A 55636-nucleotide genomic window follows, 5' to 3' on the forward strand; every position below is an offset into this window, starting at 1 on the left:
TGGGCATTGCCCGTCTGCTCTTTATCGGCGTGCTGGCCATCTATCAGCGTTGGCGCCAGCGGCATACCGTCTTCGATCCGGCCTATTCGCTTTCAGTTGCGGTGGTGGTACCGGCCTATAACGAGGAAAAAGTGATCGCACAAACCATCGCATCTCTGCTGGCTAGCGATCATCCTCAACAGTTTGAAATCATCGTGGTCGATGATGGCTCCAGCGATGCCACCTATCGGATTGCCAGAGAAAGCTTCGCGCACGATGCACGGGTTAAAGTTTTTACCAAACCCAACGGCGGCAAACCGGCGGCGCTTAACTTCGGTCTGGCGCAGACTCGCGCGGAGATCATCGTGGCCCTGGATGCCGATACGGTGTTCACGCGCGACACCCTCACCAAGCTGGTCCGCCATTTCGCCAATCCGCGCATTGGCGCGGTGGCCGGTAACGCCAAGGTCGGCAACCGAATCAATCTGCTGACCCGCTGGCAAGCACTGGAATACATCACCAGCCAGAATCTGGATCGTCGCGCCTTCGACGTACTCAATTGCATCACCGTGGTCCCTGGCGCGGTGGGCGCTTGGCGGCGCAAATTGATCTTGCAAGCGGGCGGTTTTACCGATCTGACCTTGGCGGAAGACGCCGATTTAACCATGGCGATTCGCCGGCTTGGTTACGCCATCGTGTACGAAGATGAAGCCGTCGCGCTGACCGAAGCGCCCGACACCGTGCGTGGCTTCATTCGCCAGCGTTACCGCTGGATGTTTGGCACTTTGCAAGCGGCCTGGAAACACCGTGACGTGCTCTTCCGGCCGCGCCATGGCGCGCTAGGCTTTGTGGCGCTGCCGAATATCTTTATTTTTCAGGTCTTCTTTCCGTTGATCTCGCCGGTGATGGATCTTTTACTGGTCTGGTCGCTGGGGTCAGCCGCTATCAGTCACTGGCAACACCCCGCCGAGTTTTCGCCGGATGCACTCTGGCGAGTGCTGTTTTATTACGCCCTGTTCGTGACGGTAGATTATCTGGCGGCTATTTTGGCTTTCGCCCTGGAACGCCGGGAAAGCTGGAGCTTGCTGGTCTGGTTGTTCTGGCAACGCTTTTTCTATCGCCAATTGATGTACTACGTCGCCATCAAGAGCGCATTGACCTCTTTGCGCGGCGTGCTGGTAGGCTGGGGCAAGCTGGAGCGCAAAGCCACAGTTACGGCGGAGGCCGCGTTATAAAATTGCCTGTGATGCCGTAGCCTTGGCGTGCGTGCCAACCGACCTAAGCCAATCGGTGTAATTTGCGCTCAGGGCGGCAACACCCACGCTGATATCCGAAAAGTCGAAAAACGGCAGGCCATATTGGCCGCATTGCCGCTGATACCAACGGCTGTGCTTGATTTGGCTTTCCAGATAAGCGCGGGCGGTTTTCTTCGATCTCTCGGCAAGCCAGTGGGCTTTTTCCCGTTTGATCATCGTCAGACGCTGTTCCACAGTGCCGTTCGGATATCCGCAATACACCGGATAGAACTGGCCCTGGCTTCGATCCTTCAGTTTTTTGGCCGGGGCCGGATCAATCCAACCGCCTTCAACAAGGCAAGCCGCGTTCACCGCTAATAGCTGCACGACCACCTGCAATGCGATCTTGTCGGTGGCCTTCTCCAGGTTAGTGTGATCCTCGAACGCGCTGTCGAGAATATCGTAAAACTCGTCCAGCTCGACAATCGGCCACTGTGCTTCGGCTGCCAACGCTCTGGCGACCACTGACTTTCCAGATGCGCTGGCGCCGCCTATGAAGTAAATCGCGCTTGCCATTGGCTGGGAATCTCTTCAGATCTTCTCGCCTATGGCACGCGGCTCATCCAGCCCCTGCTCCGCCAGCGCTGCCGCCCGAAACAGCGCACGACCCTTATTCATCGTCTCTTCCCACTCATTTTGCGGAACAGAATCCGCCACCACGCCACCCCCAGCCTGAATATGCAGCATTCCATCCTTTAAGACGGCGGTGCGGATGGCGATGGCAGTATCCATATTGCCCGACCACGACAGATAGCCGACCGCGCCGGCGTAGATGCCGCGCTTGACCGGCTCCAATTCGTCGATGATTTCCATGGCGCGAATCTTAGGCGCACCGCTCACCGTACCGGCGGGAAAAGTGGCCCGTAACGCATCAATGGCCGTCAGACCTGGCCGCAACCGACCTGTCACGTTGGAAACGATATGCATGACATGCGAATAACGCTCGACCACCATCTTTTCAGTCAGCCGAACGCTACCGATTTCGCTGACCCGACCGACATCGTTGCGGCCCAGATCGATCAGCATTAAATGCTCGGCCAACTCCTTGGGATCGGCCAATAACTCTGCTGCCAGCGCCTGGTCCTCCGCTTCGGTCGCCCCCCGCCAACGGGTGCCGGCAATAGGCCGCACCGTGAGCAGGCCGTCTTCCAGCCGGGTCAGAATTTCCGGCGAGGAACCGACAATATGAACATCGCCCAGATTCAGAAAATACATATAGGGCGAAGGATTCAGGCCGCGCAGCGCCCGATACAAATCCAGCGGCGGCGCCTTAAACGGTGCCGACAAGCGCTGCGAGGGCACCACCTGCATACAATCCCCGGCCAGAATATAGTCCTTGATCCGCTCCACCGCATTTTCGTAGCCCGTCTTGGTAAAGCCGGAGACGAACTGAATCTCTTCCGCCGCCGGGCGCGTTCGATAGGGCGCATAGAGCGAGCGCGGAGTGCGCAACAGTTCGCTCCAGTCATCCAGCCGTTGCTGGGCGCGGGAATAGGCACGCTCCACCGCCGGATCAACCAAGGTGATCAGATAGAGTCGCCCGGCCAGGTTGTCGAACACCACCACATCTTCCGACACCAGCAAGAGAATATCCGGGTTATCCAGCGGATCGGGATTCGGGCAATGCGCCAGCTTGGGTTCGATGTAGCGGATGGTGTCATAGCTGAAATAGCCGACCAGCCCGCCGATGAAGCGCGGTAAACCCCCGCCGGTGGCCGGCACCCGATACCGGCTCTGAAACTCTTGAATCCACGCCAGCGGATCGGGGCACTCCAGCGATTCGACGATTTCTCCGGCGTGCTCAACCGTCACCCGCTGGCCACGAACCCGGATGATCTTGCGACAGGGCAGGCCGATGATCGAGTAGCGGCCCCATTTTTCGCCGCCGTGAACCGATTCCAGCAAATAGCTATACGGCGCATCGGCCAGTTTGAGATAGGTGCTGAGTGGGGTATCGAAGTCGGCCAGCATCTCACGGGCGACGGGGATGCGGTTGAAGCCCTGTTCAACCAGGCGTTGAAAGTTTTTTTGGTTCATAAATCGCGGACAATCCTGAGCGGCGAAAACGGAAAATTCTAAGAATCTGCATGTTGCGATTCTAACCGCGCCATCGAAAGTCCGGGGGTAACTTACCGCACAAGCAGGAAAACAGGGATCGAGCCGACTGGCACATCAGACAACTCTGTCCAGCAGGCCAAGCAAATCGGTGATGGAGTCGATGACCGCATCCGGGTTTGCCTCATGGATCGGGTGGCCGTGGTTGTAGCCGTAAGGCACGCACACCACGGGACAACCGGCGTTACGGGCGGCGCTGACATCATTGCGTGAATCACCCACCATGAGGCTTTGCGCAATAGGGACGCCCAATCGCTCAGCGCACAGCAACAAAGCATCCGGTGCTGGCTTGGGATTGGGTGTGCAATCGCCACCGACGACTGTGGCAAAGAAGTGACCGATCCCCAGACGCGCCAGGAGCGGTATGGAAAACTCGGTGAGTTTGTTGGTGACGCAGGCCATGGGTAAGCCGGCGGCTTGCAATTGGCTTAAGCCCTCGCGCACGCCAGGATAAACGGTGCTGTAGACACTGATATGGCTGGCGTAGGCGGCTTTGTACAGCGGTTTGGCGCGGGCGAATAAATCTGGGTCTGCACGGCCCGCCATGTCGTTGGTGATCGCACGACAAATCAAGTTATCGACTCCGTTACCGACCCAAATGCGTACTTGGGCTTCCTCACGGGCTGGCAAGCCAAGCTGCTGGAGCATGATATTTACAGCGGCCGTCAAATCCGGTGCGCTGTCCACCAAGGTGCCATCAAGGTCAAACAATAGAGCAGTAATGTTTTTGAACATGGTTTCAGTGGCTAGCCTTGGCAAGTTCCGCCCGCATGGCGGCGATGGTAGATCGATAATCAGGTGTATTGAAGATAGCGGACCCGGCCACGAAGGTATCGGCACCGGCCTCGGCAATGGCGCGGATGTTATCGGTTTTGACCCCGCCATCCACTTCAAGCCGGATTGGATAACCACTGGCATCGATTAATTGGCGGGCTTCGCGCAGTTTGTCCAGGGTACGGTCGATGAAACGCTGACCGCCGAAGCCGGGATTAACCGCCATCAGCAACACCATATCCAGCTTATCCATCACATAGTGTAGATAATTCAGTGAGGTAGCGGGATTGAACACCAATCCGGCTCGGCAGCCGCAATCGCGGATCAGTTGCAGGCTGCGATCAATATGCTCACTGGCTTCAGGATGGAAGGTGATGTAACTGGCACCGGCTTCGGCAAAATCGGGAATGATCCGATCCACCGGCTTGACCATGAGATGTACGTCGATGGGCGCGGTGACGCCGTATTTGCGCAGCGCCGCGCAGACGAGCGGGCCGATGGTGAGATTGGGGACGTAGTGGTTGTCCATTACATCGAAATGGACGATATCCGCGCCGGCGGCCAGCACGGCGTCCACCTCCGCCCCAAGTCGGGCGAAGTCAGCCGATAGAATGGAAGGCGCAATCCAGTAATCCTGCATAACGAGGCCGTGTTGTCTCCAGTGGAAGGTCCGGGTGGCGCCTGGAGTAGCAACCCAGGTTGGGCGCTAACTTTACCCGAATCGGCTGGGGTTTGGCAGGTTTGGCGTAGCTTGTGTGGTTTGGAGAGCGTGATGGAGCAAGGGATAAGCAAAGAGATTAGCTCTTCATCCGCTGGTTAGGAGCCGCTTCGCGTTGAGCAAGCAACGGATGGTAATCCGCCGCCCTGCTGGTGTGGGCGCGAAGTGTCCGCGACAACGTTTGAATTCACCGGCCTTGCGCGGCTTTATGCGCAAGGTCCGGTGGAATGATGGGTTGGGCCTCGGCGAATATGGCCTAGGATTCCTCACTTGGGTTCTGTGCCTTTCGTGCTGCGTTCCAGAACGTGTTGAACACGACCTTAACGCCAAGCCACCATGCATAAATGGCATAGGTGGATTGACATTCTTCATCGGTGAGCAACCCATGCGCCAGCTCATTTCGGAGGTTTGGTCCAAGTGCGTCACAGAAGAGAGCCTTAAGCTCAAACGCCAAGTCCTCTCCGAAGATCTGTGTGACCTCTGGAATCTTCATCAATGTGCTAAGGCCGTTCTCGTTCTCAATGCCATCCTTATCCAGAGTGGTAGTTTTGACGCCAACGGCCTTCAGATGCCAACGAACCATGTGCTCGATTTGAGGCACCAAGATGTGTAGCGCAGCAACAAAGTCATTGTCGTAACCTGCGAAAAGCGCTCGACCCATGAGGCGCTTTCTGTCTGTCGGGACGATAGGGGAGCGACTGGCGATGGCAATAAAATCCTCCGCTCGGAGTCGGTGTTCAAGGCGCAAGATTTCGAGTGCCGGCCATATTTCGCCCTGTACGATCAAGCCAAGCTCCATGCCGTAGTGCTTGACCATCTCCGCCCACAGTGTGGCCTTGTACTCCTCAGAGTTGGCGTCCCCAAACCCCATGCCAGGACGTTTCGCAATCACTCGGCCGTCACGCGACATGTGTGTCGCAGCAAATAGAGCCTGTAACGGATGCTCACGAAGCATTTTCTCCGAGAACTCGCGTATCTTTCCTGCTCTCGCGCCACGATAGATGTTTGCGAACGCTGCGAGTGCATCGAGCGTCGGTTTTCCCTTTACCGCGCCAATGGCCGTTTCGACTATCTCGGAAATGTCGATAGTCGGTGATGTGATCTGCCCCATTTCATCAAGGGATTTGGCGCCAGCATTGCTCAGATGCTTATGCAACTCTGCAATCCTTTCGTCGACCCTGTGAGTATTTCGCTCACTGCGAGGGATGTTGCGATAGGACTGGATTGCGTTCTCGTAGAAGCTTGCCGCAACCAGGTTGCTGGGTTGCTCAGCAGACAATCTGGCCACCGCCTCCTTAACCCAACCCTCAGCAAGGAAAGCAGTCATCTCCGCTGCTTTGGCTATGTTGCCAGTCTGCTGAAACCATCGTGATGCGGCATCAGAGTAGTTTCTGGCTCGATACAGGTCACCATCGCCATCGAAGGCACGGGCTGTGGCTTCAAGCTTAGCAGCAACAGCTAGACGATGAGCGTGACCAAGCCTGTGACTTGCGAGCACGTCGGAAAGCCAAAGAGAAAGGTACCCATCTTCCTTTCTGGAATTTTCAAATGCTGCGACGATTGCAGCTTCGATTTCCTTCAACCGATCACCGGCGCCGGCCTTAAGCATCAGGGTGAGGCTTATCGCTCGCAGCCAGCACTCCCGACTGCCTCGAATCCAAGTTTCTGAATCGAGAGGGAGTTGGCGGTACGCATCAATAGCGAGCAAGGCGTGCTTTGGACTTCGCGGTTCAATCAACAGCCAAACTAGATCAGCAAGTCGTGCTTGGAGCCAAGGGTCGTCGACTTCTTCGACAAACGCAGCGAAGAGGTCTACATCCGACCGCTGAAAGTCGATTGGTGAGGATGAGCGTCTTCCGTTCATGACCATGAACGGTTTGAATGGCTCGTTGGGGCTGCTGGGATTCAGCATCATCGAACAAGCGTCCGCGAGGAGCCAAAGACCCTTACCTTCAGAAAGCAAGCCATTCTCAATTGCCGTCCGAGCGGCGGTCGAAAGAGCTTGCCACATGCTTGAATAGCCCTCGCGGTCACCAACTGCGAGAGCTTCCCTCCAGCCGGAATTGCGGAGGCTTTCAATAGTCGCTGTCGTTTGTTCTGGGTAACGTTCCATGCAGAAACCGTGTGTCGTAGATCAAGAGGCCCAACAAGTAATTATAAAGTTCTGTATAACTTCCTTATGCTGGAGTTATACAACAACGCCTCACAATTCTTGCACCGTCACGCCGGGCATACCGGACGCCAGCATTCCAATTCGCGCTGCTTCGGCAAAATCCGCCCCGTGAAAGCTTTCCAAGACCGACCCGACCGTTTCCGGCGCGCAGGACACCAATAGGCCGCCGCTGGTCTGCGGATCGCACAGCAAGCGCCAAGCCCAGTCCGGTAAATTGGGATCAAGCTGAACCTCATGCCCGTAGCTAGCCCAATTGCGCTCTATCGCACCGGGGCCGATGCCTTGCGGGGTCAACTGAAGCGCGGTCGGCAGGATCGGCAAAGCGGAAAACTGGACTGAGGCCGCCAGCCCCGAACCCCGGCATATCTCCAGCAAATGCCCCAATAGCCCAAAGCCGGTGACATCGGTCATCGCATGGACGCCAGCCAGCGCGCCAAGGGCCTGACCCACCTGATTCAATTGCGTCGTCACCGCCAGCAGCTCCGCATAGCCCGCCGTATCCAACAACCCTTTCTTGAACGCGGCGCTGAGCACGCCAACCCCCAACGGCTTGCCGAGGATCAGCACATCGCCGGGCCGGGCGGTATCGTTGCGCTTGAGCTGCGCGGGTGCGACCAGCCCCATCACCGCCAGGCCATAAATCGGCTCCGGCGAATCGATGGAATGACCACCGGCCAGCGCGATGCCCGCGGTACGGCAGACATCGGCCCCGCCCTCCATGATGCGACGGATCACTTCCAGCGGCAGGGTATTGATCGGCATCCCCAAAATGGCCAATGCTAGGATTGGCGTCGCTCCCATCGCGTACACATCGGAAATCGCATTAGTGGCGGCGATCCGGCCAAAATCGCGGGGATCGTCCACAATCGGCATAAAAAAATCGGTGGTGGCGACCAGCGCCTGCTGGTCATTCAGGCGGAATACGGCAGCATCGTCGGCGGTGGCGCTGCCGACCAGCAGATCGGGATGGGGGAAGCCGCCAGAGACACCCGCCAGCGCCTCACGCAACACTGCCGGGGCGATTTTGCAGCCACAGCCGCCGCCGTGGGTCAGCGTCGTGAGGCGTATTGAGGACGGATCGGCAACAGCGGACACTGCTGAAGTGAGCATGACGGTAGTCTCGTGGTGAAAGTGGTTCGATCAAAGTCATGCGCCAGACTGGCGACCGACTTGACCACTCGCCTGCGAGGCCAGCAGCCAGTCAATAGGTTAAGCAACGATTACTGTGGAGAAAGCCAAAAAATGGCGGAAGGGCGTGGGAGTCGAACCCACCAAGGACCGCCTGACGGCCCCCACCGGATTTGAAGTCCGGCCGCCTCACCGGATGACGCCGCCCTTCCGTAAACACTGCTTCATGGTTTCGAGTCGTTCAGACCGAGCAGGGTATCGCGGAAGATGCGATGCTCGTCGCCGATCCGATGAGAGTAGCCAAGCCGGTCGAAGAATTCCAGGATGTGGATGGCGACCTTACGCCCGCCGCCGATTCGATCACGAAAGCTGGCGGCGCGGGCCGCGCCCTCTTGTTCAGCCAGAGCAAAGGCCAGCGCCGATAATTCAGCCACCGCCTCACGGGTAAAGAAATGATCCTGGGCCACTTGAAACACCTCGCCCATGCCCGCCAGTTGTTTCAGCAAGCGCCGTACGGTCGCCTCTTCCCACCCAAGCCGCTGCGCCAGATCGCGCACTCGCGGCGGATTGAAGGGGACAGCCCGCAGCAAGGGCGCGAGGTCGGCTTGCCAGCGTGCCTGGTCATCGGGCGCAAGCCGCACCTGATGTTCAGGAAGATGCACCCACGGGCCGGTGCGCACCACCTGCCCCTGAGCGGTGAGTTCATCGAGCAGAGCGGCAAAGATCGGCCGATTCAACGTCGGGGCGGCGATGCGGCGCAAGCGCTCACGATCCGGCCCCAGCCGACCGGGAAACTGGCTATGTTCGGCGGCCAGCGCGGCCAGCAGGCGCGCGCGCCATAACTGCCAATGGGTACGGCTGAACAGCATGATCCCGTTGGCGCCGGATACGGCCACTGTATCCGGCAGCGTGGTCAAGGCGGCCAGCGAGGCCGGTTGCAGATTCCAGTGCCGACCGAGCAGGCCGAGATCAATACCGGCTTCGCTGACTGCCAGCGCCGCCTGCATCGCTTCCAGCGGCTCGGTCTGGCAAAAGGCCCGCAGCAACGCCAAACGCTGCGGTTTGCGCCGTCCCCGTGTCGGCGGAGCCACATCCAGCACCCGGCCACCGCCCAGGGTGCGCTGGGCTGGTTGATCGCGCACGATCAGACGGTCGCCGTGCAAAGCCGCCAGCGGCTGATCGAGCACCAGTTGCGCCAGCCCCATTTCTCCCGGCGCGATGGCATCGCCAGCCAGCACCGCTAACCGGCCGGTGAGATCGGTCGCCCCCAGATGCACATGCACCGGCAGCCAATGCCGCAGCGCTTGCGCCTCGGTGGCGAGTACCCGCAACTCCACATCCAGACGCGCTGTTGGAAAATGCAACGCCGGATCGATCACCCAATCACCGCGATGAATCGCTTGCCGCTCCACTTCCGGCCCGGTGAGATTGAGCGCACAGCGTTGACCGGCCACCCCACGTTCCACCGGCTGATTCTGGGCATGGATGGCGCGTACCCGCACCTCCCGGCCTGAAGGTGAAAGCAGCAGCCGGTCGCCCGTCTGGACCGCGCCGCTGTGCGCCGTGCCCGTTACCACGGTGCCGATGCCGGTCAGGGTAAAACAGCGATCCACCGCCAGCCGAAACCCGCCACCATTAGCGGGTGGCGACTGGTCTTGGGCGGCTTGTTCCAGATAGCGACGCAGCTCGCCGACTCCGGCGCCGGTCAGCGCACAAACCGGAAATAAGGGACTGTCCGCCAGCGCGGTGGGGGCCAGCAGTTGGCGGATTTCGGCGCTGACCTGCGCAATGCGCTCCGGCGCCACCCGGTCGATTTTGGTCAGCGCCACCGCGCCGTGGCGAAGACCCAGCAAATCGAGCACCTGAAGATGTTCGCGGGTTTGCGGCATCGGGCCGTCATCCGCTGCCACCACCAGCAACACGAAGTCGATGCCGGTCGCGCCCGCGATCATGGTATGCACCAGCCGCTCGTGGCCGGGCACATCGACAAAACCGAGCGTCTCGCCACCGGCTAGCGGTTGATAGGCGTAACCAAGATCGATGGTGATGCCGCGCGCTTTTTCTTCCGGCAGCCGGTCGGTCTCGACGCCGGTCAACGCCCGCACCAGCGCGGTTTTGCCGTGATCGATATGGCCAGCGGTGCCGATAATCATGGCGGGGCCAGTGCGGCGAGTTGCGCGGCAAAGGCGGCTTCATCGTCCAGGCAGCGCAGATCGAGCCACAGCGCGCCATCGGTGATCCGACCGATCACCGGAATCGGCAGTTGCCGCAACGCCGTTTCCAGCGCCCGCAAGCCGCCGCCCTTTTTCCGCAGCGGGGTGATGGCCAGCGCATAGCTCGGCAGGCGATCCACCGGCAGGGAGCCGCTGCCGATCTGGCTTAAAGTCGGCGCGAGGGTGATGTGAACCGGCCAGTCAGCCAAAGCATTTTGCAGCATCGGCAACAGCCGCTCGGCCTGGGCGGCGATGTCGGCAGCGGGCCGGGTCAGCAGCCGCAAGGTCGTCAACCGCTCCGGCAGGCGGTCGGGATCGCGGTACAGTCGTAGCACCGCTTCCAGTGCCGCCAACGTCAGTTTGCCAAGCCGCAAGGCGCGCTTGAGCGGGTTTTTCTTCAGCTTTTCAATCAGATCACGCCGCCCGACCAGCAATCCGGCTTGCGGCCCGCCTAACAGCTTATCGCCGCTGAACGACACCAAATCCGCGCCGTGGGCCAGCGTTGCCCGTGCGGTCGGTTCGTGGGGTAAACCCCAGCGGCTTTGATCGAGCAAGGCCCCACTGCCCAAATCCACCACCAACGGCAAGCCACGGGCGTGGGCGAGTTGCGCCAGTTCGGTTTCCGGCACGCAGGCGGTAAACCCGCTGATCGCGTAGTTGCTAGCGTGAACCTGCATCAGCAGCGCGGTGCGTGGGCTGATGGCGTTCTCGAAATCGCGCAAGTGGGTGCGGTTGGTGGTGCCGACTTCGCGCAGCTTCGCACCCGCGCGCGCCATGATGTCGGGAATGCGAAAAGCCCCGCCGATCTCGATCAACTCGCCACGCGAGACGATCACGTCCTTACGCAGCGCCAGCGTATTGAGCAGCAGAAACACCGCCGCCGCGTTGTTATTGACCACGGTGGCCGCTTCCGCGCCGGTCAGTTCCCGCAACCAACCTTCGACGATCTCATCACGGTCGCCCCGCCCGCCGGAATCCAGATCGTATTCCAGAGCGCAGGGAAAACGGGCTGCCATGACGACCGCTTCCACCGCTGCGTCCGGCAACGGCGCGCGGCCCAGATTGGTGTGCAGCACCGTACCGGTCAGATTGAACACCCGCTTGAGCCGAGCAGCGTGCGCACGGGCCAGCCGCTCGGCCAGTTGAGCGGACAGGGCCGTTTCGGTGAAGGGTGGCGTGGTCAATCCATCCTGGCGGGATTGCTGGCGCAGTTCCGCCAGTAATTCACGCGCCGCCGCCAGTACCGCCGTTCGGCCATATTCAGCGAGCAGCGGAGTGACTGACGGCCACTTTAACAGGCGGTCAATGGAGGGGAGATGACAGGAGGGCAGTGCAGTCGTCATTGACAAGGGTCGAGCTGGGGTGAAGTCCGCGCTATCGATAGGCCGAATCATGAGCGGGGTGCAATGACAGCAACCGCAACCATCCACCCTCGGCACGATAGGCGACAGCACGGAAACCCTGGCTGATGCGGAAACTGTACAAGCGTTGCCCGTCCGGCCCGGTTCGGGAATGGATCAATTCCCACTTTAACCCTGCATCGCGGTAAATTTGCGGCCAGCCAAGACCCGCCAGTTTTCGCAGCGTAGCCAACAAAGTGATCTGTTGGTTTTTCTCCAGGGCAAAAAGCTGGCGTTGGAAAACCGGGTTATTCAGATCGAGCCGAACCGTATCCGCGCCCTGCGCTGGTGGACTCATGGCAACTGCTGGGTCAAGGCGTCCAGATCGCTTGCCATTGCCGGATGCGTCTCAGCCCAGGAGATCGCCTCATCGAGATCGTCTTTCACGGTGGGCGAATGTAACCATCGTTCGTTATCGGGGATGAACTCGCCCAGCTTCACCAGCCAGACGCCTGGCTCCAGTTCATCCACCAACACATGCCGACCGGCATACGCCTTCCCCAGGGCGATTTGCCCGCTTTGGCCCACCGTTTTGATGACCGCATTCATCGGAGCTTACTCCAAAACCCACGAAATCATGCAGCATGATAGCATGAGATCAACCCGGCTTATATCCAAATTGGAACACTTCCGGCTTTTGCGCCTGGCGTCGAAAAGGCTGAGTGGATAGCCTGGTGCTTACTCGCCTTGCAGCAGCAAGTAATTAACCCCGCTCCGGGCAAATTTCTCCCCACCCATCAAAAGATCGAGAGCCAGGCTGGCTAAATCGTCGGCCAGCGGCTCCATATCGAGTTGCTGATCGCGGCGGCAAATTTTCAAGTAACTGCCGCATTCGGGGCAAGCTTCGGCCTGAATGGGTTGTTGACTGGCTTCGACGGCAAAATAGACGATGCCTTTGTCGTTATTGCACTGAGTGCATTGCGCCCTGACTGCGTGCCACTCCGAGCCGCATAAGGCGCAGTGCAGATAGCGCAAGCCGCTGTCAGCATCGCCCGCGCCACCGACCACGCTGGCGACCGGTGGAGCGCCGCACACCGGGCACAGCGCCGGGGTTGACGCGGGTGCAATCCACGCCGAATCCAGAGCAGTGGCCAGTTGCGTCCAGCACACTTGCAGCGCTGCGCCTATCAGCGGGGCGCAGGCTAAATCCAGCGTGGCCCGATCTTCCGCCAGTAAGGCGTCCGCCTGAGCTTCCAGCCACTCGACCGGCGCAGCGCGCGAGTGCGCCAAGGCCGCACGGGCAGGCGCGGGGGCTATGGCGTCGAGTGCGGCGGCCAGTTGCACCGCTACGGTTCGCCAAACCGGGTCGCGTTGCCAACCGGCTGGGGCTAACGGCGGCATCTGGTGCGCGCGGCAGTGTTGGAGAAAATCCTGATCGGGCAGCGGCAGAGTGGCTAAACACGCCAATTGCTGTTGCTGGGCCTCGGCCAGCGCTGCGGCAAATTTTAGATAGCCTTCCATGCTGTGGCCGACTGCAAGCTGGCGCAGCCGCCGCGCCCGCCGCGCAAATAAATCAGGCGCCGGCAGACGCAGTGCAGGCGCTTCGCCGGTGGCTGCAAGCTGTCCAGGGTGGAGAATCGTGGTCATTGCATCGATCCAATCCAGAAAAAATGGAGAACGCCGCTTCGTGCGCGACGTTCTCCGGGGGGCTGCTTAGCGCGGTTGACCATTACCAAGGCCGGTGATCTGCCGATACCAGGCGCGATGGTGTTGCCGTGCCCAGGCGCGGGTGACGGTGCCGTACCACATGGCCCGAATCGTCCCCTTCACCCAGATGGAGGCGTAAACATGCACCATAATCAGACCGATCATCACTGCGGCCACGGCAGAATGCACCACGGCGGCAAAACGGACTTGATCGACCGGAAAATGGAACCATGCCCGCCACAGGGCAATCCCTGAAAACAGCAGCAGGAGCGTACCGATCAGCAACAGCCAGAACAGCAGCTTTTGGCCACCGTTGTATTTACCCTGTTCCGGCATGTTCTGATCATCGCCGTTGACCATTTCGCCGATGCGCCCCAGCCACTGCCAATCCACCCGGCTCATCCGGTTGAGTCGCCAGAACCACACCGTCATCAGCAGAAACGCCAGGGCCATCAGCATCCCGAAATAAGGATGCAAAATCCGCGTCCAGGTGCTGCTGCCAAACAGCAGGGTAAAGGGCCAGAACGCCGGATGAAACAACACCAGCCCGGATAACCCGGCCAGGATGAAGCTGATGCCGACCGTCCAGTGAATGACCCGCTCCCCCGCCGTGTACCGGTCGAGATCATTAGGATCGCGTCTCATCTTCCACCTCCTTTTCAGTTTCCTTTGAAATCGCGTTCGGTCCCTTGATGATGTAATGGAACAAACTGGCCAGGCTGATCGCCGCCATGGTGCCGATGGCCAGCGGCTTGGCCAGCCCTTTCCAAATCCCGATCCACGGGCTGATCTTCGGATCTTGCGGCAGGCCGGAGTACCATTCGGGATGGTCGGCGTGCTGGAGCACGTACATCACATGGGTGCCGCCCACGCCGGGCGGATCGTACAGACCGGCATTTTGAAAACCGCGCGATTTAAGGTCGGCGATGCGGTGATCGGCGTGATCCTTCATCGCCTCCTTGCTGCCGAAATGCAGCGCACCGGTCGGGCAGGTCTTGACGCAGGCCGGTGACTGCCCCACCGCCACCCGGTCGGAACACAAGCTGCACTTATAGGCTTTGTGATCTTTTTCGGACAGGCGTGGGATGTTGAACGGACAGCCGGTGACGCAGTAGCCACAACCGATGCAGTGCTCCTGATGGAACTCCACGATACCGTTGGTGTATTGGACGATGGCCCCCGGCGCTGGGCACGCCTTAAGACAGCCGGGGTCCTGGCAGTGCATACAACCGTCCTTGCGGATCAGCCATTCCAGCCGCCCGTTGTTCTCCATCTCGGTAAAGCGCATCACCGTCCAGGCATTACTGTCCAGGTCCAGGGGATTGTCGTAAACGCCGGTGCAGGCGCCGACCGCGCTGCGCAGATCGTTCCATTCCATGCAGGCGACCTGACACGCCTTGCAGCCGATACATTGGGAAATGTCGATCAGCTTGGCCACCTCGTTCCCCTGGCGCGCGCCAGGCATCGGGGTGGTGGTCGCCGAACGGCGTTGGATATCAAGCGATTGCCATGCCATGACGACCTCCTCAGGCTTTCTCGATGTTGACCAGGAACGTCTTGAATTCCGGCGTCTGGCTGTTGGCGTCACCGATGAACGGCGTCAGGACATTGGTGATGTAGCCCGGATGGGTCGCGCCCCGGAAACCCCAATGGAAGGGAATACCGACCAGATGGGTCTTGCGGCCGTTGACCGTCAGGCTGCGGATACGCTTGGTCACCACCGCCACCGCCACCAACTGACCGCGCTTGGAGCGCACCCGGACGCGATGACCATTGCTGATGCCCTTCTCCCGCGCCAACTCCTCACTGATTTCGATGAATTGCTGCGGTTGGGTGATGGCGTTCAGCACCGAATGCTTGGTCCAGAAGTGGAAATGCTCCACCAGCCGGTAGGTTGAAGCGACATACGGGAACTCGCTGGCCTTGCCGAGCGCCTCCAGATCGCCCGGATAGACCCGCGCGGCGGGATTGCTGAGCGCTTGCGGGTTGTTGGGGTGCAGCGGGTTGGCGTCCAGCGGCGTTTCGAACGGTTCGTAGTGTTCCGGCAACGGCCCGTCCAGCAGCCGCTCGAAGGCGAACAGCCGCGCCACCCCTTCGGGATTCATGATAAACGGCATCACCGCTTCATCCGGCTTGGCATCGGGCCGCATGTCGGGAATGTCGTTGCCGCCCCATTTGCTGCCATCCCAGGCGATCACGGCGCGGCTGGCATCCCACGGCTTACCGCTCAGATCGCACGCGGCGCGGTTGTAGAGGATGCGGCGGTTAGCCGGCCAGGCGAAGCCCCAGCCGAGGCTTTGGCCCAGACCGGTCGGATCGGCCGGATCACGGCGGGCGGTCAGATTGCCCGTCTGTGACCACATTCCGCAGTAAATCCAGTTACCCGCCGCCGTGCTGCCGTCATCGCGCAGTTGGGCAAAGCCCGCCAGTTGCTCGCCCGCCTTGGCGAGAATCTTGGTGGCATCCTTCGGATCGGCCACATCCGCCAGCGCCTTGCCGCTGATTTCCATGGCCAGTTCTTCAGGACTGGGCTGCGTGGCTATCCGATAGGGCCAGGCCAGACCCAGCACCGGCTCTGGCAACGCACCGCCCTCTTTGGCGTACAACGCCCGCAGCTTGACAAACAGCCCACCGATGATGTCGGTGTCGCTCATCGACTCGCCGGGGCCGTCCGCGCCTTTCCAATGCCACTGAATCACCCGGCTGGAATTGGTGAAGGTGCCATCCTGCTCGGCGAAGCAGGTGGACGGCAGCCGAAATACCTCGGTTTGGATTTTGGCCGAATCGACCGGGTTGAACTCGTCGTAGTGCTTCCAGAACTCCGCCGTTTCGGTCGCCAGCGGGTCGATCACCACCAGGAATTTTAGCTTCGCCAGCGCAGCGTCGATCTTGACCTTGTGTGGGGCCGAGGCCAACGGGTTGAAGCCCTGGCAGATGAAGCCGTTCAATTTACCCTGATACATCCGCTCGAACAGCGCCAGCACGTCGTAGGCGGCATCCTTCTTCGGCAGCCAGTCGTAACAAAAACCGTTTTCCGCCGTGGCGGCTTTGCCATACCAGGCTTTCATCAGGCTGGTGTGCCATTTCGGGAAGTTTTGCGCGTAATTCATCTGGTTCGGCCGCAACGGCTTGGGCGTGCGCTTGGCCAGATACTCCTCGCGGGTCTTATCCGCATCGGTCGGTGCGCCCAGATAGCCCGGCAGCACCTCGGAATAGAGGCACTGGTCGGTGATACCCTGCACGTTGGCGTGACCACGCAGCGCGTTGACCCCGCCGCCGGCCCGTCCCATGTTGCCCAGCAGCAATTGAATCATCGCCATGGTGCGGATGTTCTGAGTGCCAACGGTGTGTTGCGTCCAACCCAGCGCGTAGCAGATGGTCATCACCCGGTCGGGCACGGCGGTTTCGGCGATCATCTCGCAAATCTTGAGAAAATCGGCCTGCGGCGTGCCGGTGATCTGGTTGACCACCTCCGGCGTGTAGCGGGCGTAGTGCCGCTTCATGATCTGGAACACGCAGCTTGGATTTTGCAGAGTGTCGTCCACCTTGGCGAAGCCTTGTTCATCGAGCTGATATTGCCAGGTGGCGGCGTCGTAGCTGCGCTTGTCGGCTTTGTAGCCGCTGAACAGGCCGTCAGTGAAACTGAAACTGTCGTTGATCAGGAAGCTGGCGTTGGTGAACGCCTTGACGTAATCGTGATGAATTTTATCGTTCAATAGCAGGTAATGGATGACGCCACCCAGAAAGGCGATGTCGCTGCCGGAACGGATTGGCGCATAGAAATCGGAAACCGCTGCGGAGCGGGTGAAACGCGGGTCTACCACCACCAGCCTGGCCTTGCGGTTGGCTTTGGCTTCCACCACCCACTTGAAACCGCAGGGGTGGGCCTCGGCGGCATTGCCACCCATGATCAGAATTAAATCAGCGTTTTTGATGTCCACCCAGTGGTTGGTCATCGAACCGCGCCCGAATGTCGGAGCCAGACTGGCCACCGTCGGGGCGTGTCAGATGCGCGCCTGGGTATCGAGCGCAATATTACCAAGACCGCGCAGCACCTTGTGGCTCAGATAGCCCGCTTCGTTGCTGGCGGCGGAACTGGCCAGAAAGCCGGTGGTGTTCCAGCGGTTGACGGTGACGCCCGCGTCGTTGGTCTTGATGAAGTTGGCGTCCCGGTCAGCTTTCAGGTGTTTGGCCACCCGGTCGAGCGCTTCATCCCAACTGATCCGCTTCCATTCCGTTGTGCCCGGTTCGCGGACTTCGGGATATTTCAGCCGGTCGGCGCTGTGGATCATATCCAGCAGGCCGGCGCCTTTCGGGCAGAGGGTGCCGCGATTGACCGGATTATCAGGATCGCCCTCAATGTGGATAATTTCGCTTTTAACGTTTTTGGAGCGATCACCGAGTGAGTAGAGCAACACGCCGCAACTGACCGAGCAGTAGGGGCAGGTATTGCGGGTTTCGGTGGTGCGGGCCAGCTTGTAGTTGCGGAGTTCCGCCAGCGCCGGTTCGGGCGAGAAACCCAACAGCGCCAGACTGGAACTACCTAACCCGGCCGCCGTTATTTTCAGGAATTGTCTTCGGGTGACGTTTATCATTATTGTCGATCTCCTCCACCTGCTCTCGAACCCATGCAGAGGGGTTCGAGCCTTCGCGGGAACCGGCCGGTGCATCCGCCTTTGGAATACGGTCGGTTTAACGCCCAACCAGCCCCGTGCCTGTCGCGCATGGCGAAAACCGCCAGGCGACTATTTCAGTATAGACCGCAGGGGTGATTGTCTAGGCCATTGTCTGGAGGAGTTAGAAAATAGGTGATGATCGGCGCGAAAAGGCGACCTTGATCAAAGGCTGCTGTTGAATAGGCCACTTCGTGGCTTGATCCATTTCAAAAGCAACCCTTTTAGGTGCTCCGGGTCGAATGGCTTGGCAATATAATCGACCATTCCGGCTGCCATACAGGCTTGGTAATCTTGCTGCATGGCATTAGCGGTCATCGCAATGACCGGTAGGTTCTGCCACTGCGGGTTTTTACGTAGTTCCTTGGTAGCCGTTACCCCATCCATCACTGGCATCTGCATGTCCATTAAGACCAGGTCGTAGGGTTGAGAGTAAATTTTTTCCAAAGCAATTTGGCCATTTTCCGCAGTCTCTACCTCTACCCCTAATTCACTCAGAAATAAAGTAGCAACCAGCCGATTGATTTCGTTATCTTCTACCACCAGAACTCGTCCGCCCTTAATGGCAGATAAATCTTGTTCTACACCGTGTAGCGTCTTTTCATAGGCGCTATTGTCAATCTGCTCACTCCCTAAAAAGCCAGCGATCACGTTGAAGAGACTAGAAAATGTGACCGGTTTTTTAAGAAGCGCGTCGGCAATCCTCTCATCAAGCCATCGGGTACTTTGCTCGGTATCGTGCGTAATAGCCATGACAATATAAGGCGATGGCTCCAAGCCGAGATTTCTAATCCTCTGCGCCAGTTCAGCGCAGTCCATACCCGGCATTTCTTGATCCAGAAAAATAAGGTTGTAAGGAGACCCTTCAGCCACGGCACGCTCTATAGCGTCTAGAGCCATCAGCCCTCCAGAAACGATACGGACCGCGACATGCATTGTCGTCAGCATTTCCTGCATGACCAGGCGAGCGGCCGCACTATCGTCCACCACCAGAGTCCGAACCCCCCGCAAGCGCTGGCTTGGCAACCGATTCTGTGGGTCTGTATCACCAACTCCAACGCGCGCAGTAAACCAAAAAACACTGCCCTGGCCATAAGTGCTTCTCATCCCGACTTCGCCCCCCATCAGCTCGGCCAAGCGCTTACTGATGGCCAGTCCTAAACCAGTCCCTCCATATTTTCGGGTGGTAGACATATCCGCTTGCTGAAAACTTTGAAAAAGAGTTGCCTGTTGCTCCTCAGTCAAACCAATACCGGTATCTCGCACTGAAAAATAAAGCAGCACGCTATCACCATGCCACTCACGGATATTAGCGGAAACGCAGATTTCGCCTTTTTCTGTGAATTTTATGGCATTGGATGTGTAGTTAAGTAGCAGTTGACCAATGCGTAATGGATCACCGATCAAATTTTTAGGTATTTCTGGAGAAATACTTAAAATGATCTCCAATTTTTTTTCATGAAGCTTAACCCGGACAATATCAATCAATTTACTAAAGACTTGCTCTAAATCAAATGGAGCCTGCTCAATAGTTAATTTGCCGGCTTCAATTTTGGAAAAATCGAGAACATCATTAATAATTTTTAATAGAAGCTGACTGGACGCCCAAATTTTATTCAAATAATCTCTTTGGACAGTGGTTAGCTCTGTATTGAATGCAAGGTGGCAGAAACCAATAATCGCGTTCATTGGAGTACGAATTTCATGGCTCATCGTCGCTAGAAATGTGCTCTTGGCACGATTAGCAGCCTCGGCCCGATGCAAAGCATCATTCAAGGTAATGGCGGTCGCCCTTCTTTCACTGATGTCTAAACCGATCCCTAGCAAACAGGGCTGGTCATCAACTTGTAGTCTACGGCCCACAAAATAATAGGGGACCAGCGAGCCGCTTTTGGTGACAATATCTACTTCTATCTCGGTCGCACCTTCCTCGAACACTTTACGTGCTCCATTCTTCACCCGGAGTTTGTCACCCTCGCTGACAAAATCAAGCAAATGCATTTTTGCTAACTCATCTTCTGAATAGCCCATCGCTTGTGGATGGGTATTATTTCGCCGAATCAGTTGGAGTTGCCGGTTTAGCAAAAAAAATATACCGGGAAGGCTATTGATGGCCGCATCAGAAAAATTCCGTTCACGCAGCAATTGTTTTTCCCGCTCTTCTATCTTGGCAGTCCGCTCTTCCACTCGATGTTCTAGCTCATTATTCAAAGCTTGCAACTGTTGATTCGCCGTTTGCAGTTCTAATTGATTCTGGCGAACCTGGTCGCTCATAATATCGAACGAATTAGCGAGAATACCGATTTCATCCTTTCTGTTAATGTGCATTTTTTCATGAAAATCACCCTCTGCAACTTGACGTGCCAACCCGGTAACCTTGATTATCGGGCGAGCAATTTGATGACTGAGGATGAAAATGACGGCTATCAGCAAGCAAATACAGATTAAAACGACTGTCAGTGATTGCTTTAATAAAGCATTAGAATAGAAAAAAATATCTTGCTCAGGAAAATACGCAACCAAACGATATTCAAATTTTTTATTTGCTATTTCTAGTGAATCGACTGAAATAATTTGTTGATTGACAAGAGCCAAATCATCTGGGGAGATCAAGGGAACAGAAGAAAAATAGGCTTTCTCTGAGGGAATATAGCTAGTCAATCCCTGATTCCATCCGGTAAAATTTATTAACGATTCAATAGATACTTTGTTTTGATTAAAAAGAGATTTACGATTTTTGCTATCATACATAATCAAATCAGCACTCGGCATACCACTTAACTTCAGATCTGATTTAACTGAAAACCATTTATCTTCAATAACAGACCAATCCAGCACTCCGAGAAGAAAGCCGGTATGCACTTGTTGTGATGTAATGAGCGGGACTGCAAAGAGAAAAGTATCTGCCTGAAAGGGTAGTCCGGCTGAAGTCGCTAAGTCTTTACCGCCAAAAAACACAGTGACCGGCGGATGGGCAAGAGCCATTTGCAAAGCGATTAATCTTTGTTGCAATTTTCTATATTGAATAGAATTTTTTTTACTGACCGATAAAAGAGATGCCAACTGCTCTCGTGTTTCTTTCTGCTGTTGCTCAAAACTCGGCACCTGGTCACGCCATAGGCGATAACGGTCGAGAAGCTGGCTTTGCTGCTCAAGAGTTAGTGCAATTTTGCCGGTTATATCTCTCGGCAACAAGTGCACATCATTCTGATTAAAACCTACCCTCGCATATTCGATTCTCCCCTGTTGATCGGTGTAAGCTAGCATGGAAAAGCCGGGATTAACCCTCAATAAAATCCCGACCTGGGTATCTATTTCTTCAGTAAGGTGTGAAGTATCAACGGATAAATGCAATAATGCTTCTAAAAGAAGATTGAAGGTGGTGTTTTTTAGATCAAGATAATCGTTGATTTCTTTTGCACCTTTTTCAACGGTTAATGCGCCCATTTTTAGGTAGCGCTCTGTCTCCGCATTGCGCTGAGCGATATAATTAAGATAAAGAATAACAAATACCGGTAACAGTACTGGGATCAACCATAAGAATATTCTAAGGCGAAGCTTCATTGACTTATTTTTCGTTGATCTTCCGGCTTCACTAAACCAATTTGCTTTTCAGCAATCAATTTTCCAGCATGATATCTCGCAATAACCATATTGAGATTCATGTGGTGATCCTTCCTCATCGATACGACTCCATTGCCAACCGTTATTTGTGAATCCTCCAAGGCAGCTATAATTTTTTCCTTGTCAAGCTGGCCAACTTTTTGGATAGCATCTCGTAGCATCATCATTAAACCGTAGTGTGATTCAGTCGAATAAGTGATCGAAGCCGTTTCTCCAAACTTCTTTTTTAGACGTGATACAAATGCTTGGGCTTCACTACGTTCAAGAGAACGTACAAAATGAACATTTGTGATAATTCCCTCAAGCTCTTCCGCTGGCAATCCTGTCTCCCAAGTTTCTTCAGCAGCAATCGCTACTAACTTGACCTGCCCCCGTAACCCCGAATGATAGAATTGTTTGGCAAATCGCTGGCCATCAAGCCCACACATCACCAAAATTAAGGTATCAGCACCAGAGCTTTTTATTTTATCAAACGTCTTGGAATAATCCTGTACCCCAAATGGGGTAAATTCGGTTCCAACGACCTGGCCATTGACCTTACTGACTGCATTTTCAACCGCTTTCGCCATGCCATGAGGCCATTCATAGTCATAGCCAAAGATGTAAAATTTCTTCGAATTCTCTTGTTCTGTTAAATAAGGGATGAGTGGTGCGATGACATGATCAGGTATTGGGCTATAACAGAATAAATAACGCTCGAACTGACCGCCCTCGTAGTCGATTCCATACAGTAGCGGCACTTTAAATTGCTTCGCCACCTCAACCATTGCGTTGCGCGCCGAACTGCTCACCGGACCCAAAATGGCGAAAACATCTTCTTCCTGAATAAATTTCCTCATTAATCTAACAGACACATTCGGATCAGACTGGCTATCGCCAATCACCAGTTCAAAAGACTTTCCATTTAATACACCACCTTGGGCATTGATTTCATCGACCGCCAACTGTGCTCCTTGAATTCCCAAAATTCCAAATGCAGCAAAATCACCGCTTTGCGGGAGAACAACACCGATTTTAATGGGTGATGCCGACTGAGCCTGAAAATAATAAAAACCCCCTATACCCAAAAGCATTACGAGGGCAATTCCAGAAACCGCTAAAATTAATTTATTTTTCATAGATTGTGCTTCTTGGCAGTAACGATCCTATCAGCATTGCTTACGGCTAACTCATTGTGCCCAGGGGGGAGATCGCTCTGGATCAATGCGGTACTGGGCTAAGGCCTGAGTCACGTAGCCCGGATTGAGGATACCCTCATCAGCCAAAGCCTTGAGCGCAGCGATGCAAATATAATAACGATCCACTTCAAAAAAGCGGCGCAACGCGGCACGGGTATCACTACGGCCAAAGCCATCGGTCCCCAACGTCACATAGCGGCGCGGCACCCAAGCACGGATCAAATCCGGCACGGTGCCCAGATAATCGGTAACCGCAATAATCGGCCCCTGGGTCGGCGCCAAGCAGCGTTCCACCCAGTTTAACGCCGGTTCGGCATCTGGATGCAGACGACTGTAGCGCTCGACCGCCAGACCGTCACGGCGCAATTCCGTGAAACTGGTGACACTCCAAACATCGGCGGCAACTCCCCAATCGCGCTCCAGTAACTCGCCAGCCGCTAAGGCTTCACGCAGCAAGGTTCCGGAACCCAGCACTTGGACCCGAGCACCCGCTGTGGTCTGTGGTGGTGCTTCATGGATCTGATAAAGGCCCCGCAGGATGCCTTCTTGAACCCCATCGGGTAGAGCCGGCTGAACGTAGTTCTCGTTCATTACCGTCACGTAATAAAACACATCCTCCTGACACTCCAGCATTCGCCGGATGCCGTCCTGCACAATGACCGTCAATTCATAGCCATAGCAAGGATCATAGGCGATGCAGTTGGGCACTACCGAAAACAGCAAATGGCTGGACCCGTCCTGATGCTGCAACCCCTCACCCGACAGCGTGGTACGCCCGGCGGTGGCACCGATCAAGAACCCACGGCAACGGGAATCACCGGCTGCCCACACCAGATCACCGATCCGTTGGAACCCAAACACGGAGTAAAAAATATAGAACGGCAACATGGAAAGGCCGTGGTTACTGTAACTGGTCGCCGCCGCCATCCACGAGGCAATGGCGCCAGCTTCTGTGATGCCCTCCTCCAAAATTTGCCCCTCTTGGGATTCCTTGTAGTAGAGCAGCTCGTCTTTATCTTCCGGCTCATAGAGTTGGCCCACAGCCGAATAGATAGCGACCTGACGGAACAACGCCTGCATTCCAAAAGTACGGGCTTCGTCGGCGACGATAGGCACCAGATGCCGCCCGAAGACCTTATCGCGCAACAACTGCGAAAGTAGTTGCACAAACACCATGGTGGTCGATTCTTCGCGCTCGTGACTACCCCGCAAAAATCGGTTAAGCGCGCTCAGGGGTGGCGCGGCCAATGCCGGACTTTGGGCATTGCGGGCAGGTAAATAACCGCCCAATGCGTGCCGACAGGCATGTAGATAGTGAAGTTCCGGACTCTCGGCAGGTGGCTTGTAGAAACGCAACGCAGTCACATCGGCATCGGCCAGCGGCAAGGCAAAGCGGTCACGAAACGCCAGCAGCGCATCTATTTCCAGCTTTTTCTGCTGGTGTGCGCCCATCTTGCCCTGGCCCCAATGACCCATTCCATAGCCTTTTTTAGTCTGCGCCAAAATGACGCTCGGCTGTCCTCGGTGCTGTAGGGCTGCATGGTAGGCGGCGTAAATTTTGATAGGATCGTGACCACCACGCTTGAGTTTATCGATGTCCTCATCCGTCAGATGGGCGACGATAGCTTGGAGTTCTGGGTATTTATTGAAGAAATGCTCGCGGTTAAAGTGACCATCGGTGGCTGCATATTGCTGCAACTCACCATCGACCGTTTCCTGCAAGCGCTTGAGAATTGCCCCTTCGGGATCACGCGCGAACAGCGGGTCCCAATCTGAACCCCATAGCAACTTGATCACATGCCAACCGGCACCGGCAAACAAGCCTTCCAGTTCCTGGACGATAGAGCCGTTGCCCCGCACTGGGCCGTCCAGGCGTTGCAGGTTGCAGTTAACCACAACGATGAGGTTATCTAGCATCTCGCGCCCAGCCAGCGACAGGCCGGCCAATGCCTCCGGCTCGTCCATCTCACCATCACCCGCGAAGGCCCAGACCTTGCGCCCGGTAGTGGCGAGCAGCCCCCGTTGTTCCAGGTAGCGCATGAAACGGGCCTGATAAATCGCCTGCAACGGTCCCAAACCCATCGATCCCGTCGGGAACTGCCAAAATTCCGGCATCAGATACGGATGACAGTAAGACGACAGCCCGGCACCCGCTACCTCCCGCCGGTAATTGTCGAGCTGCGTTTCGCTGAGTCGGCCTTCCAGAAAGGCCCGGGCGTAGACACCGGGTGCCGAATGCGGCTGGAAAAATACCAAATCACCTGTTTGACCCGCCCGGAAAAAGTGATTGAAGCCGACCTCAAACAAATCCGCCGCCGAGGCATAACTGGCGATATGGCCACCCAGCTCGGTAGATGCCTTATTAGCACGCACCACCATGGCGAGCGCATTCCAGCGGATCAGTCCGATCAATCGCTCCTCGACTTCCAAAATTCCCGGAAACGGCGGCTGGTCGGCCAATGCAATGGTGTTACAGTAAGGCGTACTCCAGACCGGCGGTAATGCCACTCGCCGCGCCCGCGCCCGGTCGAAGAGTTTGCGGAGCAAAAACGTGGCGCGGTCGCGGCCGACGTGATCAATGACGCCATCAAGCGCATCTAGCCACTCCATGGTCTCGGTTGGATCAGGATCTGGCGGCAGGACGGCCCAATGGCCGGAAAAGCTGAAATCTGAGCGGTCGGTCATGGCGGGATCACGGCACCGAAAAAGATAAGAGATTGCCGCAAAGATAGTACAGGTTCTACCCCTCTGCCCATCGTTTGAGCCACGCTCCTATGCTGGCCGATCCGCCGCAAAGAATGGCCGCAACAACTGGGCGCAAGGTTCCGGATCTTCCAGGTGCGGGTGATGCCCGCCTGGCAGGATATGCACGCTCAGGCGCGCAATACGGGCGTAGCGCTCCTGCATGTAGGCGCGCTTGACCAGATAGCCGTCCGCACCACAGATCAGCAGGGCCGGGGCTTCGATCCGTGCCATATAGGCGAGGATTTGCGGTTCGGTTAGATAGAGCGGCGAGACGAAGCGTAACCGGGGATCGGTGCGCCAACTGTAACCCCGGTCGCCGACCGGCTGAAGGCTGCGCTCGACCAGAATCGACGCCGCTCGCCATGATAAGCCGCTCGCCTCGCAGCGCGCCTGGATCGCTGCCTCAAGATCGGCATACAGCGTCGGGTGCTTGCGCGGCAACGCATCCATCTGTCCGATGGTTTTGCGCAGATTGGCTGGACCATCGGCGGGATCGCTAGTCGGTGGCCCCAAGCCTTCGATCATCGCCACTTGCGTGATACGTTCCGGCAGGATGGCTGCCACGAAACTGACGATGCCCCCGCCCAGAGAGTGACCCAGCAGAGCGAAGTGCTGCCAGCCAAGCGCATCGGCAGCAGCGATCACATCAGGCACAAAATCAACGAAGTGGTAGTGTGCCCCTGGTGGGCGGTGTTCAGAATGGCCATGGCCGGTCAAATCCAGCGCGACCAGTCGTAGATCAGACAGTTGTGGCGCAAGCGCATCGAAGCTGGCGGCGTTATCCAGCCAACCGTGCAGCGCCAATACTGGAATGCCATCGGTTGGCCCCCAGGCCCGCGCGGCCAGCCGCAAATACGGCGTTCGCAGCTCCAACTCTTGGGGCATCGGTGGCCAGTCTCAAACGCCTACCGGATAATCCCAACCGGCATCGACCGGGAATACATTGGCGTATTTCACGCTGGAACGTGGCTCGGCCATCATGTCGGCCACAGTATCGCGCCAACGGGCGTAGTGCTCGGTTTCTTTGTGCGCAACCGTCGCCTCGACCGTGCGATAAACCTCGACCAGCACGAACCGCGTCGGATCATCGGTTTGCTGAATGACATCGAAACGGGCAATGCCGGGTTCCCGAACGCTATGGCGAGCATTTTCCAGCGATGCCATTTTGAAAGCCTCGACCGACTCGGATTTAACGTGAATGAAAACGTGGATGACCAGCATCAGTGCTCCTTCGGCAAAATTGAGCGATTTCTAGGGTGTGCTGGCCGGCAGAAAATCCAACAGCAACCCGCAAAAAATGACCGACCCCAAGCCGTTGTTGTTGAGAAATGCCTTAAAACAGTCCTCCGGTACCCGATTGTGGATCAGGTATTGCTGATACAAAGCAAACCAAGCGGCCACGAAACAGGCCAAATAATAAAGCCAGCCGCGTCCGGTCAGCAGACCAATACCGATCAGCAAGGCTATAAAAGCTAATTGCAGATAGCCGATGATGCGCCGGTCCTGTTCTCCGAACAGGATAGCGGTGGATTTCACGCCGATCTTTAGGTCGTCTTCTCGATCCACCATCGCATATTGCGTATCGTAAATCGCCGACCAGAGAATATTGCCGGCAAACAGCACCCAAGCGACCAAAGGCACGGTATCGGTAATCGCCGCGTAAGCCATCGGGATACCCCAACCGAATGCAGCGCCTAAATGCAGTTGCGGAAAATGATGAAACCGTTTCATGAACGGGTAAGTCAGGGCCAATGCCAACCCGATAAAGGCCAGCTTGACGGTCAGGGCATTTTGGGTGAGCACCAGCGCAAACGCAAGCAGGCACAGTACCGAAGCCACGCCAACCGCTTCACCCAAGCTGACTCGGCCTGCCGCGAGTGGCCGGTCGCGGGTACGCGCGACATGGGGGTCGAACTTGCGGTCGGCGATGTCGTTCATGACGCAGCCGGCCGACCGCATCAGCGCCACGCCGATGATGAAAACCAGCGTGGTTCCACGCGGCGGCTGGCCATTGCCTGCCAGCCACAAGGCCCATAAGGTTGGCCATAACAGCAAGTAGATGCCGATGGGACGGTGCAGGCGCATCAGCAGGGCATACTCGCACAAACGGTTCTCAAGGCGTTCAATGATCATGATCAAAGTATATTCGGGTAGCAACTAAGTGGACGATACGGGTATAGTCGGTAGAAAAAGCTCTAGTACTAACAAAGGATCGTGGTCGATGCGAAAGACCGAACGACGGCCCCAGATAACCTGCGGCGACTCCGCGAAACCGGCGAAGGCTCGCTGGTGAAGAGACTGGCCGGCAACGATCCGGGTAATTTCGACGGGTCCACGCTGGGCGCGTGGATCGGCAAACAGTACCGCGCCCAACGGTTTGGTACCGAGCGCGGTTAATCGGCGACCTCGCCCCCGGAGTGTCTGCGGTGGAATCAATGTGCGAGCGAATACCCACGGATGTTCGTCACATAATAGCTGCACTTCGCGGGTCCAAGCCCAGACAGATCCGCGCAGTCGTAACGCTGCCGCCTCGTCGCGGCTGGGGCGCGTCCAACCCTGCCCCAAGACTCGGACACGGAAAGTTCCCGCGCAAGCGCAACGCAAGCGCTGGGTTAGCGAGCCGGGATCAAGCAGCCACGCCGGTAGGCCGCTGGGAGTATCGCGCAAAAAGATCCGCGAACCGGGATACCAACTGGGCGGGCGGTTGGGTGCAGTAAGGCAAACGCGCAAGACGATTATCGATCAAGGGTCGGGTTAGTTAATAATTATCGCATGGTTACAGGCAAGCAGGGGAATCGTGCGGCGGCGTGGCGACGGACACTTTCCAAAGCGGGATGGATTTTCCGGAATGCTAAAGTAGCTTTATTCATCTTGGATTCAGCGCGTATTTGCTGCAATTCATTTGAGTCTGACAGTTTTATCTCTTATGAAGATTCAACTGCTTAGAATCGACCTGCGGTGTTATGTCGCTTGACCATCCCTTGAGAACGACACGCGATAATCCAGTTATTGGTAGCGAGGTAGAGCGTGAAAACTAAATTCGGCTTAGCGCTGGTGGCCGGTGCACTATTGATGAATGTCGGGGTAAGCCCCGGCGATTGGCCGCGCTTCTCTTTGGTGGGTGGAGCGACGGTACAGGCCCAGGATCGCATCGACTACAGCTTTTTCTATGAGGAGTTAGGCCCTTATGGCGATTGGCGCCGGCGCGAACCGTATGGCTGGGTTTGGTATCCGACTGTCGATAAAAATTGGCGACCCTATACGTTCGGCTATTGGGTCTTCACCGATGACTATGGCTGGACCTGGGTTTCCCAAGATCCTTGGGGGTCGATGCCGTTTCACTATGGACGCTGGTTCTACGATACTGGGCGCCGGGGCTGGGCCTGGGTGCCAGGCACCGAATGGGGACCGGCATGGGTCGGCTGGCGCAGCGGGGGCGGTTTCATCGGCTGGGCACCCCTACCGCCCGATATTCGATTCGATCCGGGGGTTGGGTTTGCCCCTCCAGGGCCGGACTTTGGGAGCCGTTGGAATTCCTGGTCCTTCGTCCCTTCGCAGCGGTTCCTTCATCGCCGCCTAAACCTGGTTATTGTGTCGCGCTCGCGCAACACCGCTCTGCTTAATCGAACCACCAATGCGACCCGTTACCACATCACTGACCGGCGCATCGTGAACCTGAGTATTGATCCAAGACGCTTTGAAGAAGAAACGCGAACGCGCATCATTCCTTATCAGGTGGATGAAATCAACCGACCTCTCAGGAAGGAGCCGCTGTTACAAAATGGGCGCGTCATTTTGTTTCGTCCTGAAGTCGTCCGAACGGCGGTCGAACCGCCGCCACCGCCGCTACCACCACCTATGCGCCCGCCTCGCCCAGGTTCTCCACCCAGCAACTCCGTTGCACCTCCTGGCCCACCGGTTCCCCCTCCAGGAGATCAGCGCCCTATCGTCGATCAGGAACAGCGTAACCGTGGAAATCGGCTAGGGGTAGATCAGCCCATTCGTCCTCTTCCACCTTCTCCGGCCCCTGAAAGGAACGATCCTCCTTACCCACCGCGCCCTGAGCCAGAGCGCGCCCTACGTCCTCCAGAACGTCATCCGCCCCAACGGCCACAACCTAACCAGCGCCTAGAGCAAGAGCAGGCCCGACAGCAGGCGGAGCAGGAACAGGTGCAGCGAGCACGCCAACAAGCGGAGGAGGAGCAAATCAGGCGACAGCAGTTCGAACAAGAGCAGGCGCGACAGCGGGCCGAACAGGAGCGCGCCCAGCGGGAGGTCATGCTGCGCCAACAAGCGGAGCAAGAGCAAGCACGGCAACGTGCTGAGCAAGAACATGCCCAGCAGCAAGCCATACAGCAACAACGGCAACTGGCAGAGCAGCAGGCGCGACAACGTGCCGAGCAGGAACGCGCTCAGCAACAAGCTCTCCAGCTACAGCGACAGCAAGCGGAACAAGAGCGCCAGCGTGCTGAGCAGGAACGCGCTCAGCAACAAGCCCTTCAGCTACAGCGCCAACAAGCCGAACAAGCGCAGGCGCAGCAACGGGCCGCTCAAGAACAGGCTCAGCAGCAAGCTCTCCAGCTACAGCGCCAACAAGCGGAACAAGCGCAGGCGCAGCAACGGGCCGCTCAAGAACAGGCTCAGCAACAAGCTCTTCAGCTACAGCGCCAACAAGCGGAGCAAGCCCGCCAGCGACAACTAGCCGAGCAGGAACGGCAGCGGCAGCTAGCGGAACAAGCGCAGGCCCAGCAACGAGCTGCCCAAGAACAGGCTCGACAGCAAGCGCTCCAGCAACGCCTGCAGCCAGGGCAGGATTTCTATCAGAAGGCTCCGAACCTACCGGAGTGTAAGAGCTTGCCGCCAGGACAGCAGCAACCCTGTCGATAAAGGATTCGCACCCTGAGCGGTTTGAATAAGCCGCTCAGCATCATGGATAACTTTGACTGGACCTTTACGCTTTCTGAGTCGGCGTCGGAGATCCAGTCAAAGTCGATTGCAGAAATCCCTTGTTCAACCGGCTTTAGCGGCCGGTTTACGCATCACCGCGATCATCGGGTTAGCCGCTGACACCGTGACCATCGCGGTTGATTCGGCCAATTCAGTCTCCAGATCCCGAACGGTGCCGTTGAAGGAAGCCTGACTACCCGGTTCGATTTCTTTAATATCGGTCGGTAACCCGATTTTATCGAGGATGGCGATGAACGGTTCTGGATCGAGTTCCTCGACGTTCACCATGGTCTTGGCATCCCAATCACCCTGCGCCACCAGCATGGCTGCCGCGACGGGGGGTACACCCGCTGTGTAGCTGATACCTTGTGATTCCACTTCCTCGTAGCACTGTTTGTGATCCGAAACTTGATAAATAAAGACTTCCCGCGCTTTACCGTTCTTCCAGCCTTTGACGAAATTGCCGATACAGGTCTTGCCTGTGTAGCCCGGCGCTAGCGTTTGTGGATCGGGCAACAATGCTTTTACCACTTTGAGTGGTACGACTTCTTGTCCCGTACTCAGCGTTACCGGCAAATGCGAGAGGAACCCTAAAGTACGGAGCACAGTAAATACATTGATATAGTGATCGCCAAAGCCCATCCAGAACCGGATGCTGTTGGCGTCAATATTCTTAGACAGCGAATGCAGTTCATCATGCCCGTTCAGGTAAATAGGGCACGACCCGACCACCGGAAAGTCATAAACGCGCTTGACGGAATGCGTGGGATATTCCTTCCACTGGCGGTCGATCCAGGTCCATACCTTGATGAATTCACGGAAATTGATTTCGGGGTCGAAATTGGTGGCGAAATATTTGCCATGACTACCGGCATTAACATCCAGAATATCGATAGTGTCGATCTTGTCGAAATAACGCTTTACCGCCAGCGCGCAATAGGCATTGACCACACCCGGATCAAAGCCTGCGCCAAGAATAGCGGTCAGCCCTTTTTCAGCACAGCGCTCCTTGCGCTTCCATTCATAATTGGCATACCAGGGCGGATTTTCACATACCTTGTCTGGCTCTTCGTGAATGGCCGTATCAATATAAGCGACACCTGTTTCCAAACAGGCTTCCAGGATCGACATATTCAAAAATGCCTGGCCCAGATTAATGACGATTTGCGAATTGGTTTCTTTGATCAATTTCACAGTCGCCGGAATATCGAGGGCATCGATCTGGCGCGAATACAACTTATAAGCAGGATTCTGAATATGCCCTTTACGTTTAACACTTTCGATAATACCATCGCATTTCGCCAGGGTACGCGAGGCAATGCAGATATCGCCCAGCAGAGCATTATTCATCGCGGCTTTATGGGCCGCGACATGAGCGACCCCACCAGCGCCGATAATTAGTACATTCTTTTTCATGCGGTGATAGCTCCCGATTCAGGAAAGGCTACGTTTGAAATCTTTGTAGCGGAATTTTCTGAGCACGTCCACCGTGCCATCAAACCGACGCACCGCGATAGCGGGCATCGCCAGGCCATTGAACCAATTTTTCTTGACCATGGTGTAACCGGCAGCATCCGCAATACGCACTTCGCTACCAACCTTCAATTTATTTCTTAGCTTGTACTCACCAAATACGTCACCCGCCAGACAAGTCCGCCCTGCGATCATGACGCGATAGCGCCCTGGCTCTGGAGCTGAAATTTTTGCACGGGTGCCGTAAATCAAATGATCGAGCATATGCGCTTCCACTGAGGCATCGACAATGGCGATATCAATTTCGTTATGCACCACATCCAATACGGTCGTGACCAATTCAGCGCACTGGGTAATCGTGGCTTCTCCGGGTTCCAAATACACTTGCACGCCAAATTTTTCGGAGAAGTTTTTTAGTTTCTCGCAAAATGGCTCTATAGGATAACCTTCCTTAGTAAAATAAATCCCACCACCGAAACTGACCCACTCCAGTTTTTCCAGCAATGAACCATATTTCTTGCTGATATAGTCAATAGCAGTCGTAAGATTTTTAAAATCATCATTTTCGCAATTAAAATGAAACATCACCCCACTTAACAGCGGGGCAATTTTCATAATTTCGTCTTGATCGACGACACCCAATCTGGAACATTTTCTAGCCGGATCGGCAAGATCAAAATGTGAGTAGCTAATACCCGGATTGATCCGTAGCCCCAACCGCTTATCGCTCACAAAGCTATAATAGCGCTTCAATTGTGACAGTGAATTAAAGATGACTTTACTGGCAAATTTCGCAACAGCTTTGACCTCTTTTTCGGAAAATCCCACGCTGTAAGCATGTACTTCTTTACCAAATTTTTCATAACCGAGACGTGCTTCAAATAAAGAGCTGCTCGTCGTGCCGTCCATATAGCGCTGCATTAAATCGAATACCCCCCAAGTCGAAAAACATTTTAGCGCCAGCACAGATTTTGCACCGGACGTTTCCCGCACCTGTTGGATGATTTCTAAATTCCTCAGTAATTTTGTTTCATCAATCAGATAATAAGGCGTAGTCAGTTTAGTCATAATGCGCTGATCTTGGGAGGATTCTGGAATGCTAGGAAAAGGGTCACACCAAGGGCGTGACTGGATAGTGGCGAGGGAGGATAAACCATCACGGGCGGCAAAAGATTATCTTCTGCCCGCCCGTATCGCTTCTCACATGGCTTGGGGCGACTACCAACCTGCTTGCGCCAACAACCGCCGCAATTGGTAGCGATACACAAACCCTGGAAGGGCGCCCACCATGAATAAACAGAGTGTCGCCGTATAAAACTCCCAGCCTTGGGCCTGAACGGTACCTGCCGCTTTATACTCGAAGCCAAACCCCATGGCCAGAATCAGTGCGTACAGTAAACCCCATTCGATCAAGCGCAACCAAAACGGCTTGGCTTGGCCCCCCTGGCGCACAATCACAAACAGCCACCGCTCACTCAGCCAAGGAAGATTGGCCGCAATGATCGCTAACCCTAACCAAATACCGATGATGATTTGTTGAGACAATGGATTAGTTTAACAAGGCTGTGGAGCACCACGTCATCAAAGCCGTTGGATACAAGCCTAAAATAATCAGCAATAACCCATTGGCACTGATGACGATCTCGACATCTCGGCTGATGCTGATCGACTCGCTCTGTTCAGGCTTATCGAAATAGATGCATTTGACGACCCGCAGGTAGTAGAACGCACCAACCACCGAAAACACGACACCGACCAGCGCCAGCCAAACGAATCCAATATTGATAACCGCTTGCAGAACTACCCACTTGGCGTAGAAGCCCGCCATAAAAGGAATTCCCGCCATCGACATCATAACGACCATCATAATGAATGCCAGCCACGGGCTACGGTCATTTAAGCCTTTGAAGTCATCAATATTTTCAGCTTCGAAGCCGGTACGGCTCAGCAGGAGGATCACACCGAAGGCGCCAACCGCCATCAACACATACACGATGGCGTAGAACATTGATGCTGAGTAACCCTCCGGCGTACCGGCTAAGATACCGAGCAACAAAAACCCTACATGCGAAATCGTCGAATAGGCCAGCATTCGCTTGATGTTGGTCTGGGCGATAGCCACCAGGTTACCCAGAGCCATGGAGAGGACCGCCAGAATGATCAGCATCTGCTGCCAGTCATTTTGGAAAGCGCCGAGTCCATCGACCAAAACGCGCATCAGCAAGGCAAACGCCGCTAGTTTGGGTGCCGAGCCGATGTATAACGTCACGGAGGTCGGAGCGCCCTGATAGATGTCAGGTAGCCACATGTGAAATGGCACTGCACCCAGTTTGAACGCCAAGCCGACGACCAGAAAGACCAGTCCGAAAACCAGGACCAAATTGCTCGTACCCTGTTTGGCGATCACATCGGCGATCACCTGGAGATCCACGCTACCCGTCGCCCCATAGACCATTGAGATGCCGTATAACAACATACCGGATGCCAGCGAACCCAGCACAAAGTACTTCATGGCTGCTTCGCAACCGACTGGCGAATCCCGATCCACCGCCACCAGCGCATAAAGCGACAACGACAATAATTCCAGGCCCAAATACACGCTGAGCAGGCTGTGCGCCGACACCATGATCATCATGCCGAGCACACCGAACAGACCAAGCACGAAGTATTCGCCTTTGAACAGATCGCGCTGCCGCAGATAATCGCGGGAGTATAAAAAGACGGCGGCGGCGGCCAAGCAAATGCAGAACTTGAGCAAATCGCCCATTGCATCCTTGATGTAATGACCAAACATGGTGGTGACCGGAACCCGCGCGAACGTCAACAACAACAGCAACGCCGTAGCCAGCAACGTCACTTGCGCCAACCCGTAAGTGATGTGGCGTTGCTGCTGTTCCAAAAACACATCGACCACCAGCACCAGGCAGGCCATGGTCAACACAAATATTTCGGGCAATACCGGCATGAAGTCAGGGGCGACAAAATTCATGGTGGCTTCCTATTTTCTCGTTGTTCTCGGCGACAACAGACCTAGAGTTTGGTCGCGGTGATATGCTGCAACAGATTATCGACCGACGCATGCATCACCGAAGCCAACGGGTCCGGCCAGACACCAAGCAACAAGACGGCCGCTGCCAACAAACTTAACATGATGGTTTCACGGCAATTCATATCCTTCAGTTCGGCGACATGGCTATTCCCGATCTCGCCAAAGATGACCCGCTTGATGAGCCACAAGGTATACGCCGCGCCCAGAATCAAGGTGAAGGACGCCAAAAACGCCAGCCAGAACCCGGCCTTGAAGGTGCTCATAATCACCATAAATTCGCCGACAAATCCCGAAGTACCCGGCAAGCCCGCGTTGGCCATGCCAAACAGCACCATGAACGCGGCAAAGACCGGCATGGTATTGACGACTCCGCCGTAATCCTTGATCTGGCGCGAATGAACTCGGTCATACAGAACGCCAACGCAAAGGAACAAAGCACCCGAAATGAAGCCGTGGGAAATCATTTGCACCATACCCCCCTCGACTCCCATCGCCGCGCCGTTCAAATTGCCAGTATGGCGGTATAGACCGAATACGATGAAAAATCCCAAGGTCACGAAGCCCATATGAGCAATAGAGGAATAGGCAATCAGCTTTTTCATATCCTGCTGAATCAGCGCGACCAAGCCGATATAGATGACGGCGATCAACGACAGGGTGATGATCAGCCAATCCAGCATGGCCGAAGCATCCGGCGTGATCGGCAGGGTGAATCGCAAGAAACCGTAGCCGCCGATCTTCAAGGTGATGGCCGCCAAGATGACCGAACCACCGGTGGGCGCTTCCACATGCGCATCCGGTAACCACGTATGAACCGGCCACATCGGCACCTTGACCGAAAAACCCAGCAGGAAGGCAAAAAAGATCCAAATCTGCTCGGTCATCGTCAACGGTAGCTTGTGGAAATCGAGGATTTCGAAGCTATTGGCTTGATTGTACATGTAGATCAGGGCGATCAGCATGAACACCGAGCCGAGGAAGGTATAGAGGAAAAACTTGAGAGTGGCATAGACTCGCCGCGGTCCCCCCCAGATGCCGATAATCAAAAACATCGGAATCAGCATCGCTTCGAAAAACACGTAGAACAACAGCGCGTCCAGGGCAGCGAATACCCCGATCATCAACCCTTCCATGATCAGGAAGGCAGCCATGTACTGCGCGATCCGATACTGGATCACTTCCCAACCCGCGATCACGACCACGACTGTCATGAAGGAGGTCAGCAAGATCAGCGGCATCGAAAAACCATCCACTCCGACATGGTAGTTGGCATTGAACGCCGGAATCCATGGGACAAATTCTTGAAACTGCATGGCGGCGGTGGTGTGATCAAAAGCCGAGTACAGCGGCACACTGATCAGGAACGCCAGGATTGCCACCGTTAGGGCCAAGGATTTAACGCGACTGGGGCTATCATCGCCCACAAAGAGCACGGCGATACCACCGAGAATCGGAAACCAGATGACAAGACTCAGCAAGGGCAGTTCCGACAGCATGGTTTTTCTTCTTCCAGGTTAGCGGGCGATAAACCAGGTCAGCAAGATCAGCAACCCAATGATCATCGCGAAGGCATAGGTATACAGATAGCCGGATTGTAAATGTCGAGCAACGGCGGCGACCCAGCCCACCAGCCGCGCGCTGCCGTTGACCAGCACGCCATCGATCAAGCCGGCATCGCCAAATTTCCACAGTGCAGTGCCCAGATTCCGACTGCCCCGCATGAAAACCGACTGATAGATTTCATCGAACAAATATTTGCGGTTCATGATGTCGTAGAGCGTGGCGAACCGCTGCTGAATCAGATCGGGCAATTCAGGTTTGAGCATATAGAGATAAAAGGCTGATAAAAACCCGGCAACCACCAGAATGAATGGCAAGCCGAAGAGTCCGTGCAACGCGAAACTCCTCGGACCATGAAATTCTTCTTCGAGATGCGCCAGTACGTTATGTTCAGGCGCTATGAAGATGCTCCCGCCGAACCCGTCACCGAACAATAAAGGCGCCATTGTCATTGCGCCGATGACCACCGAGGGAATCGCCAGCAGCACGAGAGGTCCCCACACCACAGGCGGCGTCTCATGTAAATGTTCCTGGGTATGATGATCCATCCGCTCCTTGCCATGAAAGACCAGGAAATACAGGCGGAATGAATAGAATGACGTGACGAACACACCCAGCATCACCGCGAAATAGGCGAAACCGGAACCGGCGATATGGGAAAAATGCACCGCTTCCAAGATGCTGTCTTTGGAATAGAAACCTGAGAAACCCGGCGTGCCGATCAATGCCAGCGTCCCGATCAGGAACGTTAGCCAGGTAATCGGCATATATTTCCAAAGTCCCCCCATCTTACGAATATCCTGCTCGTGATGCATGGCGATGATCACCGAGCCGGCGCCCAGAAACAGCAACGCTTTGAAGAAAGCGTGGGTCATCAGGTGGAAAATAGCGGCCGGATAAGCCGACACGCCCAGTGCTACGGTCATATAGCCAAGCTGTGAGAGCGTGGAATAAGCGACCACCCGCTTGATATCGTTCTGGACGATGCCAAGGAACCCCATGAACAGCGCGGTAATCGAACCGATCACCAGCACAAAACTCAAGGCAGTTTCCGACAATTCAAACAGTGGCGACATCCGCGCCACCATGAAAATGCCGGCGGTGACCATGGTTGCAGCATGGATTAACGCAGAAATCGGCGTCGGGCCTTCCATCGAATCCGGTAGCCAGACATGAAGCGGAACCTGTGCTGACTTACCCATCGCCCCGATGAACAACAGGATACAAATCACCGTCATCAGCGACCATTCAACCCCAGGAATGATATAGACGGTGACCGTGGCCATCAGCGGCGCTGCCGCAAACACATCGGCGTAATCCAGGCTGTTGAACGCCATCAGCACGGCGGCGATGCCCAGCAAAAAGCCAAAATCGCCGACCCGGTTGACCAAAAACGCTTTCAAGCTGGCAAAGATGGCGCTTTCACGCTTGTACCAGAATCCGATCAGCAGGTAAGACACTAAACCGACACCTTCCCAACCGAAGAACAGTTGCAGGAAGTTATTGGCCATCACCAGCATCAGCATGGCGAACGTAAACAGTGCGATATAACTGAAGAAGCGCTGGTAGCCGTCATCGTCGTGCATATAACCGATGGTATAGATATGTACCATCAGCGAAACGAAGGTGACTGTACACATCATCACCGCCGTCAAATTATCGATCAGGAAACCCACTTCGAGGCGAATCCCTTCAACGACCATCCAGGTATAAACGGTACCGTTATACGGCTCCGCACCATCGAAGACATGATGCCGCAACACCAAAAGTGACAATAAAAACGCAATCGCCACGCCAATGATGGTGACCCAATGGGCGCCGGCACGCCCGATCTTGCGCCCGAACAAGCCAGCGATGAGCGCGCCAAACAGCGGCGCAAGCGCGATCCCAAGATAGACGTTTTGCATCGGCTAACCCTTGAGCATATCGAGGTCGGCGACGTTGATGGTACGCCGGTTACGGAACAGCACGACCAAGATAGCGAGGCCGATGGCTGATTCGGCAGCCGCCACGGTCAAGATGAAAAACACGAACACCTGGCCGATGCTGTCATCAAGAAACCGTGAAAAGGCGATGAAATTGAAATTCACCGCGAGCAGCATCAGCTCAATCGACATCAGCAGGATAATGACGTTCTTCCGATTGAGAAAAATGCCGGCCACGCTGAGACAAAAGAGGATCGCTCCAAGCACGAGATAATCAGTAAGCGTGATCATCTATCCCTCGCCTTGATTTATTGGAATGATGGAATTCGTTGTACCGGAATCCGGCGGCCAGAGACGCGGACGCCGGAGCGCTCACGTCAACCGCACGGTCCCGGTTAATGTTTTTTCTCTGCCGGTACATTGACCAACCGTATCCGATCATCCCTGGACACCAGGACCTGATGGCTCGGATTTTGTGACTTCGTACCCTCACGCCGCCGCAATGTCAGCGAAATAGCGGCAATAATCGCTACCAGTAGAATGACCGAAGCGATTTCAAACGGATAGACATAAAACGTGTACAGGACGCTGCCCAGTTCCTTGGTATTGCTGTAATCGGCCGAACGCGCGACCAGGCTGTAGGACTCTGAGCTGAAATAACCAGACCCCAGGGCCAGCACCATCTCAATCACGATGATCACGGCAACCGTGGCACCGACCGGCAAATACTTGATGAAGCCTTCCCGCAGGGGTTGGGTGTTGAGATCCAACATCATCACCACGAACAAGAACAGCACCATCACCGCACCGACATAGACCAGAACCATGGTGATAGCCAGAAACTCGGCCTCGATCAACAGCCAAAGAGCGGCGCTGGTAAAAAAGGCTAACACCAAAAACAAGGCGGCGTGTACCGAGTTACGGACAGTGATCACTCTCACCGCTGCGAAGATCAGGATAAGGGCGAAAACGTAAAACAGAAATTTTTCAAATCCCATGGCTGGACCTGTTTTCCGGTTCGGGCGATGGACTAGCGATAGGCCGCATCGATAGCTCGATCAGCGGCGATCTGTGCTTCACAGAGATCACCATGTGCGAGCAGTTTTTCCTTGGTCATGATGTGTTCGCCCCGATTCTCAAAATGGTACGCAAATGTGCGGGTCTCGACGATAGCATCCACGGGGCAGGCTTCCTCACAAAATCCGCAATAAATGCACTTAAACAGATCAATGTCATAACGCACGGTGCGTCGGCTACCATCGGCACGTTGCTCCGATTCGATGGTGATGGCTAGCGCTGGACAAACCGCTTCGCAAAGCTTACAGGCAATACAGCGCTCTTCGCCGTTCGGATAGCGGCGCTGGGCGTGTAACCCACGGAACCGATGCGACAGCGGCGTCAGTTCTTCGGGGTATTGCACCGTCAGTTTTTTCGCAAACAAATAGCGGCCGGTCACTCGCAAGCCCAGCAGCAACTCCCATAGCAGGAAGGTTTTAAAGTAGTGCCGGACAGTGTTCAGAGTATTCATCGCCATTTAGCCTCAATCAAACCACGGGCCTACATGGCCCAGCACACCCAAGCCAATGACCAGCAACCATACCAGGGTGACCGGGATAAAGACTTTCCAGCCCAACCGCATGATCTGATCGTAGCGATACCGCGGGAATGTGGCGCGGAACCACAAGAAGAACAACAGCAGGAATGAAATCTTCATCACCAGCCAAATCGGACCGGGCACGAAGCTGAATAACTGGCCCAAAACTGGAATCCCTTCGAAGGGCGACAGCCAGCCCCCCAAAAACATGGTGGACGCCAAAGCGGACACTAAAATCATGTTGGCGTATTCCGCCAGGAAGAAGACGGCGAAGGCCATACCCGAATAATCGACATGAAACCCAGCGACGATTTCGGATTCGCCCTCAGCGACATCGAATGGTGCGCGATTCGTTTCGGCAACCCCGGAGATGAAGTACACCAAAAACAACGGTAATAGCGGCAACCAGAACCAGTGCAGGATACTGCCCTGCTGCGCAAGCACCACCTGATTCAGATTCAAGCTGCCGGCAGCCATCAATACCCCAACCAGAGCAAACCCCATTGCGATCTCATAAGAGACGATTTGCGCAGCCGAGCGCATCGCACCAAGAAACGCATATTTTGAATTTGAGGCCCATCCGGCGATGATGACGCCATAAACCCCCATTGACGTGAGCGCCAACAGATACAAAATACCGGCATCCAGATGCGAGAGCATCATCTCATTGCCAAAGGGGATGACAGCCCAGGCGGCCAGAGCCGGGCCGAAGGCAACGACCGGTGCCAGAAGAAAAAGAAACCGATCCGCCTGTGTGGGAATGATGATTTCTTTAAACATCAACTTCATGGCATCGGCAATCGGCTGTAACCAACCCTTGGGGCCGACGCGATTCGGGCCGAGCCGGATCTGCATATAGCCGATGATTTTGCGTTCGGCGAAGGTCAAATACGCCACCGCAGTCAGTAGCGGTGCCAGGATGGCAACAATTTTCAGCAGGATGATGATGATCGTCAGCAGGGTTTCCACGCACCAGGATCCTTATCGTTATTGGATGGTCACCGGGCCAAACGCAGGGCCGAGGGCCACGCTGGCAGCGGTTCCAGCCGGAATCCAGGCGCAGCCCTTGGGCACGCCATCATCAAGCAGCAGCGGCAAATCGACCGCTGTGCCATTTTGGCGTACCTGTACCTGGTCCCGTTCAGCCACACCCAGTTCCTGAGCCATTTCCGGATGCAAGCGCACGGCAAAAGGCTGCGCCAGCGGACTCATTTGCAACGAACGAGCGCGACGCACCAGCGGATCAAGCGCATAGATCGGCACGTCCGCAACCCGCAGCAATCCACTCGCCTGCAACGGGGTCAAGGTCTTGTCCAAATCGGGGCGATTATCGGGTTGTATTCCAGCGCAGGTAGCCTGGATTTCGGCAAGCACCTCTTCTGATGCCACATAGTCGAAACCTTCCAAACCGCATAAATTACCCAACACCCGCAACACCTTCCAGGCCGGCCGGGCGGCTCCAAACGGTTTACTGGCTCCCTGGAAGCTTTGCCAAATCCCTTCGGCATTGACGTAAGTGCCGGAGGTTTCGGCGAAGCTGCCCACTGGCAAAATAATTTTGGCGTAGGTTTTAGTGGAAGTGCTGGCGTATGGGCTGAGCGCAATCACCAACTCGGCGGCCTGCATCGCTTTCAAAGCGCCCGCTCCGTCCCAACAATCCAGTTCCGGTTCAACACCGATGAGGACGTAAGCCTTACGCGGTGCTTGCAACATCGCGTGGGCGGGCAACCCGACAGTGGTCGCTGGCTTAGCACCCGCAAGGCGATGCGGCAACGCACCAGTCAACCAGCCACCGACCGAATTAGCCGCTTCTGGCAGATAACCAAAGCTCGCCTGAAAATTCAGCGCGATGAACCCAGCCAGTGCGCGCAATTGTGCAAAAGCGGGATTCGCCACCGCCAAATTACCCAACAGCACCGTGGCCGGGGCATTCTCAATGAGATGGGCGGCAATGGCTTGTTCGGCATCGTTGGGAGCAGCCACGGCCAAACCAGCCAAACTCGCCGGTAACGTCTCATTTTTCCGCTGCGCTATCGCTTGGGCGATGCCAGCCAACGCGGCGACCATCCTCTCCGGCGAAGCGATGATTTTGGCGGCGACCGGGAAACGGAACTCGAAATCGAGTGGGTTAACGAACATGATCCGGCCACCCGCCAATGCCGCTTTACGCAGGCGATGACCGGCCAGGGGTTGCTCCATCCGCACGTTTGAACCGATCAGCAGCGCCGATTTCACCGTTTCCAGATCAGCTAAATTCTGACCCAGCCAGGGGAAGACCGGCGCGGTATCCTGATCACTGAAGTCCACTTGTCGTAGCCGATGGTCGATACTGGCGATACCGAGACCACGCGCCAACTTCTGCGCGAGATATAACTCTTCAAGGGTCGCTGTGGGCGATACCAGGAAACCAACCGACTCGGCGCCGTGGCGGGCGATGATATCCTTTAAGCGGTGAGCAACGGCCTCCAGCGCGGGTTCCCATTCGCTCTCCGCACCATCGACCAGCGGTTGCGCTAAACGATCCTCGCTGTAAATACCTTCGTAACTGAAGCGATCACGATCTGCAAGCCACGTTTCATTGATCGATTCATTTTCACGCGGAACCACCCGTATGACTTGGCCGCGCAGGGTGTGAATATAGATGTTGGAGCCGATGGAATCGTGGGGAGCAATGGCTGCATGTTGCACGAATTCCCAAGAGCGGCCTTTATAGCGCGACGGTTTGGCAGTCAACGCACCGACCGGGCAGAGATCGATCACGTTGCCCGACAGTTCCGAGGCCACTGCTTTGGAGACATAGGTGCCGATCTCCACATGTTCCCCGCGTCCGGTTGCACCCAGTTCTCGTAGACCGGCGATTTCTTCGCCGAAACGCACACAACGGGTGCAGTGAATGCAGCGCGTCATATCCGTGGCGATCAGCGGCCCGATGTCCTTATCCCGAACCACCCGTTTGCGCTCTGCGAAGCGCGAGACATCACTGCCGTAGCCTAGCGCGAGATCCTGCAATTCGCATTCACCACCCTGATCGCAGATTGGGCAATCCAACGGATGGTTAATAAGCAAGAACTCCATAGTGCCTTTCTGGGCAGCGAGGGCCTTGGGCGATTGGGTGTACGCCTTCATACCCTCCACGACCGGCGTCGCACAGGCAGGCAAAGGCTTAGGCGCTTTTTCCACCTCGACCAGACACATCCGGCAGTTGGCGGCAATGGACAGCTTCTTGTGATAGCAGAACCGGGGGATCGCGATACCCGCCGCATCGGTGCTCTCGATCAGCATCGCACCTTTGCGCGCCTTCAGCGGGATACCGTTGACTTCGATATTGACCAATTCCTCGCTCATCTTTTACCCACTGCACCCGTTGTGGTGGTTTCGCGATCTCACGCGGCCTGTGCCGACGCGCCCTCGACCATGCTGCGCTTGTGTTCGATGTAATAGGCAAACTCGTGGCGGTAATGCTTGACGAAGCTGCGTACCGGCATCGCAGCAGCATCACCGAGAGCACAGATCGTGCGGCCCTCAATGCGGCTGGCGACATTATCCAATAGCTCCAGATCCTCTGGCCGCCCCTTGCCTTCAACGATACGGGTCACCATCCGGTATAACCAGCCAGTCCCTTCACGGCACGGGGTACATTGGCCACACGACTCTGAGTAATAGAATCGGGAAACCCGCTGCAACACCTTCACCATGTCGGTGGTCTCATCCATCACGATCACGGCGCCTGATCCTAGCATCGAGCCGGCGACTTTAGCGACCGAATCGTAGTCCATGTTGGCTTTTAACATGATCTCACCGGGTACAACCGGTACTGAAGAGCCACCCGGAATCACAGCCTTCAGTTGCCGTCCCTGCCAAATCCCACCCGCCAGGGCGAGCAGTTCAGCGAAGGGAATCCCCATCGAAACCTCAAAGTTGCCTGGCTTCTCGACATGGCCGGACACTGAAAAAATTTTGGTACCGCCGGCATTGGGAACACCTAGCGCCGCGAACCACTCGCCACCGTTGCGGATGATCGAAGGGACCGAGGAATAGGTCTCTGTATTGTTGATGGTGGTCGGCCGACCATAGAGGCCGTAACTGGCAGGAAACGGCGGCTTGTAACGCGGCTGGCCTTTTTTACCCTCCAGCGATTCCAGCAAGGCCGTTTCCTCGCCGCAGATGTAAGCCCCAGCGCCCAATGTCGGATATAGATCAAAGTCGATACCTGAACCTTGGATATTCTTACCCAGCAGACCAGCGGCATACGCCTCATTGACCGCTGCTTCAAACCGTTGGTACGGCTCGTCCATGAATTCGCCGCGCATGTAGTTATAGCCGACCGTGGAACCGGTTGCGAAAGCGGCAATCGCCATCCCCTCAACCAGCGCGTGCGGATTAAAGCGCAGGATATCGCGGTCTTTGCAAGTGCCAGGTTCCGATTCGTCGGAATTACACACCATATATTTTTGTATCGTGGCATTGCGCGGCATGAACGTCCATTTCAAGCCCGCCGGAAACCCGGCACCGCCACGGCCCCGCAGACCGGATTTCTTAACTTCGTCAATCACCTGATCAGGTTTCAGTTGCCCGCCCAGGATTTTCTGCCAAGCCTCATACCCACCCACACTGCGATAAGTGGCAAGTGACCAGGGTTGATCTAGACCGAGCGTCCGATAACAAACTTCGTTGGCCATCGTGGATTACTCCAGGCTGTCCAGCACTTGATCCACCTTTTCCGGGGTCAGATGCTCGTAATACACATGATCGACCTGCATCATAGGCGCGCCGCAACAGGCAGCGAGGCATTCTTCTTCGCGCTTTAGGTAGAACTTGCCGTCCGGTGTGCTTTGGCCGAGCTTGATCCCCAATTTTTTCTCGATGTGGGCGAGCACGGTTTCGCCGCCACGCAACATGCAGGAAATATTGGTACACACCGCGATGTTGTGGCGGCCAACCGGTTTTAGCTCGAACATCGAGTAGAAACTGGCGACCTCGTAAACAGCAATGGACGGCATGTCCAGATAGTCGGCTACCGCATCCATCAACTCCGTGCTCAGCCAGCCGCCGTTTTCGTGTTGCACTTCGCGCAGGGCGGCCAGCACCGCCGACTGTTTTTGCTCGGCAGGATAACGGCTAAGCCAGTGATCGATCTCCGCGCGGGCGTGGGCGGACAGCAGATCGCTCTTGCGTACACTCATTAGCGGTCAACCTCTCCAAAAACGATATCCTGGGTACCGATCACAGCCACCACGTCGGCCAACATGTGGCCGCGCGTCATTTCGTCCATCGACGAGAGATGCGCGAATCCGGCGGCCCGCACTTTAAGCCGATAAGGCTTATTGGCGCCATCGGAAATCAGATAAATGCCGTACTCACCTTTCGGGTGCTCGGTCGCGACATAGACCTCCCCTTCGGGCACACAATAGCCTTCGGTGAACAGCTTGAAATGATGAATCAGCGCTTCCATATCCTCTTTCATCACCGCTCGTGGTGGCGGTGCGATCTTGTAATCGTCGATGATGACCAGCCCTGGATTTTCCTTCAGCCACTTGACGCATTGTCGGACAATACGATTGGACTGGCGTAACTCCTCGACCCGCACCAAATAACGGTCATAACAGTCACCGTTAACACCCACTGGAATATCGAAATCCAGCCGATCATAGACTTCGTAAGGCTGTTTTTTGCGCAAATCCCAGGCAAAGCCGGAGCCACGCAGCATGGGACCGGAAAAACCCAGTTGCAAAGCGCGTTCGGGTGAGACTACCCCAATACCGACAGTGCGTTGCTTCCAGATACGGTTATCGGTCAACAAGGTTTCGTACTCATTGACGTAACCGGGAAACCGCTCGGTGAATGCCTCAATGAAATCGAGCAACGAACCCTGCCGGGTAGCGTTCCGCTCATCAACCTCTTTCTTGCTATGGCAAGGTGACGTGGCGTAATCGTATTTCTGCATGATATTCGGCAGATCGCGATACACCCCACCCGGTCGAAAATAGCTGGGATGAAGCCGTGCGCCAGAAACCGCTTCGTAGCAGTCCATCAGATCCTCACGCTCACGGAAGGCGTAGAGGAACATGGTCATGGCACCGATATCGAGACCATGCGCGCCGATCCACAGCAAATGATTGAGGATACGGGTGATTTCCGCATACATCACGCGAATGTATTGCGCGCGCATCGGCGGCTGGATACCGAGCAATTTTTCGATAGCCAGCACATAGGCGTGCTCGTTGCTCATGGCCGACATGTAATCGAGCCGATCCATGTAACCGATGCTCTGGTTGAAAGGCTTGCTCTCGGCCAGCTTCTCGGTAGCCCGGTGCAGCAGGCCGATGTGTGGATCGGCGCGCTGGACTACTTCGCCATCCAGTTCCAAGACCAGACGCAATACGCCATGCGCGGCGGGATGCTGTGGTCCAAAATTCAGGGTGTAATTACGAATCTCAGGCATCGGCGGCTTTCCTTCATTGAGACTCGAGGTAGCGGTTATCCTTACGGATGACCCGAGGAACCAGCACGCGCGGCTCAATACTGACTGGCTCGTACACCACGCGGCCGCGTTCTGGATCGTAGCGCATTTCGACATTGCCGCTCAGCGGGAAATCCTTGCGGAACGGATGGCCGACAAAACCGTAATCGGTCAAAATCCGCCGCAAATCGGGATGCCCCTCGAACACGATGCCATACAAATCAAACGCTTCCCGCTCGAACCAGTTGACCCCAGCCCATAAGCCGATCACAGAGGGTACAACCGGCAATTCGTCATCAGGGGCAAACACTCGCACCCGCAAACGCTGATTGCGGGACACCGATAGCAGTTGATACACGGCGGCAAAACGGCCTTTACCGGCGAAGATCTTGCCATCGACATGGCGGATGGCGGCTGCACCACGACCGATAGTTTTTTCCTCAACTCCCCGGCTAAACCCGGTATTGGTGGATTCGCCGGTCGCCCATTCCACCTCACCGTATGCGGCGTAATCGACGCCGCACACATCCATTGCCTGTTCGAACGCAAATTCAGGCTCATCGCGCAAGGCGGTAAAGATCGCTAGCGCTTGATCAGGCGGAATTTCGATCATGACTTGACCGTAATCCAGCCGACACTCATGAAGCGCGTCCCCGAATCGGGTTTGCAGTTTTTCCACTAGGGTTTGGAGCGCGTCAGCCATGGAGTTTATTCTCAACGGGCTATGGTATTGGTGCGCCGAATCTTGTTTTGCAACTGGAGAATCCCATAAATCAAGGCTTCAGCCGTAGGCGGACAGCCGGGGACATAGATATCGACCGGCACGATACGGTCACAGCCACGCACCACCGAATAGGAATAGTGGTAATAGCCGCCCCCATTGGCGCAAGACCCCATGGAAATCACCCAGCGAGGCTCAGCCATTTGGTCATAGACCTTACGAAAGGCCGGTCCCATCTTATTGCAGAGAGTTCCAGCGACGATCATTACGTCGGATTGGCGCGGGCTGGGCCGGAACACGATGCCGAACCGATCCAGATCGTAGCGGGCCGCACCGGCGTGCATCATCTCTACCGCACAGCAGGCCAGACCGAACGTCATCGGCCACATGGAGCCGGTGCGCGCCCAGTTGATCAGCTTGTCGGCCGTGGTCGTAACTAAGCCTTTTTCAAGAATGCCTTCTATTCCCATTCTAAGGCTCCTTTCTTCCACTCGTAGATGAAGCCGATGACCAGAATACCCAGAAAGACCGCCATCGCAATGAAACCAAACAGGCCGATTTTGTTGAGCACAATCGCCCAGGGAAACAGGAAGGCGATTTCCAGATCGAAGATGATGAACAGGATGGCGACCAGATAATAGCGTACATCAAACTTCATTCGGGCATCTTCGAACGATTCGAAACCGCACTCGTAAGGTGACAGCTTCTCGGCATCGGGTCGCCGGGTGCCTAGAAAATAGCCGGCGGCGACCATAAACACGCCCATTCCAAACGAAAGGGCCAAAAAAATCAAAACGGGAAGGTAGTTTGAGAGCATCAGCGTCACACCTTCGGTACGGCGAATCGGAAAAAAACGCTAGGAGAGTCAGGCATCGGCAAAAGGCAAGCCTTGGTGAATACGCCTGACATACGGCTTTAACAGCCTGGAGAGGAACGGCTCCGAAGCAAGCGAGGCGAATTGTTTTTTCGAGTTATCACGCCGCATAAACATGTTTCAATCCGCGCCCATGACCGGGCGAAACAGCATGGTAGAGATTACCCCTCTCCCATGCAAGATGATCCCCCTGATAGAGGAACGCATGGCATCTTGTCGCTATCCCAAGATGCTCGGTTTTATTTGGTGCCGATGGCCGGACTCGAACCGGCACGGCTTGCGCCACTAACCCCTCAAGCTAGCGTGTCTACCAGTTCCACCACATCGGCATAAATCAACAAATCGAGACCGCCCGCTCTTGCTATTACTTTTTCGGTAGCTGCGGCACGTCGGCAGGCCCCCCGCTTTTCGGCACCTCGACTGGCTTTTCAACTTGAATTCGCTCGACAACACTCTTTGGTGCCGACCCCTGCGTCGCAAAATAGCCAAGCGTCAAGCTGGTCAAGAAAAACACCGTCGCCAAAACCGCAGTAGTCCGACTTAAAAAGGATGCAGCGCCCCGCGATCCGAACATCGTGGCAGAAGCGCCGCTACCAAACGCAGCACCCGCGTCGGCGCCCTTACCTTGTTGTACCAGCACCAACGCAATCAAGGCAATGGCGACGACAGTATGCGCTGCAAGAATGAAAGTATTAATCATGGCAACAGTTTAACAGCCAGCCTTGGCAATCGCCAGAAACTCCTTAGCCTCCAGCGAAGCGCCACCGATCAGCCCACCGTCGATATCCGGCATGGCCAGCAGCTCACCGGCGTTGGCGGCTTTCATGCTACCGCCATAAAGGATGCGTGTCTGCTGGGCCACATGAGCGTCAAAAGCAGCCAGTTTCGCGCGGATAAAAGCGTGGACCTCTTGGGCTTGCGCGGAGGTCGCCGTCCGGCCCGTACCGATGGCCCAGACCGGCTCATAGGCGATGACGGCCTCAGCAAACGGCCCGATGCCTTCCAGGTCCAGCACCGCCTTGATCTGGCGTTCAACCACGGCCTCGGTAACCCCTTTCTCACGCTCTTCTAAGGTCTCACCAACGCAGAGGATCGGACAAACGCCTACCTTGCGGGCGGCAGCGAATTTGCGGGCGATCACCTGATCGGTTTCACCGTACAACGTGCGCCGCTCAGAATGACCGACGATGACGTATTTGCAATGGAAATCTTGCAGCATCGGCCCGGCCACTTCCCCGGTGTAAGCACCTGAAGTGTGCTCGGAAAGATTCTGCGTTCCCCAGCCTACGGTAGTGCCTGATAGCTGCTTTTCGACCGACTCCAGATAGACAAAGGGTGGAAACACGGCTAACTCGACGGCCGCAACTGCGGCGGCGCCTTCACGGATTCCCTGTAACAGCCCGCGGATACTTTCCGCCGAACCGTTCATTTTCCAATTTCCGGCCACCAATTTACGGCGCATCTGTGATTTCTCCCGATAAAAATTCTGGGCAAGCTTACGAATTCCGCCTTTGGAAATCAATCATGCTGATAAGGTATCTCGCACCACACCAGCAAGTTCACGAGCATGGCGCTCAACGGCGCCAGCTTCTGGGCCTTCGACCATGACTCGGACGACTGGCTCCGTCCCAGACGGGCGCAACAACACGCGGCCATGATCGCCAAGCTGGCTTTCCACCGCTTTGACTGCCTCCAGGATTGGAGCACGCTGAAAATCGACAGATCCAGTCACTGACACATTAATCAAAATCTGCGGATATTTGGTCATACCGGCCTTCAGATCGTGCAAGCTTTTGCCGGATTGCAGCATGGCCGCCAACACTTGCAGCGCAGAGATGATGCCATCACCCGTGCTCGTCCGATCCAGACAAATGATATGCCCGGAATTTTCTCCGCCCAAAATGAGTTTTTCAGCCAGCAATCGCTCCATGACATAACGATCACCGACCTTGGCACGATGCAGATCAAGTCCTAGCGCCCGTAATCCGATCTCCAATCCAAGATTGGTCATCAGCGTACCGACCACGCCATTAAAACGACTACCGGTACGCAAACGGTCACGAGCGATGATGAACATGAGTTCATCGCCATCCAGCACTTCACCTCGGTGATCCACCATAATCACCCGGTCACCGTCGCCATCGAACGCAATTCCCAAATCGGCGCCTTGTTCCTTCACCGTCTCGCAAAGTACTGCCGGATTCGTCGAGCCGCAATCCTGGTTAATGTTCAACCCATCAGGAGAGACGCCCATCGGCACCACGGTCGCTCCCAACTCGTTCAATACGCTCGGTGCGACATGATAGGTGGCACCATGGGCACAATCGACCACAATCTTCAGACTCGCCAAGCTGGTCCAGGACGGCACGGTACTCTTACAGAACTCGATATAGCGTCCTGCGGCATCGACGACACGCTCAGCCTTACCTAAAACATCCGGCCCAACAGTTTCCAGCGGCCGCTCTAGCAGATCCTCGATCTGTTCTTCGATTTCATCGGCTAACTTTTGGCCATCCCGAGAAAAAAATTTGATGCCGTTATCGTAATAGGGGTTGTGAGACGCACTGACTACGATACCGGCACAGGCGTGTAAGGTCCGGGTCAAGTAAGCGATACCGGGCGTCGGCATCGGCCCCAGCAGGGCGATATTGACACCGGCTGCCGACAAGCCGGCCTCTAGGGCTGATTCAAACATATAGCCCGAAATCCGGGTGTCCTTGCCGATGACGATTTTGTTGAAACCCTTGGTCTGCAACACCCGGCCAACCGCCCAGCCCAGCTTCAACATGAACTCAGCCGTTATGGGGTGGTCGCCCACACGCCCGCGAATCCCATCCGTACCAAAATACCGTTTACCCACGATGACACTCTCCAAACCAGCACGAAGGAGCGATTATAGCGAGGAGCAGAAAAGCGCGCATACAACCCTTTGGCGACTTCAAAAAAGGGTTATGGCAAAAATCGCAAAGCCGCGCCAACCTCAAAGGGCGGCCAGTGTGGCGGCACAAACCCGTAAAGCCTGCACCGTTTCCCGGACATCGTGCGCTCGAATGATGTGGGCACCTTGCCAAGCGGCGATGACTGCCGCCGCTAGACTACCGTTTAATCGCTCGCTAACCGGCACAGCCAACAGAGCGCCGAGCATACTTTTGCGGGAAATGCCCACTAAAACCCCGGCTGCTAATTCCGTAAAACTGCTCACATGCCGCAGCAACGAGAGATTATGCGCTAAAGTCTTGCCGAAACCGAAACCGGGATCTACCAGAATTCGCTGCCGTGGCAAACCTGCCACCTCGCAAGCCCGAATACGCTCGCGCAAGAAGTCTTTTACCTCAGCCACGACATCACCATAGCAGGGATGGTGCTGCATCGTTCCGGGTTCACCGCGCATATGCATCAAACAGACGGGCACGCCGCTGGCGACGGCGATTTCCAGCGCTCCCGGCAAGCGCAGCGCCCATATATCGTTGATCAACCCGGCGCCGACCTCGACCGCCGCGCGCATAACCTGGGGTTTGCTGGTATCGATTGAAATCGGTACAGGCAGTTCGCGCGCCAATCGCTCTACCAGTGGTAGAACTCGGTCCATCTCTTCCTGAACGGAGACAATGGATGCCCCTGGTCGGGTGGATTCACCCCCGATATCAAGGATCGCTGCCCCTTCGGTGACCATCGCTTCAGCCTGGCGCAGCGCATCGTCAAGACGCAAAAAACGGCCGCCATCAGAAAAAGAATCGGGGGTAACATTGAGTACCCCCATGACAACGGGCTGAGTGAGATCGAGCGGTTTACCCGCGCAGTCGAGGCGCATCGCTCAATGCTGCTGGGCTGGATCTCCAATCTTTGGGTCTGAGCGGCCTTTGTCCAAATCGATTTTCGATCCGTCCGTGGGTGGTTCCTGGTCGGTCCCAGCATCCACTGGCTCACGCGGTGAGCGCCCCGCCATCAGATCGTCAATCTGATCAGCATCAATGGTTTCGTATTTGATCAGAGCCTCAGCCATGGCGTGCAGCGTATCAAGACGCTCACGTAGCAGGCGTTCGGAACGCTGGTAATTATGATTAATGATCGCGCGGATTTCCTCATCGATCACATGAGCGGTCTCGTCCGAAACATTCTTGTGCCGGGTGACACTGCGACCAAGGAACACCTCGCCGTCATCCTCGCTATAGGTGAGAGGTCCAAGACGGTCAGACAAGCCCCACTTGGTCACCATGTTACGAGCGATATCAGTAGCGCGCTCAATATCGTTCTGGGCGCCCGTTGTTACATGTTCCGGGCCAAAGATGATTGACTCAGCAATCCGCCCACCGAACATGCTGGAGATTTGGCTCTCCAGCCGCTGCTTACTGTAACTGTAGCGGTCGCCTTCCGGCAGGAACATGGTGACACCCAACGCCCGACCACGCGGGATGATGCTGACCTTGTAGACTGGATCGTGCGCCGGTACCAAGCGGCCGACGATAGCGTGACCCGCCTCATGGTAGGCAGTGAGCTTTTTCTCATCCTCGCTCATCACCATCGACTTGCGCTCCGCGCCCATCATGATCTTGTCCTTGGCTTTTTCGAAATCGTCCATGTCCACATCGCGCTTGTTGGCGCGGGCGGCGAATAGTGCCGCTTCGTTCACCAGATTGGCCAGGTCTGCGCCGGAAAAACCGGGCGTGCCGCGAGCGATCACCGACGGCTTAACATTATCAGCCAGAGGCACCTTACGCATGTGGACCTTAAGGATCTGCTCGCGGCCGCGCACATCCGGCAGCGGCACCACCACCTGCCGGTCGAAGCGACCGGGCCGCAACAAGGCAGGGTCAAGCACGTCCGGGCGGTTGGTGGCGGCGATGACGATGATACCTTCATTGCCCTCGAAGCCATCCATTTCGACCAGCAATTGGTTCAAGGTTTGTTCACGCTCATCATGTCCACCGCCCAAGCCTGCGCCACGATGCCGACCCACAGCATCGATTTCGTCAATGAAGATGATGCAGGGGGCGTGTTTTTTGGCTTGCTCGAACATATCCCGCACCCGCGAGGCGCCGACACCAACGAACATTTCTACGAAGTCAGAGCCAGAAATCGAGAAAAACGGAACCTTGGCCTCACCGGCAATCGCTTTAGCGAGCAGGGTCTTACCAGTACCGGGTGAACCCACCATCAACACACCGCGCGGAATCTTGCCACCGAGCTTCTGGAACTTGCCGGGATCGCGCAGGAATTCCACCAATTCGGCCACTTCTTCTTTGGCCTCATCGACACCCGCAACATCGGCAAACGTCACTTTGATCTGATCTTCGCTCATCATGCGGGCACGGGACTTACCAAACGACATAGCCCCACGGCCGGCACCGCCGCCTTGCATCTGGCGCAGAAAAAACACCCAGATGCCGATCAGCAGCAGCATTGGGAACCAACTGATGAAGATCTGCATCAGCAAGCCTTGCTTTTCTGGAGGCTGACCTTCGATCTCCACACCGTGATTGAGTAACTCGCCGATCATGGGGCTGTTATCGGTTTCCGGACTATACGTGGTAAACCGCTCACCGCCGCTGGTCCGCCCCATGATCGCCCGGCCATCAATGGTGACTTGCGCGATTCGCCCTTGTTTAGCGTCCTGTAGGAATTGGGAGTAAGACATCTGGGCCGATGGCGCTACTTTGGGTCCAAAGCTATTGAACACCGACATCAGCACCACCGCGATGACCACCCACAAGAGGATATTCTTTACCATGTCGTTCAAGGCATGTACCTCAAATACCGCAAGACTAAAATTGATGGCCCCTGCCGCATGTGCGCGGTTATTGCTGGGGAAATAAGCGATTGGGGCGAAGTTTTTAGACCGGACTATCCGCGATAGTTCCTGGCCAACAAATACTGTTCCGCGCTGCGGGCGCGTGAGGCTTTGGGCTTGCGCGGGGCAACCCCAGCAAACATTCGACGGAGGTTCTGAAGAAAAGGGTCAAAACCTTCACCCTGAAAAACCTTGACCAGAAAATCCCCGCCGGGGCGCAAGCGTTTCTGGGCAAAATCCAAGGCCAATTCGGCCAGATACATACCGCGCGGTTGGTCAACGGCCTTGATACCGCTGGTATTGGGGGCCATATCCGAAATTACAAGGTCTACGGGCCGATTAGCCAACATTTCCAGTAATTGGTCCAATACCATCGTTTCACGAAAATCGCCCTGAATAAACTCGACACCCGGCAACGGTTCCATGGGCAAGACATCCAACGCGATGACAGCCCCCTGCACCCCCACATGATGAGCGGCCAGTTGGGACCAACCCCCTGGGGCCGCCCCTAAATCAACCACAGTCATGCCGGCTCGCAGTAGCCGATCCTTCTGATGAATTTCGAGTAGCTTATAGACTGCACGCGACCGATAGCCTTCTTGCTGAGCACGCCGCACATACTCGTCGGCAAAATGTTCCTGTAACCAACGGTTGCTACTTTTACTGCGCGCCATCAGACACGTCCGCGCGCTCACGATCAAGCTTAGCCATCACTCGACGGACTCGCACGATGATCCAGGCCATACCAAGCAATCCATAGCTTAAAAGTAGCAAAAATTGCAGCGCTAGATCATCGATGATTCGCCCCTGGATGAGAAGCAATAATCCACCGACCACCAGAATGATGCCCAGATCCAGTTTGACCTCGTTTAGCGGACTGGGGGCTACCGTCAAACCCTTATGGGCGGTTACACTGTTTGAATCTTGCGTTTTATCTGACCTTCCCATGCCCACGCTCAACAACTCGCAGAAACGTCATCTCAAAGCCCTGGCCCATCATCGCAAACCGGTGGTCATTATCGGCGCTGGCGGGCTTACCCCAGCCGTCATGCACGAAATCTTGCTGGCGCTGGATCATCATGAGCTGGTCAAAATTCGGATCAATACTGAAGAGCGCGAAGACCGGGAAGCAATGATCGTCGAGATTTGTGAAGCGGCCGAAGCAACCCTAGTCCAGCGCATCGGCCACATCGCCACGCTGTTCCGCCGAAATTTGGACTCACCGCGCATCGAATTACCGTGAGTGGGCTGATCCGATAGCTCACTTGCTCAAGACGCACAAAGGCTAACCAGGCCCGTTGTTGAAGCGCACAGTCAGCCAGAAAGCTAGGGATGGTGCTGGTGGTGGGACTCGAACCCACAAGCCGGGCTAACGGCGCAGGATTTTAAGGCCCATTAGCTAACCATTCCAAATACTTATCTCTAAGCGCCCCCTCTAGGGACACCCTTGAGACACTTCACTATAACAAATCGGTGTATTTTACCATCATTAGGAGTTACGCAGTTGGTTGATAAAGAGCGATAAGGAAGGTTATGAACCCACCGAAAGTCACAGATGAAGACTACATCCAGTTTCTGATAGC

At 55.8% G+C, this 55636-nt stretch carries 48 protein-coding genes and 2 tRNA genes (1 of these 50 running past the window's edge); 3 read left to right on the top strand and 47 right to left on the bottom strand.

Annotation, left to right across the window (positions count from 1 at the left end; all coding sequences use genetic code 11):
- A protein-coding gene (locus tag BN873_RS10795) for a trifunctional glycoside hydrolase family 18/polysaccharide deacetylase/glycosyltransferase family 2 protein (RefSeq protein ID WP_082161224.1) crosses the window boundary here: on the top strand, nt 1-1214 show its 3' portion. Its footprint begins 2278 nt before the window's first position; 1214 of the gene's 3492 nt are visible here — the last part of the coding sequence; its start codon lies beyond the left edge, outside the window; its stop codon occupies nt 1212-1214.
- Here BN873_RS10795 and BN873_RS10800 read toward each other — a convergent pair.
- From BN873_RS10800 to BN873_RS19490, 22 genes are all read right to left on the bottom strand, one after another.
- Nucleotides 1209-1790 (bottom strand): P-loop nucleotide/nucleoside kinase family protein, encoded by a 582-nt coding sequence (locus BN873_RS10800; RefSeq protein WP_139031690.1) that lies wholly within the window; start codon nt 1788-1790, stop codon nt 1209-1211. The two genes, BN873_RS10795 and BN873_RS10800, sit on opposite strands and share 6 nt — an antisense overlap.
- A 15-nt stretch (nt 1791-1805) precedes the next feature.
- Nucleotides 1806-3311, bottom strand: coding sequence for an anthranilate synthase component I (trpE, locus tag BN873_RS10805; protein ID WP_048673603.1), 1506 nt, complete (start codon nt 3309-3311; stop codon nt 1806-1808).
- Nucleotides 3312-3446: 135 nt separating this feature from the next.
- Nucleotides 3447-4124, bottom strand: coding sequence for a phosphoglycolate phosphatase (locus BN873_RS10810; protein WP_048673604.1), 678 nt, complete (start codon nt 4122-4124; stop codon nt 3447-3449).
- Between the two features lie 4 nt (nt 4125-4128).
- Nucleotides 4129-4803, bottom strand: a complete 675-nt coding sequence (gene rpe, locus BN873_RS10815; protein WP_048673605.1) for a ribulose-phosphate 3-epimerase — start codon at nt 4801-4803, stop codon at nt 4129-4131.
- A 334-nt stretch (nt 4804-5137) separates the two neighbouring features.
- Entirely contained in the window at nt 5138-6994 is a 1857-nt protein-coding gene (locus BN873_RS10820) for a DUF4209 domain-containing protein (protein ID WP_048673606.1), read from the bottom strand.
- A gap of 90 nt (nt 6995-7084) precedes the next feature.
- Nucleotides 7085-8164 carry a selenide, water dikinase SelD gene (gene selD, locus BN873_RS10825; protein WP_048673607.1) on the bottom strand — a complete coding sequence of 360 codons (1080 nt, stop codon included), beginning with the start codon at nt 8162-8164 and terminating at the stop codon, nt 7085-7087.
- Nucleotides 8165-8297: 133 nt separating this feature from the next.
- Nucleotides 8298-8394, bottom strand: a tRNA-Sec gene (locus tag BN873_RS10830).
- Nucleotides 8395-8406: 12 nt separating this feature from the next.
- Nucleotides 8407-10335 (bottom strand): selenocysteine-specific translation elongation factor, encoded by a 1929-nt coding sequence (gene selB / locus BN873_RS10835; RefSeq protein ID WP_048673608.1) that lies wholly within the window; start codon nt 10333-10335, stop codon nt 8407-8409.
- Nucleotides 10332-11744: an L-seryl-tRNA(Sec) selenium transferase gene (gene selA / locus BN873_RS10840; RefSeq protein WP_374727162.1), complete on the bottom strand. Its 1413-nt coding sequence runs from the start codon at nt 11742-11744 to the stop codon at nt 10332-10334. The genes selB and selA overlap by 4 nt, the downstream gene beginning before the upstream one ends.
- 25 nt (nt 11745-11769) lie before the next feature.
- Nucleotides 11770-12093: a hypothetical protein gene (locus BN873_RS10845; protein ID WP_048673610.1), complete on the bottom strand. Its 324-nt coding sequence runs from the start codon at nt 12091-12093 to the stop codon at nt 11770-11772.
- Nucleotides 12090-12344 carry a hypothetical protein gene (locus BN873_RS10850; protein ID WP_048673611.1) on the bottom strand — a complete coding sequence of 85 codons (255 nt, stop codon included), beginning with the start codon at nt 12342-12344 and terminating at the stop codon, nt 12090-12092. Before BN873_RS10850 ends, BN873_RS10845 begins: the two co-directional genes overlap by 4 nt.
- A 129-nt stretch (nt 12345-12473) precedes the next feature.
- Nucleotides 12474-13382, bottom strand: a complete 909-nt coding sequence (fdhE, locus tag BN873_RS10855) for a formate dehydrogenase accessory protein FdhE (RefSeq protein WP_048673612.1) — start codon at nt 13380-13382, stop codon at nt 12474-12476.
- Nucleotides 13383-13448: 66 nt separating this feature from the next.
- Nucleotides 13449-14087: a formate dehydrogenase subunit gamma gene (locus BN873_RS10860; RefSeq protein WP_048673613.1), complete on the bottom strand. Its 639-nt coding sequence runs from the start codon at nt 14085-14087 to the stop codon at nt 13449-13451.
- A complete protein-coding gene (gene fdxH / locus BN873_RS10865) occupies nt 14071-14958 on the bottom strand; it encodes a formate dehydrogenase subunit beta (protein ID WP_048673614.1) in 888 nt (295 codons plus the stop codon). Before fdxH ends, BN873_RS10860 begins: the two co-directional genes overlap by 17 nt.
- A 10-nt stretch (nt 14959-14968) precedes the next feature.
- The gene (gene fdnG / locus BN873_RS10870) at nt 14969-18037 is read right to left on the bottom strand and encodes a formate dehydrogenase-N subunit alpha (RefSeq protein ID WP_082161225.1); all 3069 of its coding nucleotides are present in this window, start codon (nt 18035-18037) and stop codon (nt 14969-14971) included.
- A 243-nt stretch (nt 18038-18280) separates the two neighbouring features.
- Nucleotides 18281-21679, bottom strand: coding sequence for a response regulator (locus BN873_RS18790; protein WP_053085299.1), 3399 nt, complete (start codon nt 21677-21679; stop codon nt 18281-18283).
- Nucleotides 21676-22857, bottom strand: coding sequence for a substrate-binding protein (locus tag BN873_RS10885; RefSeq protein WP_048673616.1), 1182 nt, complete (start codon nt 22855-22857; stop codon nt 21676-21678). The genes BN873_RS18790 and BN873_RS10885 overlap by 4 nt, the downstream gene beginning before the upstream one ends.
- Nucleotides 22858-22908: 51 nt before the next feature.
- A complete protein-coding gene (mdeB, locus tag BN873_RS10890) occupies nt 22909-25602 on the bottom strand; it encodes an alpha-ketoglutarate dehydrogenase (protein ID WP_048673617.1) in 2694 nt (897 codons plus the stop codon).
- An 87-nt stretch (nt 25603-25689) separates the two neighbouring features.
- Complete coding sequence (locus tag BN873_RS10895; protein ID WP_048673618.1) at nt 25690-26547, bottom strand: alpha/beta fold hydrolase; 858 nt, start codon at nt 26545-26547, stop codon at nt 25690-25692.
- A gap of 12 nt (nt 26548-26559) precedes the next feature.
- Nucleotides 26560-26883: a putative quinol monooxygenase gene (locus BN873_RS10900; RefSeq protein WP_048673619.1), complete on the bottom strand. Its 324-nt coding sequence runs from the start codon at nt 26881-26883 to the stop codon at nt 26560-26562.
- A 30-nt stretch (nt 26884-26913) separates the two neighbouring features.
- Nucleotides 26914-27795 carry a 4-hydroxybenzoate octaprenyltransferase gene (ubiA, locus tag BN873_RS10905; protein ID WP_048673620.1) on the bottom strand — a complete coding sequence of 294 codons (882 nt, stop codon included), beginning with the start codon at nt 27793-27795 and terminating at the stop codon, nt 26914-26916.
- Between the two features lie 24 nt (nt 27796-27819).
- Nucleotides 27820-28392 (bottom strand): chorismate--pyruvate lyase family protein, encoded by a 573-nt coding sequence (locus BN873_RS19490; RefSeq protein ID WP_082161226.1) that lies wholly within the window; start codon nt 28390-28392, stop codon nt 27820-27822.
- A gap of 297 nt (nt 28393-28689) precedes the next feature.
- Between BN873_RS19490 and BN873_RS20090 the strand changes: the two genes are divergently transcribed.
- On the top strand, nt 28690-30549 hold the full coding sequence (locus tag BN873_RS20090; protein WP_048673622.1) for a DUF6600 domain-containing protein: 1860 nt from the start codon (nt 28690-28692) through the stop codon (nt 30547-30549).
- A gap of 123 nt (nt 30550-30672) precedes the next feature.
- On the opposite strand, the gene BN873_RS10920 is transcribed toward BN873_RS20090, so the two are convergent.
- The 25 genes from BN873_RS10920 to BN873_RS11040 form a co-directional block, all read right to left on the bottom strand.
- A complete protein-coding gene (locus BN873_RS10920; protein ID WP_048673623.1) occupies nt 30673-32025 on the bottom strand; it encodes a saccharopine dehydrogenase family protein in 1353 nt (450 codons plus the stop codon).
- Between the two features lie 18 nt (nt 32026-32043).
- Nucleotides 32044-33150, bottom strand: a complete 1107-nt coding sequence (nspC, locus tag BN873_RS10925) for a carboxynorspermidine decarboxylase (protein WP_048673624.1) — start codon at nt 33148-33150, stop codon at nt 32044-32046.
- Between the two features lie 150 nt (nt 33151-33300).
- Complete coding sequence (locus BN873_RS10930; RefSeq protein ID WP_048673625.1) at nt 33301-33627, bottom strand: DUF2818 family protein; 327 nt, start codon at nt 33625-33627, stop codon at nt 33301-33303.
- Nucleotides 33628-33631: 4 nt separating this feature from the next.
- A complete protein-coding gene (gene nuoN, locus BN873_RS10935; RefSeq protein ID WP_048673626.1) occupies nt 33632-35071 on the bottom strand; it encodes an NADH-quinone oxidoreductase subunit NuoN in 1440 nt (479 codons plus the stop codon).
- 41 nt (nt 35072-35112) lie between these two features.
- A complete protein-coding gene (locus tag BN873_RS10940) occupies nt 35113-36627 on the bottom strand; it encodes an NADH-quinone oxidoreductase subunit M (protein ID WP_048673627.1) in 1515 nt (504 codons plus the stop codon).
- A gap of 18 nt (nt 36628-36645) precedes the next feature.
- Complete coding sequence (gene nuoL, locus BN873_RS10945) at nt 36646-38598, bottom strand: NADH-quinone oxidoreductase subunit L (RefSeq protein WP_048673628.1); 1953 nt, start codon at nt 38596-38598, stop codon at nt 36646-36648.
- 3 nt (nt 38599-38601) lie between these two features.
- A complete protein-coding gene (nuoK, locus tag BN873_RS10950) occupies nt 38602-38907 on the bottom strand; it encodes an NADH-quinone oxidoreductase subunit NuoK (protein WP_048673629.1) in 306 nt (101 codons plus the stop codon).
- Nucleotides 38908-39011: 104 nt separating this feature from the next.
- Nucleotides 39012-39614, bottom strand: a complete 603-nt coding sequence (locus tag BN873_RS10955; RefSeq protein WP_048673630.1) for an NADH-quinone oxidoreductase subunit J — start codon at nt 39612-39614, stop codon at nt 39012-39014.
- Between the two features lie 32 nt (nt 39615-39646).
- Nucleotides 39647-40135, bottom strand: coding sequence for an NADH-quinone oxidoreductase subunit NuoI (gene nuoI / locus BN873_RS10960; protein ID WP_048673654.1), 489 nt, complete (start codon nt 40133-40135; stop codon nt 39647-39649).
- A 21-nt stretch (nt 40136-40156) separates the two neighbouring features.
- Nucleotides 40157-41179 (bottom strand): NADH-quinone oxidoreductase subunit NuoH, encoded by a 1023-nt coding sequence (gene nuoH, locus BN873_RS10965; RefSeq protein ID WP_048673631.1) that lies wholly within the window; start codon nt 41177-41179, stop codon nt 40157-40159.
- A gap of 18 nt (nt 41180-41197) precedes the next feature.
- Nucleotides 41198-43555, bottom strand: a complete 2358-nt coding sequence (nuoG, locus tag BN873_RS10970) for an NADH-quinone oxidoreductase subunit NuoG (protein ID WP_048673632.1) — start codon at nt 43553-43555, stop codon at nt 41198-41200.
- Nucleotides 43556-43593: 38 nt separating this feature from the next.
- Nucleotides 43594-44889 carry an NADH-quinone oxidoreductase subunit NuoF gene (gene nuoF, locus BN873_RS10975; protein WP_048673633.1) on the bottom strand — a complete coding sequence of 432 codons (1296 nt, stop codon included), beginning with the start codon at nt 44887-44889 and terminating at the stop codon, nt 43594-43596.
- Between the two features lie 6 nt (nt 44890-44895).
- Complete coding sequence (gene nuoE / locus BN873_RS10980) at nt 44896-45393, bottom strand: NADH-quinone oxidoreductase subunit NuoE (protein ID WP_048673634.1); 498 nt, start codon at nt 45391-45393, stop codon at nt 44896-44898.
- Entirely contained in the window at nt 45393-46652 is a 1260-nt protein-coding gene (locus tag BN873_RS10985; protein ID WP_048673635.1) for an NADH-quinone oxidoreductase subunit D, read from the bottom strand. Before BN873_RS10985 ends, nuoE begins: the two co-directional genes overlap by 1 nt.
- 13 nt (nt 46653-46665) lie before the next feature.
- Nucleotides 46666-47373: an NADH-quinone oxidoreductase subunit C gene (locus BN873_RS10990; RefSeq protein ID WP_048673636.1), complete on the bottom strand. Its 708-nt coding sequence runs from the start codon at nt 47371-47373 to the stop codon at nt 46666-46668.
- An 11-nt stretch (nt 47374-47384) separates the two neighbouring features.
- The gene (locus tag BN873_RS10995; protein ID WP_048673637.1) at nt 47385-47861 is read right to left on the bottom strand and encodes a NuoB/complex I 20 kDa subunit family protein; all 477 of its coding nucleotides are present in this window, start codon (nt 47859-47861) and stop codon (nt 47385-47387) included.
- A complete protein-coding gene (locus tag BN873_RS11000) occupies nt 47852-48208 on the bottom strand; it encodes an NADH-quinone oxidoreductase subunit A (protein ID WP_048673638.1) in 357 nt (118 codons plus the stop codon). The genes BN873_RS10995 and BN873_RS11000 overlap by 10 nt, the downstream gene beginning before the upstream one ends.
- 301 nt (nt 48209-48509) lie before the next feature.
- Nucleotides 48510-48594, bottom strand: a tRNA-Leu gene (locus tag BN873_RS11005).
- A gap of 35 nt (nt 48595-48629) precedes the next feature.
- Nucleotides 48630-48965 (bottom strand): preprotein translocase subunit SecG, encoded by a 336-nt coding sequence (secG, locus tag BN873_RS11010; protein WP_048673639.1) that lies wholly within the window; start codon nt 48963-48965, stop codon nt 48630-48632.
- A 9-nt stretch (nt 48966-48974) separates the two neighbouring features.
- Nucleotides 48975-49727 carry a triose-phosphate isomerase gene (gene tpiA / locus BN873_RS11015; RefSeq protein WP_048673640.1) on the bottom strand — a complete coding sequence of 251 codons (753 nt, stop codon included), beginning with the start codon at nt 49725-49727 and terminating at the stop codon, nt 48975-48977.
- 60 nt (nt 49728-49787) lie between these two features.
- Nucleotides 49788-51125 (bottom strand): phosphoglucosamine mutase, encoded by a 1338-nt coding sequence (gene glmM / locus BN873_RS11020; RefSeq protein WP_048673641.1) that lies wholly within the window; start codon nt 51123-51125, stop codon nt 49788-49790.
- 120 nt (nt 51126-51245) lie between these two features.
- Complete coding sequence (gene folP / locus BN873_RS11025) at nt 51246-52076, bottom strand: dihydropteroate synthase (protein WP_048673642.1); 831 nt, start codon at nt 52074-52076, stop codon at nt 51246-51248.
- Between the two features lie 3 nt (nt 52077-52079).
- The gene (gene ftsH / locus BN873_RS11030) at nt 52080-53993 is read right to left on the bottom strand and encodes an ATP-dependent zinc metalloprotease FtsH (protein WP_197613645.1); all 1914 of its coding nucleotides are present in this window, start codon (nt 53991-53993) and stop codon (nt 52080-52082) included.
- Nucleotides 53994-54106: 113 nt separating this feature from the next.
- The gene (rlmE, locus tag BN873_RS11035; protein WP_048673644.1) at nt 54107-54727 is read right to left on the bottom strand and encodes a 23S rRNA (uridine(2552)-2'-O)-methyltransferase RlmE; all 621 of its coding nucleotides are present in this window, start codon (nt 54725-54727) and stop codon (nt 54107-54109) included.
- Nucleotides 54714-55001: a hypothetical protein gene (locus BN873_RS11040; RefSeq protein WP_048673645.1), complete on the bottom strand. Its 288-nt coding sequence runs from the start codon at nt 54999-55001 to the stop codon at nt 54714-54716. Before BN873_RS11040 ends, rlmE begins: the two co-directional genes overlap by 14 nt.
- On the opposite strand from BN873_RS11040, the gene yhbY reads away from it, so the two are divergent.
- Nucleotides 55000-55296 carry a ribosome assembly RNA-binding protein YhbY gene (gene yhbY / locus BN873_RS11045; RefSeq protein WP_048673646.1) on the top strand — a complete coding sequence of 99 codons (297 nt, stop codon included), beginning with the start codon at nt 55000-55002 and terminating at the stop codon, nt 55294-55296. The two genes, BN873_RS11040 and yhbY, sit on opposite strands and share 2 nt — an antisense overlap.
- Nucleotides 55297-55636: the final 340 nt, after the last annotated feature.

It is taken from the genome of Candidatus Competibacter denitrificans Run_A_D11, assembly GCF_001051235.1.
Classification (GTDB): Bacteria; Pseudomonadota; Gammaproteobacteria; order Competibacterales; family Competibacteraceae; genus Competibacter_A; species Competibacter_A denitrificans.

Coding starts and splice junctions, on each gene's coding strand:
- BN873_RS10850 (WP_048673611.1), bottom strand. CDS start 12,344: ATGAATGCGGTCATCAAAACGGTGGGCCAAAGCGGGCAAATCGCCCTG.
- selD (WP_048673607.1), bottom strand. CDS start 8,164: ATGCTCACTTCAGCAGTGTCCGCTGTTGCCGATCCGTCCTCAATACGC.
- folP (WP_048673642.1), bottom strand. CDS start 52,076: ATGCGCCTCGACTGCGCGGGTAAACCGCTCGATCTCACTCAGCCCGTT.
- nuoF (WP_048673633.1), bottom strand. CDS start 44,889: ATGGCCAACGAAGTTTGTTATCGGACGCTCGGTCTAGATCAACCCTGG.
- rpe (WP_048673605.1), bottom strand. CDS start 4,803: ATGCAGGATTACTGGATTGCGCCTTCCATTCTATCGGCTGACTTCGCC.
- rlmE (WP_048673644.1), bottom strand. CDS start 54,727: ATGGCGCGCAGTAAAAGTAGCAACCGTTGGTTACAGGAACATTTTGCC.
- BN873_RS10845 (WP_048673610.1), bottom strand. CDS start 12,093: ATGAGTCCACCAGCGCAGGGCGCGGATACGGTTCGGCTCGATCTGAAT.
- BN873_RS10985 (WP_048673635.1), bottom strand. CDS start 46,652: ATGCCTGAGATTCGTAATTACACCCTGAATTTTGGACCACAGCATCCC.
- nuoG (WP_048673632.1), bottom strand. CDS start 43,555: ATGAGCGAGGAATTGGTCAATATCGAAGTCAACGGTATCCCGCTGAAG.
- BN873_RS10995 (WP_048673637.1), bottom strand. CDS start 47,861: ATGGGAATAGAAGGCATTCTTGAAAAAGGCTTAGTTACGACCACGGCC.
- BN873_RS18790 (WP_053085299.1), bottom strand. CDS start 21,679: ATGAAGCTTCGCCTTAGAATATTCTTATGGTTGATCCCAGTACTGTTA.
- BN873_RS11040 (WP_048673645.1), bottom strand. CDS start 55,001: ATGGGAAGGTCAGATAAAACGCAAGATTCAAACAGTGTAACCGCCCAT.
- yhbY (WP_048673646.1), top strand. CDS start 55,000: ATGCCCACGCTCAACAACTCGCAGAAACGTCATCTCAAAGCCCTGGCC.
- nspC (WP_048673624.1), bottom strand. CDS start 33,150: ATGACTAAACTGACTACGCCTTATTATCTGATTGATGAAACAAAATTA.
- BN873_RS10900 (WP_048673619.1), bottom strand. CDS start 26,883: ATGCTGGTCATCCACGTTTTCATTCACGTTAAATCCGAGTCGGTCGAG.
- BN873_RS11000 (WP_048673638.1), bottom strand. CDS start 48,208: ATGCTCTCAAACTACCTTCCCGTTTTGATTTTTTTGGCCCTTTCGTTT.
- BN873_RS10895 (WP_048673618.1), bottom strand. CDS start 26,547: ATGCCCCAAGAGTTGGAGCTGCGAACGCCGTATTTGCGGCTGGCCGCG.
- secG (WP_048673639.1), bottom strand. CDS start 48,965: ATGATTAATACTTTCATTCTTGCAGCGCATACTGTCGTCGCCATTGCC.
- BN873_RS10920 (WP_048673623.1), bottom strand. CDS start 32,025: ATGAAAAAGAATGTACTAATTATCGGCGCTGGTGGGGTCGCTCATGTC.
- nuoN (WP_048673626.1), bottom strand. CDS start 35,071: ATGAATTTTGTCGCCCCTGACTTCATGCCGGTATTGCCCGAAATATTT.
- BN873_RS10885 (WP_048673616.1), bottom strand. CDS start 22,857: ATGAAAAATAAATTAATTTTAGCGGTTTCTGGAATTGCCCTCGTAATG.
- nuoK (WP_048673629.1), bottom strand. CDS start 38,907: ATGATCACGCTTACTGATTATCTCGTGCTTGGAGCGATCCTCTTTTGT.
- ftsH (WP_197613645.1), bottom strand. CDS start 53,993: ATGGTAAAGAATATCCTCTTGTGGGTGGTCATCGCGGTGGTGCTGATG.
- selB (WP_048673608.1), bottom strand. CDS start 10,335: ATGATTATCGGCACCGCTGGCCATATCGATCACGGCAAAACCGCGCTG.
- trpE (WP_048673603.1), bottom strand. CDS start 3,311: ATGAACCAAAAAAACTTTCAACGCCTGGTTGAACAGGGCTTCAACCGC.
- BN873_RS10940 (WP_048673627.1), bottom strand. CDS start 36,627: ATGCTGTCGGAACTGCCCTTGCTGAGTCTTGTCATCTGGTTTCCGATT.
- BN873_RS10955 (WP_048673630.1), bottom strand. CDS start 39,614: ATGGGATTTGAAAAATTTCTGTTTTACGTTTTCGCCCTTATCCTGATC.
- BN873_RS10820 (WP_048673606.1), bottom strand. CDS start 6,994: ATGGAACGTTACCCAGAACAAACGACAGCGACTATTGAAAGCCTCCGC.
- ubiA (WP_048673620.1), bottom strand. CDS start 27,795: ATGATCATTGAACGCCTTGAGAACCGTTTGTGCGAGTATGCCCTGCTG.
- mdeB (WP_048673617.1), bottom strand. CDS start 25,602: ATGACCGACCGCTCAGATTTCAGCTTTTCCGGCCATTGGGCCGTCCTG.
- BN873_RS10990 (WP_048673636.1), bottom strand. CDS start 47,373: ATGGCTGACGCGCTCCAAACCCTAGTGGAAAAACTGCAAACCCGATTC.
- fdxH (WP_048673614.1), bottom strand. CDS start 14,958: ATGGCATGGCAATCGCTTGATATCCAACGCCGTTCGGCGACCACCACC.
- nuoE (WP_048673634.1), bottom strand. CDS start 45,393: ATGAGTGTACGCAAGAGCGATCTGCTGTCCGCCCACGCCCGCGCGGAG.
- tpiA (WP_048673640.1), bottom strand. CDS start 49,727: ATGCGCCGTAAATTGGTGGCCGGAAATTGGAAAATGAACGGTTCGGCG.
- fdhE (WP_048673612.1), bottom strand. CDS start 13,382: ATGACCACGATTCTCCACCCTGGACAGCTTGCAGCCACCGGCGAAGCG.
- BN873_RS10800 (WP_139031690.1), bottom strand. CDS start 1,790: ATGGCAAGCGCGATTTACTTCATAGGCGGCGCCAGCGCATCTGGAAAG.
- BN873_RS10860 (WP_048673613.1), bottom strand. CDS start 14,087: ATGAGACGCGATCCTAATGATCTCGACCGGTACACGGCGGGGGAGCGG.
- nuoL (WP_048673628.1), bottom strand. CDS start 38,598: ATGCAAAACGTCTATCTTGGGATCGCGCTTGCGCCGCTGTTTGGCGCG.
- BN873_RS10810 (WP_048673604.1), bottom strand. CDS start 4,124: ATGTTCAAAAACATTACTGCTCTATTGTTTGACCTTGATGGCACCTTG.